The sequence below is a fragment of the Arthrobacter sp. G119Y2 genome (genome assembly GCF_038069765.1).
Classification (GTDB): Bacteria; Actinomycetota; Actinomycetes; order Actinomycetales; family Micrococcaceae; genus Arthrobacter_B.
In genome coordinates, this window is the sequence record NZ_JBBPFS010000009.1 from 1 (window position 1) to 56,418 (window position 56,418).

General features: G+C 65.5%; 51 protein-coding genes and 1 pseudogene (1 of these 52 only partly in view). 32 read left to right on the forward strand and 20 right to left on the reverse strand.

Annotated features, from left to right (window positions below; genetic code table 11):
- Positions 1-443, forward strand: a 443-nt coding sequence (locus tag WKB88_RS16290; protein WP_341395607.1) for an HNH endonuclease signature motif containing protein, incomplete at its 5' end; no start/stop codon positions are given.
- A 258-nt stretch (positions 444-701) separates the two neighbouring features.
- Here WKB88_RS16290 and WKB88_RS16295 read toward each other — a convergent pair.
- Positions 702-2,471, reverse strand: coding sequence for a hypothetical protein (locus tag WKB88_RS16295; RefSeq protein WP_341395608.1), 1,770 nt, complete (start codon positions 2,469-2,471; stop codon positions 702-704).
- A gap of 383 nt (positions 2,472-2,854) precedes the next feature.
- Here WKB88_RS16295 and WKB88_RS16300 point away from each other — a divergent pair, with 383 nt between their 5' ends.
- The 4 genes from WKB88_RS16300 to WKB88_RS16315 all read left to right on the forward strand — a co-directional run bounded on the left by WKB88_RS16300 (position 2,855) and on the right by WKB88_RS16315 (position 8,154).
- Positions 2,855-6,190 carry a DEAD/DEAH box helicase gene (locus WKB88_RS16300; RefSeq protein ID WP_341395609.1) on the forward strand — a complete coding sequence of 1,112 codons (3,336 nt, stop codon included), beginning with the start codon at positions 2,855-2,857 and terminating at the stop codon, positions 6,188-6,190.
- A gap of 369 nt (positions 6,191-6,559) precedes the next feature.
- Positions 6,560-6,817 carry a hypothetical protein gene (locus WKB88_RS16305; protein ID WP_341395610.1) on the forward strand — a complete coding sequence of 86 codons (258 nt, stop codon included), beginning with the start codon at positions 6,560-6,562 and terminating at the stop codon, positions 6,815-6,817.
- A gap of 59 nt (positions 6,818-6,876) precedes the next feature.
- Entirely contained in the window at positions 6,877-7,323 is a 447-nt protein-coding gene (locus WKB88_RS16310; RefSeq protein WP_341395611.1) for a MarR family winged helix-turn-helix transcriptional regulator, read from the forward strand.
- 336 nt (positions 7,324-7,659) lie between these two features.
- On the forward strand, positions 7,660-8,154 hold the full coding sequence (locus WKB88_RS16315) for an FBP domain-containing protein (protein WP_341395612.1): 495 nt from the start codon (positions 7,660-7,662) through the stop codon (positions 8,152-8,154).
- 75 nt (positions 8,155-8,229) lie between these two features.
- On the opposite strand, the gene WKB88_RS16320 is transcribed toward WKB88_RS16315, so the two are convergent.
- Both WKB88_RS16320 and WKB88_RS16325 read right to left on the reverse strand, forming a co-directional pair.
- Positions 8,230-9,207: an NAD(P)-dependent oxidoreductase gene (locus WKB88_RS16320; protein ID WP_341395613.1), complete on the reverse strand. Its 978-nt coding sequence runs from the start codon at positions 9,205-9,207 to the stop codon at positions 8,230-8,232.
- 123 nt (positions 9,208-9,330) lie between these two features.
- The gene (locus WKB88_RS16325) at positions 9,331-9,954 is read right to left on the reverse strand and encodes a CE1759 family FMN reductase (protein WP_341395614.1); all 624 of its coding nucleotides are present in this window, start codon (positions 9,952-9,954) and stop codon (positions 9,331-9,333) included.
- A 120-nt stretch (positions 9,955-10,074) separates the two neighbouring features.
- Between WKB88_RS16325 and WKB88_RS16330 the strand changes: the two genes are divergently transcribed.
- The 7 genes from WKB88_RS16330 (at position 10,075) to WKB88_RS16360 (ending at position 18,045) form a co-directional block, all read left to right on the forward strand.
- Positions 10,075-11,127, forward strand: a complete 1,053-nt coding sequence (locus WKB88_RS16330) for a DUF368 domain-containing protein (RefSeq protein WP_341395615.1) — start codon at positions 10,075-10,077, stop codon at positions 11,125-11,127.
- Positions 11,128-11,439: 312 nt separating this feature from the next.
- Positions 11,440-12,894 carry a uridine transporter UriT gene (gene uriT / locus WKB88_RS16335; protein WP_341395616.1) on the forward strand — a complete coding sequence of 485 codons (1,455 nt, stop codon included), beginning with the start codon at positions 11,440-11,442 and terminating at the stop codon, positions 12,892-12,894.
- Positions 12,895-12,966: 72 nt separating this feature from the next.
- The gene (locus tag WKB88_RS16340) at positions 12,967-13,584 is read left to right on the forward strand and encodes a GNAT family N-acetyltransferase (RefSeq protein ID WP_341395617.1); all 618 of its coding nucleotides are present in this window, start codon (positions 12,967-12,969) and stop codon (positions 13,582-13,584) included.
- A gap of 401 nt (positions 13,585-13,985) precedes the next feature.
- Complete coding sequence (gene uriH / locus WKB88_RS16345) at positions 13,986-14,933, forward strand: uridine-preferring nucleoside hydrolase UriH (protein ID WP_341395618.1); 948 nt, start codon at positions 13,986-13,988, stop codon at positions 14,931-14,933.
- Positions 14,930-16,354 carry a uridine transporter UriT gene (uriT, locus tag WKB88_RS16350; protein ID WP_341395619.1) on the forward strand — a complete coding sequence of 475 codons (1,425 nt, stop codon included), beginning with the start codon at positions 14,930-14,932 and terminating at the stop codon, positions 16,352-16,354. Before uriH ends, uriT (WKB88_RS16350) begins: the two co-directional genes overlap by 4 nt.
- A 23-nt stretch (positions 16,355-16,377) precedes the next feature.
- Positions 16,378-17,292 (forward strand): ribokinase, encoded by a 915-nt coding sequence (locus tag WKB88_RS16355; RefSeq protein WP_341395620.1) that lies wholly within the window; start codon positions 16,378-16,380, stop codon positions 17,290-17,292.
- 204 nt (positions 17,293-17,496) lie between these two features.
- Positions 17,497-18,045: a hypothetical protein gene (locus tag WKB88_RS16360; protein ID WP_341395621.1), complete on the forward strand. Its 549-nt coding sequence runs from the start codon at positions 17,497-17,499 to the stop codon at positions 18,043-18,045.
- Positions 18,046-18,066: 21 nt separating this feature from the next.
- Here the strand turns inward: WKB88_RS16360 and WKB88_RS16365 are convergent, their stop codons facing one another.
- Complete coding sequence (locus WKB88_RS16365) at positions 18,067-19,749, reverse strand: FAD-binding dehydrogenase (protein WP_341395622.1); 1,683 nt, start codon at positions 19,747-19,749, stop codon at positions 18,067-18,069.
- A gap of 218 nt (positions 19,750-19,967) precedes the next feature.
- Between WKB88_RS16365 and WKB88_RS16370 the strand changes: the two genes are divergently transcribed.
- Entirely contained in the window at positions 19,968-20,120 is a 153-nt protein-coding gene (locus WKB88_RS16370; protein WP_341395623.1) for a hypothetical protein, read from the forward strand.
- Positions 20,121-20,271: 151 nt separating this feature from the next.
- Here WKB88_RS16370 and WKB88_RS16375 read toward each other — a convergent pair whose 3' ends face one another.
- A complete protein-coding gene (locus tag WKB88_RS16375) occupies positions 20,272-20,508 on the reverse strand; it encodes a YegP family protein (protein WP_341395624.1) in 237 nt (78 codons plus the stop codon).
- An 86-nt stretch (positions 20,509-20,594) separates the two neighbouring features.
- Positions 20,595-21,605 (reverse strand): asparaginase, encoded by a 1,011-nt coding sequence (locus tag WKB88_RS16380; protein WP_341395625.1) that lies wholly within the window; start codon positions 21,603-21,605, stop codon positions 20,595-20,597.
- A 131-nt stretch (positions 21,606-21,736) separates the two neighbouring features.
- On the opposite strand from WKB88_RS16380, the gene WKB88_RS16385 reads away from it, so the two are divergent.
- From WKB88_RS16385 to WKB88_RS16410, 6 genes are all read left to right on the forward strand, one after another.
- Entirely contained in the window at positions 21,737-22,216 is a 480-nt protein-coding gene (locus WKB88_RS16385; RefSeq protein ID WP_341395626.1) for a very short patch repair endonuclease, read from the forward strand.
- 25 nt (positions 22,217-22,241) lie between these two features.
- The gene (locus tag WKB88_RS16390) at positions 22,242-22,928 is read left to right on the forward strand and encodes an HAD family hydrolase (protein ID WP_341395627.1); all 687 of its coding nucleotides are present in this window, start codon (positions 22,242-22,244) and stop codon (positions 22,926-22,928) included.
- Between the two features lie 359 nt (positions 22,929-23,287).
- The gene (locus WKB88_RS16395) at positions 23,288-24,391 is read left to right on the forward strand and encodes a Gfo/Idh/MocA family protein (protein WP_341395628.1); all 1,104 of its coding nucleotides are present in this window, start codon (positions 23,288-23,290) and stop codon (positions 24,389-24,391) included.
- Complete coding sequence (locus WKB88_RS16400) at positions 24,391-25,374, forward strand: DUF6807 domain-containing protein (RefSeq protein ID WP_341395629.1); 984 nt, start codon at positions 24,391-24,393, stop codon at positions 25,372-25,374. Before WKB88_RS16395 ends, WKB88_RS16400 begins: the two co-directional genes overlap by 1 nt.
- Entirely contained in the window at positions 25,374-26,153 is a 780-nt protein-coding gene (locus tag WKB88_RS16405; RefSeq protein ID WP_341395630.1) for a cupin domain-containing protein, read from the forward strand. The genes WKB88_RS16400 and WKB88_RS16405 overlap by 1 nt, the downstream gene beginning before the upstream one ends.
- A gap of 51 nt (positions 26,154-26,204) precedes the next feature.
- Entirely contained in the window at positions 26,205-26,468 is a 264-nt protein-coding gene (locus tag WKB88_RS16410) for a hypothetical protein (protein WP_341395631.1), read from the forward strand.
- 37 nt (positions 26,469-26,505) lie between these two features.
- Here WKB88_RS16410 and WKB88_RS16415 read toward each other — a convergent pair whose 3' ends face one another.
- The 3 genes and pseudogenes from WKB88_RS16415 to WKB88_RS16425 all read right to left on the reverse strand — a co-directional run bounded on the left by WKB88_RS16415 (position 26,506) and on the right by WKB88_RS16425 (position 29,974).
- A complete protein-coding gene (locus WKB88_RS16415; protein ID WP_341395747.1) occupies positions 26,506-29,010 on the reverse strand; it encodes a Tex family protein in 2,505 nt (834 codons plus the stop codon).
- Positions 29,011-29,258: 248 nt separating this feature from the next.
- Positions 29,259-29,477, reverse strand: a pseudogene (locus WKB88_RS16420) (helix-turn-helix domain-containing protein); the annotation flags it as partial.
- Positions 29,477-29,974, reverse strand: coding sequence for a DUF2975 domain-containing protein (locus WKB88_RS16425; protein WP_341395632.1), 498 nt, complete (start codon positions 29,972-29,974; stop codon positions 29,477-29,479). The pseudogene WKB88_RS16420 and the gene WKB88_RS16425, both read right to left, overlap by 1 nt.
- 150 nt (positions 29,975-30,124) lie before the next feature.
- On the opposite strand from WKB88_RS16425, the gene WKB88_RS16430 reads away from it, so the two are divergent.
- Positions 30,125-30,571, forward strand: coding sequence for a hypothetical protein (locus tag WKB88_RS16430; protein WP_341395633.1), 447 nt, complete (start codon positions 30,125-30,127; stop codon positions 30,569-30,571).
- Positions 30,572-30,605: 34 nt separating this feature from the next.
- Here the strand turns inward: WKB88_RS16430 and WKB88_RS16435 are convergent, their stop codons facing one another.
- Complete coding sequence (locus WKB88_RS16435; protein WP_341395634.1) at positions 30,606-32,342, reverse strand: 3-ketosteroid-delta-1-dehydrogenase; 1,737 nt, start codon at positions 32,340-32,342, stop codon at positions 30,606-30,608.
- 341 nt (positions 32,343-32,683) lie between these two features.
- Between WKB88_RS16435 and WKB88_RS16440 the strand changes: the two genes are divergently transcribed.
- Positions 32,684-33,457, forward strand: a complete 774-nt coding sequence (locus tag WKB88_RS16440; RefSeq protein ID WP_341395635.1) for a DUF998 domain-containing protein — start codon at positions 32,684-32,686, stop codon at positions 33,455-33,457.
- Here the strand turns inward: WKB88_RS16440 and WKB88_RS16445 are convergent.
- Entirely contained in the window at positions 33,338-33,634 is a 297-nt protein-coding gene (locus WKB88_RS16445; RefSeq protein ID WP_341395636.1) for a DUF503 domain-containing protein, read from the reverse strand. The genes WKB88_RS16440 and WKB88_RS16445 overlap by 120 nt on opposite strands.
- Before the next feature lie 198 nt (positions 33,635-33,832).
- Between WKB88_RS16445 and WKB88_RS16450 the strand changes: the two genes are divergently transcribed.
- The 3 genes from WKB88_RS16450 to WKB88_RS16460 are packed head-to-tail and all read left to right on the forward strand — an operon-like array spanning position 33,833 to position 36,821.
- The gene (locus WKB88_RS16450) at positions 33,833-34,309 is read left to right on the forward strand and encodes a DUF2243 domain-containing protein (RefSeq protein ID WP_341395637.1); all 477 of its coding nucleotides are present in this window, start codon (positions 33,833-33,835) and stop codon (positions 34,307-34,309) included.
- Between the two features lie 2 nt (positions 34,310-34,311).
- Positions 34,312-35,094, forward strand: a complete 783-nt coding sequence (locus tag WKB88_RS16455; RefSeq protein ID WP_341395638.1) for a cytochrome c oxidase assembly protein — start codon at positions 34,312-34,314, stop codon at positions 35,092-35,094.
- Positions 35,095-35,144: 50 nt separating this feature from the next.
- Positions 35,145-36,821: a RecQ family ATP-dependent DNA helicase gene (locus WKB88_RS16460; RefSeq protein ID WP_341395639.1), complete on the forward strand. Its 1,677-nt coding sequence runs from the start codon at positions 35,145-35,147 to the stop codon at positions 36,819-36,821.
- 85 nt (positions 36,822-36,906) lie between these two features.
- On the opposite strand, the gene mmsB is transcribed toward WKB88_RS16460, so the two are convergent.
- Entirely contained in the window at positions 36,907-37,815 is a 909-nt protein-coding gene (gene mmsB / locus WKB88_RS16465; RefSeq protein WP_341395640.1) for a 3-hydroxyisobutyrate dehydrogenase, read from the reverse strand.
- A gap of 94 nt (positions 37,816-37,909) precedes the next feature.
- The gene (locus WKB88_RS16470; protein ID WP_341395641.1) at positions 37,910-39,355 is read right to left on the reverse strand and encodes an MFS transporter; all 1,446 of its coding nucleotides are present in this window, start codon (positions 39,353-39,355) and stop codon (positions 37,910-37,912) included.
- Between the two features lie 242 nt (positions 39,356-39,597).
- Here WKB88_RS16470 and WKB88_RS16475 point away from each other — a divergent pair, with 242 nt between their 5' ends.
- From WKB88_RS16475 to WKB88_RS16485, 3 genes are all read left to right on the forward strand, one after another.
- Positions 39,598-40,854 (forward strand): type III polyketide synthase, encoded by a 1,257-nt coding sequence (locus tag WKB88_RS16475; protein WP_341395642.1) that lies wholly within the window; start codon positions 39,598-39,600, stop codon positions 40,852-40,854.
- A gap of 74 nt (positions 40,855-40,928) precedes the next feature.
- Positions 40,929-41,648 (forward strand): class I SAM-dependent methyltransferase, encoded by a 720-nt coding sequence (locus WKB88_RS16480; RefSeq protein WP_341395748.1) that lies wholly within the window; start codon positions 40,929-40,931, stop codon positions 41,646-41,648.
- Positions 41,645-42,868: an FAD-dependent oxidoreductase gene (locus WKB88_RS16485; protein ID WP_341395643.1), complete on the forward strand. Its 1,224-nt coding sequence runs from the start codon at positions 41,645-41,647 to the stop codon at positions 42,866-42,868. Before WKB88_RS16480 ends, WKB88_RS16485 begins: the two co-directional genes overlap by 4 nt.
- 176 nt (positions 42,869-43,044) lie before the next feature.
- Here WKB88_RS16485 and WKB88_RS16490 read toward each other — a convergent pair whose 3' ends face one another.
- Together WKB88_RS16490 and WKB88_RS16495 are read right to left on the reverse strand one after the other, a co-directional pair.
- On the reverse strand, positions 43,045-44,805 hold the full coding sequence (locus WKB88_RS16490) for an MDR family MFS transporter (RefSeq protein ID WP_341395749.1): 1,761 nt from the start codon (positions 44,803-44,805) through the stop codon (positions 43,045-43,047).
- Positions 44,806-44,934: 129 nt separating this feature from the next.
- A complete protein-coding gene (locus tag WKB88_RS16495; RefSeq protein WP_341395644.1) occupies positions 44,935-45,441 on the reverse strand; it encodes a MarR family winged helix-turn-helix transcriptional regulator in 507 nt (168 codons plus the stop codon).
- Positions 45,442-45,591: 150 nt separating this feature from the next.
- Between WKB88_RS16495 and WKB88_RS16500 the strand changes: the two genes are divergently transcribed.
- On the forward strand, positions 45,592-45,834 hold the full coding sequence (locus WKB88_RS16500; protein ID WP_341395645.1) for a hypothetical protein: 243 nt from the start codon (positions 45,592-45,594) through the stop codon (positions 45,832-45,834).
- Positions 45,831-46,475, forward strand: a complete 645-nt coding sequence (locus WKB88_RS16505; RefSeq protein WP_341395646.1) for a hypothetical protein — start codon at positions 45,831-45,833, stop codon at positions 46,473-46,475. Before WKB88_RS16500 ends, WKB88_RS16505 begins: the two co-directional genes overlap by 4 nt.
- Positions 46,476-46,490: 15 nt before the next feature.
- Here the strand turns inward: WKB88_RS16505 and WKB88_RS16510 are convergent, their stop codons facing one another.
- Both WKB88_RS16510 and speB read right to left on the reverse strand, forming a co-directional pair.
- Positions 46,491-48,155, reverse strand: coding sequence for a thiamine pyrophosphate-binding protein (locus WKB88_RS16510; protein WP_341395750.1), 1,665 nt, complete (start codon positions 48,153-48,155; stop codon positions 46,491-46,493).
- 83 nt (positions 48,156-48,238) lie between these two features.
- Positions 48,239-49,207 carry an agmatinase gene (speB, locus tag WKB88_RS16515; RefSeq protein ID WP_341395647.1) on the reverse strand — a complete coding sequence of 323 codons (969 nt, stop codon included), beginning with the start codon at positions 49,205-49,207 and terminating at the stop codon, positions 48,239-48,241.
- A gap of 162 nt (positions 49,208-49,369) precedes the next feature.
- Between speB and WKB88_RS16520 the strand changes: the two genes are divergently transcribed.
- Complete coding sequence (locus WKB88_RS16520) at positions 49,370-51,055, forward strand: FAD-dependent monooxygenase (protein ID WP_341395648.1); 1,686 nt, start codon at positions 49,370-49,372, stop codon at positions 51,053-51,055.
- 73 nt (positions 51,056-51,128) lie between these two features.
- On the opposite strand, the gene WKB88_RS16525 is transcribed toward WKB88_RS16520, so the two are convergent.
- The 3 genes from WKB88_RS16525 to WKB88_RS16535 all read right to left on the reverse strand — a co-directional run bounded on the left by WKB88_RS16525 (position 51,129) and on the right by WKB88_RS16535 (position 54,805).
- On the reverse strand, positions 51,129-51,704 hold the full coding sequence (locus tag WKB88_RS16525) for a helix-turn-helix domain-containing protein (RefSeq protein ID WP_341395649.1): 576 nt from the start codon (positions 51,702-51,704) through the stop codon (positions 51,129-51,131).
- Positions 51,701-52,882: an AI-2E family transporter gene (locus tag WKB88_RS16530; RefSeq protein WP_341395650.1), complete on the reverse strand. Its 1,182-nt coding sequence runs from the start codon at positions 52,880-52,882 to the stop codon at positions 51,701-51,703. Before WKB88_RS16530 ends, WKB88_RS16525 begins: the two co-directional genes overlap by 4 nt.
- 63 nt (positions 52,883-52,945) lie before the next feature.
- On the reverse strand, positions 52,946-54,805 hold the full coding sequence (locus WKB88_RS16535) for a long-chain-fatty-acid--CoA ligase (RefSeq protein WP_445818947.1): 1,860 nt from the start codon (positions 54,803-54,805) through the stop codon (positions 52,946-52,948).
- Between the two features lie 276 nt (positions 54,806-55,081).
- Here WKB88_RS16535 and WKB88_RS16540 point away from each other — a divergent pair, with 276 nt between their 5' ends.
- Positions 55,082-56,203, forward strand: coding sequence for a VIT1/CCC1 transporter family protein (locus WKB88_RS16540; RefSeq protein WP_341395652.1), 1,122 nt, complete (start codon positions 55,082-55,084; stop codon positions 56,201-56,203).
- Between the two features lie 95 nt (positions 56,204-56,298).
- On the forward strand, positions 56,299-56,418 hold the beginning of the coding sequence (locus WKB88_RS16545) for an aldo/keto reductase (protein ID WP_341395653.1). Its footprint extends 708 nt past the window's final position; 120 of the gene's 828 nt are visible here — the first part of the coding sequence; its start codon is at positions 56,299-56,301; its stop codon lies off the right edge, out of view.

Sequence of the window (56,418 nt, forward strand, 5' to 3'; positions counted from 1 at the left end):
GGCGGAAAGTACCGGACGGGTTGAAGCAGCTGCTGCGGGTCCGGGACGGGACGTGCCGGTTCCCGGGCTGCCGGACCAACGCGGTGATCTCCGAAATCGACCACACCAAACCCTGGGCGCAGGGAGGTCCCACTGATCACGACAACCTGGAACATTTATGCCGGCGGCACCACATGTTCAAAACCAAAGGATTCTGGAAAGCCTGCCAGCCAAGCCCCGGAATCATTGAGTGGACCTCGCCGGGAGGACGAAAGTACCGCACCGAACCACGCCTCGCCCTGGCCCGGGACACAGCCCCAGCCCCGACCGTCCCAGCCCCGTCCCCGACTGCCCCGGCCCCGCCCGTCCCAGCCCCCGCCGTCGCAGCCCCGGCCCCGCCAGCCCCGGTACCCCCAGACGCCGGCGATCCGGACGACTACGGAGACGACCCGCCGCCCTTCTAGGCAATCTCGACCACTGACTGCGTCGGTCCAGATAATAAGCAGATCTAGGCAAGAAGTGGACCTGGCCGTTACACCAGCCAGAGGTGATGCGCATGCCCGGGCAGAAGACAAAGCCGGAACGAAGCTGCCGGTGACCGTGACGAGCAACCAGCGGTCGGAACAGCTGAGACTGGAACCGAGTACCGATCTCACCCGGTCGGTTTATGCTTTCGTCTCCCATGCCTGGGGCAATGAGCCCTCAGGTACCCCTCGCGCCCGTTACGAACCCACCCGAAAGGACAGCATCATCTGCCGAAGCTCGACCTCTTTGGTCCGTCCCTTTTCCATAGTGGTGAGCTGGCCGCGGAAGTACATGGTGCCCAAGCCCCCGCCTGGCTGGGAGAGCTTGTACATGGGACAGACTTCGGGATGGGTCAGCAGATCAGTCACCGTAAGCGTGGTCCTCTCCGTTCCCTCCTCCGTCTCCAGGTAGGGTGATTCCCGCCCCACAGGCAGCGCTGATCTGTTCAGGTAAGGCAGCGCCGCTTTCCGCTCGGCAACCGGCCAGGGAGGATTGCCCCCGCACATGCCGCCCAGCCCGCTCATGTTCGTCGAGAGAGCGGCGCTTTCCAGACCAGTGGCGTCACGGAATATGTACCGGTTGCCCAGAGGCGCACCGTCGCCCGGTTCGAAGTCCACGCTCCAGCCCGGCGGAAGGTCAACACGGAAGGGATCGTCTTCTCCCTCGTATACGGACCAGCCGCGGTTCGAGTCACCGGCGCTTGGGGTGGTCTCCTCGTCGGAAGGTTCGGAGGGGGTTGCGGACGGCGAAGCATCAGCAGGCGAGGGCGAAACCGTTGCCGCCGCTGTCTGCCGGGGCAGTTCCCCCTGCGTAACCTCCAGCGGGATGACTGTCTCGTACGCGTCGAACGAGCCCGGAAGCTTCAGGGCATAGCGCACCAGAACCCCGGCATCCACGGCGCCCAGAATCGTCGCCTCGTCGCTGTCAAAGACGTGTTCGCCAATAACGCTTCCGGTCGCTGCGTTTACGGCCTTCAACTGCGCCGGACTGTACGCGCCTGCATCAAGGGCCAGCACGTAGGTGTCCTCAAAGCGCACCGCACTGTTAACGGCTCCGTCGAATGTCCAGACCGGCTCTCCGTCGGCGTTATACGCGGTCAGCGATTCGCCGCCTCCGCCGACAGGAGCAGAGACGGAAATGAGGCTCCTGTCCTGATCCGCAAGCAGGATCGTCGCCTCCTGGCAGCCTTCGCCGTCGTCGCAGGAAGCTGCAAACCCCGCCACCAGCGGACGCGGGTCTGCCTGCCGTCCGCCGTCGTCGAGCGCGAGGCCCCGCTGGTCGGGAAGGTAGGTCGCGTAACCGGACAAGTGATGCTTGTAGCCGAGCAGAGTGGTCCCGGTAGGCGCAGCGTCGCGTGATTTGCCCGTCGCCGGAAGCATTTCCTTCACGCCGTCATCGGTGGACACGAGGATGGTCTTGTCAGTGACCGCGAGGTCGAGCACCGGTGACGGTGCGGCAGTGCTCCAGATTTCGGCACCGTTGAAGTCCGTATGCAGGATGGTTTGCGGTCCCGAGTAGCCTTCGCTGAAAACAATGACAAACCCCATCGCCGTCGGCTCTGCGAAAACGATGACAGCTTCGGCCGGCAGGCCCTGAACCGGCGAAGGCGGATTGGCCGCCAACGACTCTGAATCGCGGTACTGGTCAAACCCGTGAATCCCATCGAACGTCAGAGAGCTTCCGCCGCCGCCCCCGGTGTTGTGGCACAGCGTCCGCAGATTCGCGGCGACCGCACACTGCCCCGAGTTCGCGCGCCCCGGCATCACTGCCTTGTCACCGCCAATCACCTGACCGGCCGGCGCAAAGGCGGCCGCTACCGGGCCCACAGCAGGAGCACTGGTCTCCGGCGCCGAGGACTTCTCCGCAGCGGGGCCGGTGTCGCCACCTGTCGTGCACGAAGATAGTGACAGGACGACGACGACGGCGACCGCCAGTCGGGCGCGCAGCAAACGGTTCTGGTGTTTCATGTGTTCCCCCCCGGATGGGCATTCGGTATGCCTCAGTGGAATTATGCCCCAAGGCGGGGTTGCCTGGCCCGCACCGGGGCGGCACGCTCGGGAAACAGACGCCGGCGTACGGCAGATCCCGCAGCGGGAGGCGAAGCAGATTCCAGCAGGAAAAGACGCAGACTCGTCGGGAAAGAGACGCAGACTCGTCGGCAAGAGGCGCATGTGGCAGGAAGAGGCGCATATGACAGGAGGAGACGCAGACCACGCCATTGTGATCTGCGTTGCCTAAGATGCTAGCGAGATTCGCGTCGCTTTGCAGAATCGGCACGCTCGAAGGTGCGGTGCGACTGGTTCAAGAACCCCGTCGCGGAAGTGTCAGGAGTGCATGAGACGATAAAAACATGCCTTCCTCACCGCCTCTGATCGATGTCACTGACATCATTCGCGTTGTCGGCGGCGCCGCATTCCAGCGCGGCCAGACGTACGCCAAAGGCGGTGCCGTGGACGCTATGGAGTGGGATCCGCAGGCAGAAGTGCTGAGGGCCAAGGTTCGCGGTCATTCCTCGGTACCGTACCGAATCATGCTGCAGCTGGGCGAGAAACGGCAGGGCGACTACCGGCTGCTGGACAACCACTGCAGCTGCCCGGTGGGGTTCGACTGCAAGCATGTGGCCGCCGTCGCGCTCCAAAGCAATACAGATCATTTATTGGCCCGGCAGGAATTTATCCGCCCCGGCCCGTCGGAAAAGCCGGCCGTGCCCGCCTGGCAGGAGTCGCTGCAAACCCTCATCGATGCTGACCTCGATGCCCTGACCGGGAGCACACCCGCCGCGGCCACGCCGCTGGCGCTGCAGTTTGAAGTGCGGACTTCAGACGCCGGCATGAGTGCCCGCTGGGGTGCCCCGGCTCCCCGCAGCTCTCACCGCGCCACTTCCTTCCGGCTCGGAGTCCGGCCCGTGGTTCGAAATACCAAGGGCAACTGGGTCAAGAACAATCTGGCCTGGAGCAACATCGCCTACCAGACGTACGGCATGAAACTGGACCCGGAGCAGCACCGCTGGTTTTCGCAGTTCCCGGCTCTTCACCGCTCCAACGGCGTGAGCTATTTCGGGCAGAACGATTCCTGGCTGTACCTGGATGATTTCGCAAACCCGCTCCTGTGGCAGCTGCTGGAAGATGCGCGGCGGATCGGCGTGGAGTTTGTCGGCACCAAGAAGGACGTTAGTGTCCAGGTTGGAAAGCGGGCGGCACTGTCCCTCGATGTCAGGGCATCGGAGCCGGGCGCATCCGCTCCGCTGCAACTGCTCCCGGTGCTGGAGATCGACGGGCAGCCGTTGCCCACCGACGCCGCCGGGCTCATTTCCGGACACGGCATCTATGTCCGCAGTCCGGAAAACGTCATTACCCTGGCGCCCACCGCCCGGCCCCTCACCGATCAGGACAAGGGCCTGCTGCTCAAGGGCGCACCGGTGATGATTCCGGAAGAGGACGCTCCGGTGTTCCTGGAAAAGTTCTACCCCAAGCTCCGCCAGGTGCTTCCCGTAACCAGCAGCGACAACTCAGTGGAGTTTCCCGAGATTTCCCCGCCCCTGCTGGTTCTGACGGCATCGTTCCAGCCCGACGATGCACTGTTCCTCGATTGGGAATGGGAGTACCGGCAGGGCGAGGACATTACCCGCATTTCACTGGGCACCCGGGCGGATCCGGCTGCCGGCTACCGCGACGTGGTTGCTGAAGCAGATCTGCTCACTGCCGTCGGCAAGGTCCTCGGAGGGGTGCCCCGCAGCCGCTCGTACCACGGCATCGACACCGCCGAGTTCACCGAGTACCTGCTGCCCAAAGTCGAAAAGGTCGACGGCGTACGGGTGGACGTGATCGGCGAGCGCCCCGACTACCGCGAGCTGACCAGCGTCCCGGAGCTTCGAATCACCACGGTGGAGACGGAGCGCCGCGACTGGTTTGACCTTGGCATCATGATCACCGTGGACGGGCGGCTGGTGCCCTTTGCCGATGTCTTCAAGGCCCTGTCCCTGGGCAAGACCAAGCTCCTGCTCCCGGACCGCACCTATCTGTCCCTGGACCGGCCCGAATTCGCCCAGCTCCACGCCCTGTTGGAAGAAGCCGAAGGGCTGCAGGAATGGGAGACCGGCGAAATGACCATCAGCCGGTACCAGGCCGGCCTCTGGTCGGAGCTGGAGGAACTTGCTGAGGAAACCGAGCAGGCGGCGGCCTGGCGCGCTTCGGTCACCGGGTTGCTGGAACTGGATTCCGTGGAACCGGTCCCGCTGCCCGCGGGGCTCAAGGCCGAGCTGCGCCCCTACCAGGCTGAGGGGTTCAACTGGCTCGCCTTTCTCTGGCAGCACGGGCTCGGCGGGATCCTGGCGGATGACATGGGGCTCGGCAAAACACTGCAGACGCTCGCACTGCTGGCCCATGCCCGCGACGTTGCTGCCGCTCAGCCTCCAGCAGCGCCCGACGACGGCGGGTCCCCCACTCCCCGCCGACCGTTCCTCGTGGTTGCTCCCACCTCCGTAGTGCCCAATTGGCTCTCCGAAGCCGCCCGCTTCACCCCGGGCCTTCGAACTGTTGCCGTTCCGGATACCAGCGCCAAATCCAAGGTCCCGCTGGCGGACCTGACTGCAGACGCCGACATCGTGGTCACTTCCTACGCCGTTTTCCGGTTGGACTTTGCCGCCTACCGGGCGTTGGAGTGGGACGGGCTGATCCTGGATGAGGCGCAGTTCGTGAAGAACCGCACCACACGCGCGCACCAGTGTGCCCGTGACCTCGTTGCCCCGTTCAAGCTGGCGATTACCGGCACCCCGATGGAAAACAACCTGCTGGAGCTGTGGAGTTTGTTCGCCATCGTGGCACCCGGGCTGTTTCCTTCGGCCCGAAAGTTCATTGAGGAATATCAGCGCCCCATCGAGCGTGGTGAAGACGCCAAGCTGCTGGCCCGGATGCGCCGCCGGATCCGGCCGCTCCTGATGCGCCGCACCAAGGAAGCCGTAGCCAAGGACCTGCCGGAAAAGCAGGAACAAATCCTTGAAGTGGATCTAAGCCCGAAGCACCGCAAGATTTACGAAATGCACCTGCAGCGCGAACGCCAGAAGCTGATGGGCCTGATCAAGGATCTCGACCGGAACCGGATGATCGTGTTCCGGTCCCTGACCCTGCTGCGGATGCTGAGCCTGGATGCTTCCCTGGTGGATGAGGACTACACCGGTGTCCCCTCGGCCAAGCTCGATGCTCTCTTTGAGCAGCTCGAAGATGTCACTGCCGAAGGCCACCGCGCACTGATCTTCAGTCAGTTCACTTCGTTCCTCAAGAAGGCTGCCGAACGGCTGGACGCGGCCGGTGTCCCCTACGCCTATTTGGACGGCTCCACGAAGGACCGCGGTGCGGTGATCAATTCCTTCAAGGACGGCGAGGCGCCGGTGTTCCTCATCAGCCTCAAGGCCGGTGGCTTTGGCCTGAACCTGACGGAGGCCGACTACGTATTCCTCCTGGACCCTTGGTGGAATCCGGCAGCAGAGTCGCAGGCAGTGGACCGCACGCACCGCATCGGGCAGACCCGCAACGTCATGGTCTACCGGATGGTGGCGCGGGGAACCATCGAAGAGAAGGTTATGGCCCTCAAGGAGCAAAAGGCCAAGCTCTTCAGCTCCGTGATGGACGACGACGCCGTGTTCAGTTCCGCGCTGACGGCAGATGATATCCGGGCGCTGCTGGACTGAGTATCTAAGCAAGCAAGCAACTGAGCAAGCGAGCAACTGGGGTTGCTGCGCCGGGATACTGAGGTAGCTGCGCCGGGGCCCCGCTCGGCTGAGCCAGCAACCAGCAACCAGCAACCAGCAACCAGCAACCAGCAACCAGCAACCAGCAACCAGCAACCAGCAATAAACCATGGTATGAATTTCTGCACACATGGCGCGCTCCTGACACCCCAAATTCCGCGCCGTTGCAGGTCACAATCGGTTTCCCTACTCCACCAGGCCGGCTGGCACAGCTACTAATCTGGGAAGGGTCAGCGCTTTGCCCACTCCTTGGGCCGTGTCCACGCAGTGCGCGGGAATGGCCGAGATGGCTGTTATCGGGAAAGGATTATGTACACCCAGGATTCAACCCTCGTCCGTCCACAGGACGTGAACACGAAGGATGAAGACGATCTCGTGCATGTGTTCTGCACACCCTGCAAGCGCCGGGCGATGCACCACGCACAGCGCCCGATGCCTTACTGCGGGAAGACAATGCCCAACCGTCCGCTGCGCGAGGACAACGGCCAATTGCCGGTCTGCATTGTGTGCCTTGATTTGGCCCGGTCCGGGCCCTGCCCGCGCTGCGGCACGCAGGCCAGGTTCTAGTCCTCTCTGGAGCCTGACGAGCCATTCCGCGATGACGGTTTGATTTGTACAGTGGGGTGATGGCTACTGACGAACGCCCCATCGGATTCTGGCTCAAACTTGTGGACCAACTGGTTGACGACCAGTTTGGAGCCAGTTTTGAAGAACACGGCGTTACCCGGAGGCAGTGGCAGATGATGAATCTGCTGACTGACGGTCCAGCTTCCGAGAAGCAGCTGACAGACGGACTGAAGCCCTTCTTCCCTGTCGTGGAGCCCGGCACCTCGGTGGAACTGATTGAAGAACTGCGGGAAAGCGGCTGGGTCGCGCTGGACGAGGACCAGTACCTGCTCACGGACTTAGGCCGCCGGAGCTTGGAAAACCTCCGCGGCGCCGTCGAGCGGATCCGTGAACAGCTCACTGAGAATGTTTCGGATGACGAGTACACGGCTCTCGTAGCCGTGCTGCAGCGAATGGCGACCAATTTGGGATGGGATGAAACCCAGGACAAACCGGTTTCACCCTAGGACCTCGCCTCGCCCTAAAACCGCTCGCCCTGAGCAGCGGGTTTCCTTGGCGAAGCAGTTCAGCCTTGGCAAAGCAGCTCGCCTTGGCGCCCGCTCCCCCTTGTTACAATTGCCGCATGTCATTCTCGAGCATCATGAGCGGCCACAGGTCCGCTCTGGAAGGGATGGTGGGCCGGCAGGCCTGCAGAGCAACTGTTCTGCCACCGCTCGCCTAGCCCTTCCCGCAGCCTTTCGTGTTGGACGCGCCTTGTTCAGGTGCGTTTATCCATCGTGCCCGCACACGGGCGAGCGGACCTTCCCTGTCCTCATTCCTGCTCATCCGAAGGCAATATTTTTATGCAACCCCTGACAGAATCAGCAATCCGTCGTTCCTTCATCAATGCCAGCCGCTCCGAGACAGCGGCCATGAACCTGCCGCAGAACTTCGAAACCATCGACTGGGACCAGCTCGACCAACTCGGCTGGCGGGACCACAAGATGCCCAAGCGCGGGTACCTGCTGGCGCCCTTCGAAGGATCGTTGGTTGGCGTCCTGCTGCGGGCACCGGACACCGCGGCCCCCAAAAACCGGCGGGTGCTTTGTGCCCTGTGCGAGGACATCTTTTCCGAGGAAGAGGTGTTCCTCTACGTGGCCCGCCGCGCCGGGGCCTCCGGCAGGAACGGAAACTCCGTGGGAACGCTCATCCACTCGGAGTTCACCTGCTCCCGCAATGTCCGCGCGGCTGTGGATCCCACGCCCATCCATCCTGATCCCGAGGCTGTCATCAAGAAACGGATCGACGGGCTCCAGTTCCGGACGGAGCAGTTTATCCGACAGGTCCTGGCCCAGTAGGCAGGGCCCGCTAAGGACCTGAACCGGTGGTCCGGCGACTCTCAGGAGGCGCCGGATCGCCGGCTCAGCCGACGCTCAGTAGCCCTCATCCACATTCACGACCCCTTCCAGGGGCTTGCCGGCAGCAAGCCTCCGGACATTCTCACGCACGCGGGCCGCAAGCAGCGGAGCCACCATTTCCGGTGTTTCGGCGGTGTGGGGAGTGATCAGCGCGCGCGGTTCGTTCCAGAGAGGATGTCCGTCCGGCAGCGGCTGGGGATCGGTCACGTCCAGTGCTGCCCCGGCCAGTTTGCCGCCGGCGAGCGCCCCGACCAGGGCATCAGTATCCACGGTGGGTCCCCGGCTGATATTCACGAGAAAGGCGTCCGGCTTCAGCAGTGCCAGCCGGCGCGCATCCATGAGATGTTCGGTGCCGGCCGTGAGCGCTGCGGCAAGGATCACGACGTCGGCAGTCGCCAGTGCCTCGTCCAGCCCGGCGTCCGTCACTGTTCGTTCAGCACCGGGGACCGGCACGTTGTGCGCACGCACCACGGTGATGTGGTCGGTAAAGGCCTTCAGCAGCCGCAGGATTTCAGAGCCGACACCTCCGGCGCCAACAAGAACCACATTCCGCCCCTGGAGAGACACGCCGCGAGGCGGTCCCCATTCCCGGGCCCTGGCAAACGCGGGAATTCCGCGCATGATCGCCAGAGTCAAGGTGAGGGCAAATTCCCCCACAGGCTGCCCGAAGGCACCTTTGCCGCTGGTCCACTCCCGGGCGCGGTTGGCCCGCATGAGGCTGTCATACTGGTCCACCCCGGCGAGGTAAAGCTGGATCCAGCCAATGCCGGGATGCTCCGTCAAGACTTTGCCCACCGCGGAGGCGCTGACGACGTCCGTCAGGACCAGTCCAACCGTGGTGTCGGACAGCGGCTCGACGACGCCGCCTCCCGCCCTGACAGCAGCTGCCAGTTCGTCGCTGGGGGACGGAAGAAGGGCGATGGACGGAACGGCGGGCCCGGGCCCGGATGTGCCCTGCGGAGTGGGATTGAAAGGGTCAGCGTGCTTGGCCATGAACGGCTCCTGCGGGCTGTGGGATTACCCGTGGCATCAGGTACGCACGGGCGCCGGCAAGGTGATCGGCCGGCTCCAAACGAGTCTAGTTCCGGTCCATAACCAGGGATAGGGACGGCAGCGTTAGCCCCGCTGGGTCTGGGCCAGCAGCTGCTCAAACGGCAGCGACGCCGCCGCCCCGGTGCGGGCTGCAGGCTGCTGATCCCCCAACAGGGCCACAAGCTCTGCGGCTGCACGTCGCACCCTGCCGTCCAGCGGCGTCGTTCCGGCTTCGCCGGTGCCCCAGTCCTCCGGTGCGGCGTAGACAGCGGTGGGGGTGACCCGGGCACGGAGGTAACTGAACATGGGCCGAAGGGCGAAGTCCAGGACCATCGAGTGCCGGGAACTGCCGCCGGTCGCTCCCAGGATGACCGGTTTGCCATCCAGCGAGGTGTTGTCGATGACGTCAAAGAAGGATTTAAACAGGCCGCTCATGGACGCCGTGAACACCGGGGTTACGGCCACCAGCGCGTCGGCTCCGACTACTTCGGAAATCAGCGCCTCCAAATGTGGCGCCGCGTAGCCCGTGACCATGTTGTTCGCGATATCCACGGCATACTCCCGCAGCTCGAAGGTACTGACCGTTGCAGAGGCGCCGGCGGCTTCAAAGGCTGCGCGTGCTTCCGCGCCGAGTTGGTCGGCCAGCATCCGGCTTGACGAAGGAACACCCAAGCCTGCTGTTACTACTACGATTCTGCGATCCGCCATCGCGGCGACCTCCTGAAATTCATGTGTTTGCATCTAGTTTCTCAAACTCTCCGGTGCATCCTGATATTCCCGGCATCTCAAAAATTGGTGGCTGCTTCCGCTGCTAGTAATCTCAAGTCAATGGCCTCCCCTCACCCCTCCCCCGAAATTCCACCGCCGGTTCCGCGGCCAACCATCCGGTCAACCATCACCCACGGTGCCCGGGGAGCCCTCATAGGACTGGTCGAACTGGTACCGGGAGTCTCCGGAGGCACGGTCGCCCTGGTCCTCGGAATATTCGATCGGCTAATTGCATCGGCCAACCACCTCATCAGCGGCCTCTCGCAGCTCGTCTTCAGAGGGAGCCGGACCGGAGCTGCGCGTCGGTTTGCACCGGTCGAATGGAGTTTGGTGTTGCCGCTGGTTGCCGGCATGTTCCTGGCCCTGGCCACGTTGTCGGGGCCACTGCATTCCTTCGTTGAGAACCAAGCGACCATCGCAAGCGCGTTATTTTTCGGCATGGTGGCAGCCAGCCTCCTCGTACCGATCAGCATGGTGAGGCAAGCCGGACCGGCCACGCGTGCCGGAAGGATCAACGGCGTTGCCGTGGTGCTTCTCGTTGCTGCCGCCGTGTTCATGCTGCTGGGGATACCGGCTCTGCAGATTCAGGATCCTCCATGGTGGGCTCTGATCCTCAGCGGAGCAGTTGCCGTGTGCGCTCTGGCACTGCCAGGCCTCTCTGGTTCCTTCATCCTGCTGACTTTCGGCATGTACGAGCCAACGCTTGAGGCTGTCAGCACCAGAGACTATGGCTACCTGGCGCTCTTTATTACCGGCGCCATTCTAGGCTTGGTCTCCTTTGTCCGTTTGCTTGGCTACCTACTGCGAGTACGGCGCCGGGCTGTCCTCTTGGCAGCCACCGGACTGATCCTCGGCTCCCTTCGCGCACTCTGGCCCTGGCAGCAGGACAGCACCCTACTCCTGCCTGATGACGCATGGCTGTGGCCGCTGGCAGCATGCCTGGCGGGGGCATGCGTAGTCCTGCTCCTCTGGTGGCGTCAGCCGAACCCCGTCGTGCCCGCATCACAGGTCAGTGCCCCCGCCGCCGGCAGCAACCAGCCGCAGCGGCCTGGGGCTGCCCCGGCCACCCCTGTGCGGCAAGACCGCGACGAGGAATCGTATCCCCATGACTGACCAGCACAGGCCGGCACAGCAATGATTCCCCGTCCTCGTCCCGCTGGCCGGTGAATGTGGTTTTCGCGCCGCTGCCTCTCTTCAACGGAAGTGGCCGCTGACCATGGTTGCCTGTTCGGTCTGGAGCTGACGCAACCAGCGCAGGCCCACGGACGAGATAGCCGACGGCATTCCCGGCGCCGGCGCGAAACCGACATTGCAACGGCTCCGTGTCCTCAACCCCGTGTCCCTCAACTCCGTGTCCCTCAATCCGGACCATGAGAAATTCCTAGACCTGGGCGGGTCCTGCCCTTAACGAAGTGAGATAGATCTGTGAGTGAAACAACCCAACGCCGCGTAAACGTGGCTGCCCTGATGACGGCGTTGCTGGCTGCCTGCACCGCGTTCCAACTGAACGCCTCCATGCTGTCCCCGGCCCTGGTCACCATTGAGGAAGAACTCAATACGACGTCGGCGGCGGTCGCCCTGACCCAGACGGCGTTCTTCACGTCCGCGGCTCTCTTCTCTCTGTTCCTGCCGCGGCTGGGTGACATCATCGGCCGCAAAAAGGTCCTCGGCGGCATGCTCGTGGTCCTCACCATCGGTTCCGTGGTGGCCGCTTTGGCACCAAGCATCGAGGTGCTGTTCATCGCCCGCCTGATCCAGGGAGTCTCCGGCCCCACGGTCGCGTTGTCGCTCATCATGCTGCGCGTGGAAATCCATGAGCCCCGGTTGCTCGGCACCCTGATGGGCGTGATTGCCGCTGTGAACGGCGGCATCGCCGGCGTGGACGCCATTGCAGGCGGCTACCTCGCCCAGAATCACGGGTTCGCTTCGGTCTTCTGGGTTATGGCACTTGTCGGCGCCGTCGCCTCCACCCTGCTGATCCTCATGGCCTCCGACTCCACCGCCGAAAAGAAGGAAAAGATGGACTGGGTGGGCGTTGTTCCCCTGGTCATCTCGGTGGGCACCCTGCTGACCGCCTTCAACGAGGCCGGCAAATTGGCCGAGGCCAATTGGCCGCTGGTCATCGGTCTGATCGTCATTGCCGTCATCGCCTTCGCCGTGTTCTGGAAGGTCGAGAACCGCAGCGACCATCCGCTGGTGGCCACGCACCTGCTCAAGCAGCGTTCCACCTGGGCACTGCTCCTGAGCACCGTCCTCACCATGACCGGTGTCTTTGCCGTCATGAACGGCATCCTTCCCGCTCTGGCACAGGACAACATCGTAGGGTTCGGCATGGGGGCCGAAGAATCCGCCTGGTGGACCATTACTCCCTACGCCATCGCCGGCCTGATCATCGGCCCCTTCGCCGGCCGCCTCGCAGGCACCTGGGGTTACGGCAAGGTACTCCGCATCGGCACCATCGGCTCCGTCATCGCCCTGGCGCTGATGCTCCCCGTCGTCGGCAGCGACTCCAAGCTCGGCCTGCTGGCCGTCTCGGTACTGGTCGGCATCACGTATGCCGGCATCGGCAACGTCATGCTCAGCGGCCTGGGCGTCATGCTTTCCCCCAAGGAGAACCCCGGCTTCCTGCCGGGCCTGAACGCGGGAGCCTTCAACCTCGGCGCAGGCCTGAGCTTCGCGGTGATCTACGCCGCGAAAACTGCCACCACCGCAACGGACGGTTCCGGCACCGAAGGTTACTACGGCGGCATCATCGCCGGCGTGGTCATTCTCGGCCTGGCCCTGGCGGTGTCCTTCCTCATTCCGAAGCCCGCCGAGGTGGAAACAGGAAATCACCCGGGAGCCCCCGTCGCGGCCGACGCCGAACCTGTCCTGCGCTGACACTGCGGCTTACGTCGTAACAGAGCGCTTCACCAGCGCCCCGGCTTACGCTGCCCGGCTTACGCTGTTCCCATGATCGAGCAGCGTAAGCCGGCACCGCCGTCGTTCCTTGTCCCCGTTCCGCTGGCCGGAGCGCACGTGGCGCTCGAACCGCTGTCTCCTGACCACGTCCCCGGACTGATCGAAGCGGTGAAGGACGGCGAGCTCTGGAACACCTGGTACACCCGGATCCCGTCGCCGGACGGCATGGCCCACGAAGTCGAGGCACGGCTGGCACGGCAGGCCGCGGGTTCGGTGGTCCCCTGGGCCATCCGCCGCACCGACACCGGAGCACTCTGCGGCATGACCACTTACCTCAATGTCCGCGCCGAGAACCGCAGGCTGGAGATCGGCTCCACCTGGCTTGCTGCCAGTGCCCAGCGGACGCCGATCAACACCGAGGCCAAGCTGCTGCTGCTCACGCGGGCATTCGAGGATCTGGACTGCATCGCAGTGGAGTTCCGCACACATTGGCACAACCACCAGTCCCGCGCGGCCATCGCCCGGCTGGGCGCCAAGCAGGACGGCGTCCTGCGCAACCATGAGATTTGGCGGGACGGAACGCTGCGGGACACCGTGGTCTTCTCCATCATCAAGAGCGAATGGCCGACCGTCCGGCTCGCGCTGGCTTCCCGTCTGGCCCGTTCCTAGGCGATCCTGTCAAAAGGGATTCCCCCACGCGGGGACTCCGCAACAGGAGGGAATCCATCGCTGCGGATCCAGTTGCCGCGCAGAGCGCAGCGCATAGGTTAAGCGCCGTCCCGGCCGGACGCAAATCAGCGCAGGCAGCAACCGGACCCGGGAACAGCAGCGGGAAATGCGGGGTGAAAATCGTCGCTATCTTTAATGCAGTGCCCGCCCCTTCAGGGGCCAGTGCCGCCCCTCGAACCGTCTTCCGGCCCCTGCCTGATCCCGTTCCGCTGCGTGCTGCACTGGGTCGCGGCCCGGTCCGTCCCGCACCGCTGCGGCGGCGAGACCGGACAACCGGAAGGGCACTGCACCACCGGGATTTACGCGTCCCTTAGCTAGAACCTCAACGAAGCGGAGATGTTATGCCCACCAAAATCATCCTGGACTGTGATCCCGGTCATGATGATGCGGTCGCCCTGCTGCTGGCACACGGCAGCCCGGAGATCGACCTTCTGGCGGTGACCACCGTCGTCGGAAACCAGACGCTGGAAAAGGTGACCCGCAATGCGCTGGCAATTGCCCGTGTTGCAAATATCACAAACGTTCCCTTCGCTGCGGGCAGTCCGCGCCCGCTGGTGCGGACCATCGAAAACGCTCCGGATATCCATGGTGAATCCGGCATGGACGGCCCCGAACTGCCCGAACCCGCCATCGAGCTTGACCCGCGTCACGCCGTTGACCTGATCATCGAAACCGTCATGGCGCATGAGCCCGGAACGGTCACGCTTGTCCCCACCGGTGGGCTGACCAACATTGCTCTGGCCGTGCGCAAGGAACCGCGCATCGCCGAACGTGTGAAGGAAGTTGTCCTGATGGGCGGCGGCTACCACGTAGGCAACTGGTCCGCGGTGGCCGAGTTCAACATCAAAATCGACCCCGAAGCAGCACACATCGTCTTCAACGAGAAGTGGCCGCTGACCATGGTCGGCCTGGATCTGACACATCAGGCGCTGGCCACGGACGAGGTAGCCGACCGCATCGCCGCCGTCGGCACCAAGCCCGCAAAGTTTGTCGGAGAGCTCCTGGAGTTCTTCGGCCACGCGTACAAGGACGCACAGGGCTTCGATTTCCCGCCGGTGCACGACCCGTGCGCCGTCGCCTACGTCATTGACCGCTCGGTCATGACCACCCGGCGGGTTCCGCTGGACGTGGAGCTGACCGGCACCCTGACCCTGGGCATGACGGTGGCGGACTTCCGCGCGCCGGCGCCCGCTGACTGCAACACCTCCGTGGCCGTCGATCTGGACCACCAGAAGTTCTGGGACCTGATCGTGGACGCCCTGGAGCGGATTGGAGAGGTGGACCTGTGACTGAAACATCCCAGCGCCGCGTAAACGTGGCCGTCCTGATGACGGCACTGCTCGCCGCCTGCGTCGCGTTCCAGCTGAACGCCTCCATGCTGTCCCCCGCCCTGGTCACCATCGAAGAGGAACTCAACACCACTTCAGCGGCGGTTGGCCTGAGCCAGACGGCGTTCTTCACGTCCGCGGCTCTCTTCTCTCTGTTCCTGCCGCGGCTTGGCGACATCATCGGCCGCAAAAAGGTCCTCGGCGGCATGCTCGTGGTCCTGACCATCGGCTCCGTGGTGGCCGCGCTGGCGCCCAGCATCGAGGTGCTGTTCATCGCCCGCCTCATCCAGGGTGTCTCCGGCCCCGTAGTTCCGCTCGCACTGATCATGCTGCGCGTGGAAATCCGCGAGCCGAAGCTTTACGGCACCCTGATGGGTGTCATTACCGCAGTCAACGGCGGCATCGCCGGCGTGGACGCCATTGCAGGCGGCTACCTCGCCCAGAACCACGGGTTCGCTTCGGTCTTCTGGGCCATGGCCATCGTGGGCGCCATTGCCTCCGCCCTGCTGATCTTCCTGGCTCCGGAGTCCACGGCCGAAAAGAAGGAAAAGATGGACTGGGTGGGAGTTGTTCCCCTGGTCATCTCGGTGGGCACCCTGCTGACCGCCTTCAACGAGGCCGGCAAGCTGGCTGCAGCCAACTGGCCCCTGGTCATTGGTCTGATCGTCATTGCCGTCATCGCCTTCGCCGTGTTCTGGAAGGTGGAGAACCGCAGCGACCACCCGCTGGTGGCCACCCACCTGCTCAAGCAGCGTTCCACCTGGTCACTGCTGCTCACCACGCTGCTGACCATGACCGGTGTCTTTGCCGTCATGAACGGCATCATTCCGGCCCTCGCCCAGGACGGCGTCGTCGGCTTTGGTCTCGGCGCCGAAGAATCCGCCTGGTGGACGCTGACCCCGTATGCCATCGCCGGCCTGCTGATCGGCCCGTTTGCCGGCCGTCTGGCCGCAACCTGGGGCTACGGCAAGGTACTCCGGATCGGCATGATCGGTTCCGTGATCGCCCTGGCGCTGATGCTCCTGGTGGTCGGCAGCGACTCCAAGCTCGGCCTGCTGGGCGTTTCGGTGCTGATCGGTATTACCTATGCCGGAATTGGCAACATCATGCTCAACGGCCTGGGCATCGTGCTCTCCCCCAAGGAGAACCCCGGCTTCTTGCCGGGCCTGAACGCGGGAGCCTTCAACCTCGGCGCAGGCCTGAGCTTCGCGGTAATTTACGCCGTGAAGACGGCGACCACCGCAGCCGACGGTTCCGGCACCGAAGGCTACTACGGCGGTATCATTGCCGGTCTGGTAATTCTCGGACTGGCCCTTGCCTCGTCCTTCCTGATTCCCAAGCCGGTCCACGCTGAAGTTTCAGCCGACGCCGGCACCCGCTGATCCCCACCTAGGAGAATCCCCGCATGACCGCCGGAAAAGTTGTAGTTGTTGGCTCGCTCAACGCTGACCTGACCGTCCGCACCGATCGCTTCCCCTCCCCGGGAGAAACGCTCAACGGCTCGGAACTGGTGATTGTCCCGGGCGGCAAGAGCGCCAACCAGGCCGCTGCAGCGGCTATTCTGGGCGCAGATGTACGGCTCTTCGGCGCCGTCGGCGCTGACGGCCACGGAGATCTCCTGCTGAAGGCAGCAGCTGATGCAGGGGTAGATGCCTCACGGGTGCTTCGCCGGACGGATACGGCGACCGGCACTGCCATGATCGTCGTGGATGCTGCCGGTGAGAACACCATCATTGTCTCCCCCGGCGCCAACGGCACCGTCACCGGTGCTGAACTCCCGGCGGACCTGTTCGACGACGCCGCCGTCCTCTGCCTGAGCCTGGAAGTCCCGCTCGAAGCGGTGGCAGCTGCGGCCCAGGCAGGGCACGACGCCGGTGCCACCGTACTGCTGAACCTCTCGCCGTACCGCGAGGTTCCCGCCGAGCTGCTGGCGCTGACGGACGTCCTGCTGGTCAACGCCCACGAGGCGGCACAGGTTTCCGGGCTGGCCGACCCGGCCGCGGACTGGGAAGCCGTCATTGCTGCCTTCGCCCGCCTGGGCATTCACCGGGCCGTCATCACTCTGGGCGGGGACGGCGCCGTCGTACTGGACGGAACCGCTGAAGGGGCGGACCGGATTGTTGCCGCGGCCCCAACCCGGGTAACGGCAGTGGATACGACCGGCTGCGGCGATGCCTTCACGGCTGCCACCGCTGCCCGGCTGGCTGCCGGTGATTCCCTGCCGGCCGCCGCCGAGTTCGCCGCCCGGGCCGGCGCACTGGCTGCGACGCTTCCGGGCGCGCAGTCCTCCTACACGGCGCTGCTGGGGCTCGGCGCCTAGGTTCTCAGCGAGAGGGCCGGGACCGGTTAACCGCCGGACCCGGCCCTTTCTGCGTGCCCCGGTTCAGCCGTAAGGACCAGATCCTTTCCCGAAGAACAGTTTTCAAAGCCCGTCTTAGTGCTGAGGCGCACGGGCCGGGCCCCCACTACGCTGGAGGGCAGATGCGGCAGACCTGCTGCACGTAGCCGGCTTATAGGGGAAAGCATGTCTGAGCAGACGCCGCAGGAAAACAACTACAACTACAACGCCTACACCGGGGGTCAAACACCTGACGCGCCGGCGGCTCCGGTACGGCCCAAGCAGGTGGAAATATCCTTTTGGCTGCTCATAGCCTCCCTCCTTATTTCAGTGGTGAGCGTGCCCCTCACGATTGCGGCCTTCAACAGCCCCGAAAGCCGGGCGGAGACCGAAGCCGAGCTGCAGCGGCAAAACGTCGCCGGACTCACCGTGGATGATGCCATCGCCGCTACCGTCGCCTTTTTGGTGATCACGGCAGTCATCAGCGTGGCCATCACCCTCCTGGTAGCCATTTTTATCCGCAAGGGCCACAACTGGGCCCGCATTGTCCTGACCGTCTTCGCCGTCCTGTCCCTGCTGTCCCTGCTGGTCCCGTCAGCGGCAACCGCACTGGGCATCGCAGGAATGGTGCTGATCCTGGCAGCCGCCGTGCTTTTGTATGTGACACCCGCTCCTGCGTATTTCGCGGCCATGAAGCAGTACCGGCACGCCAAAAAATTCGGTCAGGCGTACTGAGCCTGCACCGACCGGTAATCCTTAGCGGCCGGCCGCCCGGCCGGCTGCCCGGCCGGCTGCCCGGCCGCTGAACAGGCACCCGCCCAGGAACGTCCCCTCCAGGGAACGGTAGCCATGCATGCCGCCGCCGCCGAAACCGGCTGCCTCGCCGGCCGCATACAGTCCCGGGACCGGTTCACCGGCGGCACCGAGCACGCGGGAGTCCAGGTCCGTTTCCAACCCGCCCAGCGTTTTGCGGGTCAGCACCGAAAGCCGGACCGCGATCAGCGGCCCGTCTTTGGGTTCCAGAATTGGGCGGGGAGCAGCAGTCCGGATCAGCCGGTCGCCCAGGTAGCTGCGGGCTCCGCGGATGGCAGTGACCTGGCTGTCCTTGCTGAAGGGGTTCGCTATTTCACGGTCCCGTGCAACGAGCTCCCCGCGCACGGCCTCAGCCGAGAGCACCGGCGCTTGTCCATCGGTGGAGTCCTTCGCCAGTGCATTCATCCCGGCAACCAGCTCCTCCACGGAACCGGCCGTGATGAAGTCCTCGCCGTGGTCCAGGAACTGCTGCACCGGACCGGGAATGCCTGCCGTCGCCCGGCCGAGGACATCGCGCACTGATTTTCCTGTCAGGTCCGGATTCTGTTCCGAGCCGGAGAGGGCGAATTCCTTGCGGATAATTGCCTTGTTCAAAATAAACCAGCTGTAGTCGTGCCCCGTGGTGCGCAGGTGCTCGAGGGTCCCCAGGGTGTCGAACCCGGGAAACAGCGGCACCGGAAGCCGGTTCCCCGCCGCGTCCAGCCACAGCGAGGACGGCCCGGGCAGGATCCGGATCCCGTGGTTCGGCCAGACGGGGTTCCAGTTCCTGATGCCCTCCACGTAGTGCCACATGCGGTCCGGGTTGATGACGCGCCCGCCCGCGGCGGCGCTGGCCGTGATGCCGCGGCCGTCCACGTGTCCGGGTACGCCGCTGAGCATGGTGTGCGGCGGGCTGCCCAGCCGTTCTGGCCAGGCGTCACGCACCAGGTCATGGTCGCCGCCGATACCTCCGGTGGTCACGACGACGGCGCCGGCCGAGAACTCAAAGTCGCCCGCCCGGGTGCGGCTGGTCACGGTGCCGCGGGCCGCCGTCGTCGGCTCCAGCACGGCGCCGCGGATTCCGGTGACGACGCCGTTGACCACCGTCAGCTCCTCCATCCGGTGCCGGAAGGCCAGGCGCACCACACCCCGGTCGGCGCCGTCGCGCACCTTGGCCTCAAACGGGGCGGTAACTCCGGGCCCTGTACCCCAGGTGATGTGGAAGCGCGGCACCGAGTTGCCGGGACCGGTGGCACCGTAGCCGCCGCGCTCGGCCCAGCCGACAACGGGAAAGATGCGGTGCCCCATACCGTGCAGCCAGGAGCGTTTCTCTCCGGCAGCAAAGTGGACGTAGGCCTCGGCCCAGCGGCGCGGCCAATAGTCCTCGGGCCGGTCAAAGCCCGCAGTGCCCAGCCAGTCCTGCCACGCCAGCTCGACGGAGTCCTTGATGCGCAGCCTGCGCTGCTCCGGGCTGTCCACCAGGAACAGCCCGCCGAAGGACCACCAGGCCTGTCCGCCGAGGCTGCCCTCGCCCTCCTGCTCCACCAGGATGACGGAACGGCCGGCGTCAATCAGCTCCGCGGTGGCCACGAGCCCCGCCAGCCCGGCCCCTACAACAATGACGTCTGCGTCTTTGGTTGGCTGCATCCGGTTCACGCTACCGGCAGCTTTCCCCTCTGGCTAGGGAGGATACTCACCGAAATGACGGTACGCGCCCGGGGTGTCTTCCCTCTCCCGGCACCCACTTGGCGGTTGCCCCTTTCTGCGGGGGGACGACGTTTCCTAGACTGGGCCTATAGCTGCTCTTCGCAGAGGACCAATCCTGCGCAGAGCCTGTGTCCGCCTCGACTTGACTGGAGAAGACCATGACTGAGAAGGAAACGCCCGCAGGCAATGAAGACAAGGACCGCATCCACAACGAGGCCCCCTCGGAAGGTGACACCTCGCAGTCGCCTGACTCCGAGCGCCGGCACACGCAGGAACCCGCTGAGGGAGACGACCCGGACGGGAAGAAATAGCGGGGAACCGTAAGCCCCGCAGCAGGATCCTGGATATGCAGCAACTTGAACTGGATATGCAGCAACTTGAATATGTGCAGCACAAAGGCCTTGGGTTTCCGGTGGGAAACCCAAGGCCTAATTGATGGACCCGCTCATTCGGTAAAAGCCGCTAGGAGGCCCGTGCCCTTCCTTCATTGCGGCTGGCGTCGCCGAGTACGTCGGCATCGGAGCTTTGATCAACCACCGGCCCCGTCCCGGCAATCTCCCGCAGCAGCTCAATACCCGCAACTGCCTCCTGCTTTGTAGGGAACATCGCTGACACCGCCATCAACGCGCCGTCACCGGAAATGAGCTTGATCCGGAACGCGCCGTCATGTGCGTCTACCAGCTTGAAGTAGCCCGACATCTCTTACCTCCTTGTAAGGGGTACCACTCGTGCCCTTAATAGTAAGCCAGCTTAGGGACAGTGGGACCCTCCGATTCACAAAACACCTACACCGTGTCTGCAGCACTTGCGGAACCGGCAGCCGCTCCTCCCGGAGCTGCCGTCAGAGCGTGCAGGATCTGTTCGGGAGTGGCCGGCTGCGATGTCAGCAGCGCCGCGAGGATGCGTGCCTGCGGCGGCTTCAAATCTCCGGAGGGAATCGCTCCGGCACGTACCAGGTCAATCCCTCCCCCGTCGCCGTAGGTGGGAACCACCGGCCCCTCCGGAACCCGGGAACTGAGGACAACGAAGCACCCGGCGCGCACGGCATCCTGGACCGCCTCCGCAAAGCCCGGCCCGGCGTTGCCCAGCCCCGTTCCGGCCAGCACCACGGCATTGCTGCCGGCTCGGACGGCGTAGGAAAACAGATCGGTGCCGGCGCCCGGGGAACAGTCGATGATCTCCACCCGCGTCGTGTCAAAGTCCTCATTGGGCATGGCCAGCGGAGCAGGGCGGAGCGGCCGCGCGGTCACATGCAGGGTGTCCCCGGTAAAGTGCGCCACTTCGGTGCCGCCGGCAAAGGGATTGGCTGCCTGTGTGCTGGTGCTGCGAAGACCCCGGGCCGAGCGAATCACACCGGCAAAGGACACCAGCACGCCCGCGCCCCTCAAATCCGGCGACGCGGCGGCCTCCACAGCTTCCTCAAGGTTGAGCGGACCGTCCGGAGCTACGCTGTCCGCGGGCCGCACTGAGCCGGTGAACACCACGGGTTTCGGGGAGGCATGCACCAAATCCAGAAGGAAGGCCGTCTCCTCCATGGTGTCTGTCCCGTGCGTGATGACGACGCCGTCAACCGTGGAATCCAGCAGGGCGTTGCGGGCGGCCTGCGCGATGGTCCGCAGATCCGAGAACTGCAGCCGGTAACTTCCGCTCACCATGATGTCCCGGACGCTGACCGTGTGCCGGCGGGAGAGTGTTTTGATCAGCTCCTCGACGCGTTCCGAGGCCACCAGCCCGCCTCCCGCCGTGCTGCGGGACGCTATGGTGCCCCCGGTACCCAGAATTCGAATCGATGCCACTGGCTGACCCTTCACGTGTTTAACCTGTCTAGCCAACGTAGGACGCCTGCCCTGCCGGTGCCTAGGGGAAGTCGCGGTACCGGCACCTCCCACCGTCATCCCGGCCACCGCCCCCTGCCTAGACTGGAACCATGGCCGATACCGTCAGTGCTGAACAGCGCAGCCGGAATATGTCCCGGATCCGCAGCAAAAACACCAAACCCGAGCTTCTGGTCCGGCGCCTGCTCCATGCCGCCGGGTACCGCTTCCGCCTCCACGGTGCAGCGGGGGGAACCTTGTTGCCCGGGAAGCCCGATCTGGTCTTTGCGTCGCGGCGGAAGGTGATCTTCGTCAACGGCTGTTTCTGGCACCTCCACAGTTGTCCTGCGGGCCGGCACGCCCCGCAGACCAACAGCGCTTTCTGGTCGGAAAAGCGCAACCGGACTGCTCAGCGCGACGCCGCGGCGGTCCAGTCCCTGTCCGCAGCCGGATGGGAGTCCCTCACCGTATGGGAATGCGAACTCAAGGACCGGGCGGACCTCGAGGCACAGCTCACTGCCTTCCTCGGACCGCGTCAGCACGGCATGCCGCCCGCCGACGGGGATCCCGGTAGGAATAGACTCAAAACCTGAGCGCACTCAATGGGAGGAACATATTATGGCCGGCAGTACCGTGAAGCGCGGCGTGCTTTTCGACGTCGACGGAACCTTGGTGGATTCAAACTATCTGCACGCTGTTGCCTGGTGGCAGGCCTTCCGCCGCTTTGACTACGACGTCCCCATGTCGGCCATCCACCGGGCCATCGGTATGGGCGGAGACAAGCTCGTGGAGCACCTGCTCGGTGACCGCGACGAGGACCGGGATGAACAGCTGGATTCAACTCACGGGGCCATCTTTTCCACCTGGCGGCCGTCCCTTCGATCCTTTGACGGCGCCCGTGAGCTCCTGTCGATCTGTGCCGACAAGGATCTGACGGTGGTCCTGGCGTCATCCGCGTCCGACGCCGAGCTGAAGGTGCTGCGCACAGTGATTGACGCCGATTCCGCCATCACCGCCGCCACCAGCTCAGCCGATGCCGAAGAGTCAAAGCCCTCACCGAGCATTCTGCAGTCTGCGCTGGATTCCTCCGGCCTGGCAGCCTCGGACACGGTTTTTGTTGGAGATTCGGTCTGGGATGTGAAGGCAGCCGCGGCTCTGGAGATCCCCACCATCGGCCTGCTCTGCGGCGGCACCAGCGAAGCGGAACTGCGCGACGCCGGTGCCGAGGAGATCTGGAACAACCCCCGTGAGCTGTTCGAAAGTCTGGGCGACTCCCTGCTGGGCAAGCTGGCGGCCCGCGCTTAGGCAACCGCACGCAGGCAGGGCCGCGCCTCTGCCGTTCACGGACGAACAGCGGACGTGCACAGGGTCGCGGGGCCGGGACGTGCACAGAGCCGGGGCCGTGCCGTACACAGGCCGTGCACAGGGCCGGGGACACACAGTGTCTCCGGCCCTTTTCCTTAACCTTTTCCCTAACCTTCCTGAACCCCCAAGGGCCCCTTCCAGGACCCCCAGGTGCCGCAGGGCCTGCTCACATGTGATTGACACCACCACAATTCTGTACAAGGGTAGGCCCATCGGAAGCCGCTTTCCAAGGCCCTGGCAGGCCTTTCTTGGCGGTCTGTTGCCTCTATGTTTTCTGCCTATCCCTGGAGCCTTCGCACATGACACGTCCCCTCTTCCGCACAGCCATCGTTGGCACCGGCGGCATCGCCCACGCACATGCCCAGAGCATGTCGACCCTGAGCGACAGGGCACAGGTGGTGGCCGCCGTCGACATCGATCCCGCGCGGCTCGCGGAGTTCTGCGATAAGTGGGACATCCCAAACCGATATTCCTCCCTGACGGAGCTGCTGGCGACCGAGGAGCTGGACCTGGTCCATCTGTGCACGCCGCCGGGTTTCCACAAGGGCCAGGCCGTTGAAGCGCTCCGCAGCAACGTGAATGTACTGTCTGAAAAGCCTCCTGCACTGACTCTGGCGGACATGGACGAAATCGCTGAGGCCGAGTCCGCGTCCGAGGCCTTTTTCGCCACGGTCTTCCAGCACCGCTTTGGATCCGGCGCGGAGAATCTGAAGCGGCTGATGGGCGGGGAGGATCTGGGCCGCCCCCTGGCTGCGATCTGCAACACCCTCTGGTACCGGCCCGACAGCTATTTCGACCTGCCGTGGCGGGGGCAGTGGCTGGTGGAAGGCGGCGGACCCACTATGGGCCACGGCATCCATCAGTTCGATCTCCTGCTTTCAATTTTGGGAAACTGGAGCGAAGTTACGGCCGTCGCTGCCCGCCAGGCACTTCCCACCAATACCGAGGACTTCTCCGCCGCGATTGTCAGCTTCGAGAACGGCGCCGTTGCCACCGTCATCAACAGCCTCCTGGCCCCGAAGGAAACCAGCTACCTGCGCTTCGATTTCAGCGGTGCCACCGTTGAGCTCGAGCACCTGTACGGATACTCGGATGACAGCTGGGCTCTCACCCCGGCCCCCGGCCACGAAGACCTGGAACGCCAGTGGAAAGAGGGGTTGACGGGCCGGCCCTCAGGACATTCCTCGCAGTTTGCCGCCATTTTTGACGCCCTCGAGACCGGCAGCGTGCCTCCGGTCAGCAGCACCGACTCCCGGCTGACCATGGAGCTGGTGGCTGCCATTTATGCCTCTGCGTTCACGCGCAAACCCGTGGTGCGCGGCCAGATAGATTCAACCTCCCCCTTCTACGGCGCCATGGACGGCAATGCCGCGCCGTGGGCCGACGTGAAAGAGAGCCACTAATGTCCCAGCCCCACTCCACCCTCACCGAACCGGGCCGCCCGGGGCTGTCCCTGGATCACGAGCACGGCCGAAGCCTGCGGGTGGCTTTCGACGGCACGGAGATCTTCCGGTATGTCTACGGCCCGTGGGACCCGCAGTTTGAGTCCCCCCGCCCCTATTTCCACCCCCTGACGACCCTGGGCGGCAGGGAAGTCAGCACCTACCGTCCCCATGACCACCTGTGGCACAAGGGAATGGCGTGGTCCCTTCCCAACGTCGGTACGGAGAACTTCTGGGGCGGCCCCACGTACAACCGCGGCCGCGGTTACGAGCAGCTGGAAAACAACGGCTCCACCAACCACGTGGAGTTCACCTCCCTGGAGGTGGGTCCCGAGCGCATCTCCGTAGTGGAAAACCTGGAGTGGGTCACCCAGGGCGGAGAACTGTGGGTCCGTGAAGAGCGTCGGTTTGGAGTCGAGGTGCTCGACAGCGGGGAGCAGGGCGCCTGGACACTGACCTATTCCACCCGCTTCACGAACGTCTCCGGGGCGGAGATAGTGATGGGGAGTCCCACTACGAAAGGCCGCGAAAACGCCGGCTACGGCGGGCTGTTCTGGCGCGGCCCGCGGTCCTTCACGGGCGGCTCCGTTTATGTGCCCGGGCGTGAAGGCGGAGATGACCTCAATGGAATCCGCTCCCCCTGGATGGCGTTCAGCGGCCGGCATGACGGAGAGGGCGGCGCCTCCACCCTGGTGTTCGTGGATTCCCCGAACAACTCCTATCCCGGCGGGGAGAACACGGAGTGGTTTGTCCGCACCGGTATCTTCGCCGTCGTCAGCCCCTCCCCGTACTACTCCACGGAGCTGACTTTCGAACCGGGCACCAGCCTGTCCTATGAATATGCCGTGGTCATTGCGGATGAGGACCGGGGTGTGGAGGGCTCGGCGGAACTGGCCGCTGCCAGCCTGCACCTGCTGGGCTCGTCCGCGGCGGCGGGCCGCTGATGCTGTCCGCGCCCGGCGGTACACCGGCAGGTTTTCCCGGCGGCACCGGCGTTACGCGCATCAACGTGTACACCTGGGACGCAGTGGACGGCCAGTGCGGCGGCAGTCCGCACCTTCATACCGCCACCACAGAAAGTTACGTGGTGGTGGCGGGCCGCGGCCGGGTTCAGACGCTGAGCTCCACCGGATTCGATGAGCATCCGCTCACGCCCGGAACGGTCCTGTGGTTCACTCCCGGAACGGTGCACCGGTTAGTCAACGACGACGGAGCCCTGGAAATCGTCGCAGTCATGGGCAATTCGGGGCTGCCCGAAAACGGCGACGCCGTTCTCACCTTTCCGGAACCGTACCTTGACGATCCGGAAAGGTACCGCCTGGCCGCCACGCTGCCCGGCGACGGCACGGTGGAAGCCCGGGAAGCCGCAGTAGTTGCCCGCCGGGACCTTGCAATGGAAGGTTTCCTGGCCCTGCGTTCCCGGGTGGAGGCCGAGGGACCGCAGGCGCTGGAGCATCTTTACCGGCAGGCGGCAGCACTCGTTCAGGACAAGGTCGGCACCTGGAGCGCCCTTGTCCGCAACGGTCCCCTGGCACAGGCCCGGCAGAGTCTGGAGCACTTGGAGCAGCTAAGCCGCGCCGACGGCAGCCACCTGCACAACGCCGTCGTCCGTTCCGCCTCGCCCACCTCCGCGGAGCCCGTGTACGGGATGTGCGGAAGGCTCCAGACCTGGAACCTGATGCCCTCTGCCGCGGAACCGGCCACTCCGGTGCGACCGGACTGACGGTGCATGCCAGTGGTAGTCTCGACAATTCCCGCAGAGAGAGGACACTACGTGACCACTGAACCCACCGGCCCTGCCAATAATGACGAGGATCCGCTGGGGCCCAGCGCCCCGCAGCCCGAACCCACCGGAGACCCGCGCCGGCCCGGCTCTTCGGAGCACAGCGCCGACAATATCCGCGACGACCAGGGCACCGCTCCGGGCGGCACAGTTCCCGCCGGTCATTCCGGCGACTCGGACGGCTCCGGCCCCGGGGAGGACAGCGGTTCAGCGCCCGAGGACGCCCTGAAAGACCCTGAATCCGCCGACGGCTGACCTGCCTGAGGCAAGCCCCTCCTGTGGCCGGTCGTATCTAGGCCAGTCCTGCGCGGCGCAGCGCCTCGGCCATCGGCCCCTGAGGAACGGCAGCAGCCGGAGCGGCAGCAGGCGGACGACGGCGGTTGTTGCCGCGCGCCGGGGTGCCCGCCTTATTGCCGCGCTGGGGCGCTGCACCCTTGCCCGCGTCCTTTGCAGCGGTCTCCTTTGGTCCCGGATCCCTGCCCGCGGCGCCCCTGTTCCCAGCGGTCCTATTCCCGGCGACCCTGTTCCCGGCGTCCCTGTTCCTGTCGCCCTTACTCCCGGCGTCCCCAGCAGGGCCGGTCCGCTGCGGCCGCGCACCCCGCGGACCGGCGGCGTCGTCGTCCAAACGAAGCGTCAAAGAGATGCGCTTGCGCTCCGGGTCAACCTCCAGCACCTTCACCTTGACCACCTGTCCGGACTTCACGACATCGCGCGGATCGGAGATGAACGTGCTGGACATGGCGGAAATGTGGACCAGCCCGTCCTGGTGCACGCCCACGTCCACGAAGGCACCAAAGGCAGCCACGTTGGTGACCACCCCGTCCAGCACCATGCCGGCCCGGAGGTCAGTGATCTTTTCGACTCCTTCGGAGAAGGTGGCCGTGCGGAAGGCCGGACGCGGGTCGCGGCCGGGTTTGCGCAGCTCGGCCACAATGTCCAGGATTGTTGGCAGTCCCGCAGCTTCGTCCACAAACGCAGACGGGTCCAGGTTTTCCAGGGCCGCACCGGCCGGACTCATTTTTGTCCCGGCCGCAGCCAGGATCCGGCGCGCAATGCCGTAGGACTCCGGATGAACGCTCGAGGCGTCAAGCGGCTCTGTTCCGGCGGTCACGCGCAGGAAGCCGGCGCACTGCTCAAACGCCTTCGCGCCCAGCCGCGGCACCTTTTTCAGATCTGCCCGCCTGGCGAACGGACCGTTCTCATTGCGGAAAGCCACAATGTTCTCGCTCAGCAGCGGCCCGACGCCGGCCACCCGGGTCAGCAGGGCCGGCGACGCCGTGTTCACGTCGACGCCGACGGCATTGACGCAGTCCTCAATCACCGCGTTCAGCGACCGTTCCAGCTTGGCCGCTCCGACGTCGTGCTGGTACTGGCCCACCCCGATCGACTTCGGATCAATTTTCACCAGCTCGGCCAGCGGATCCTGCAGCCTGCGCGCAATGGACACTGCCCCGCGCAGCGAAACGTCCATCCCCGGCAGCTCTGCCGAGGCCAGGGCCGACGCCGAATAGACCGACGCGCCGGCCTCGGAGACCACCAGCTTCTGCAGCCCGGCCTGCGGCAGCAGCCGGATCAGCTCTGTGGCCAGCTTGTCGGTTTCGCGGGACGCGGTGCCGTTGCCGATAGCGACCAGCTCCACGCCGTATTTCTGCACCAGGTTAGTCAGGCGGGCCAGCGCGTCATCCCATTTGCGCGCTGGCGCATGCGGATACACGGTGTCGGTGGCAACGGCCTGCCCGGTACCGTCCACCACGGCTACTTTCACACCCGTTCGTAGGCCCGGGTCCAGCCCCAGTGTGGCCCGGTTTCCCGCCGGAGCGGCCAGCAGGACATCTCGCAGGTTCGCCGCGAAGACCCGGACTGCCTCCTCTTCGGCCGAGGTGAAAAGCCGTACGCGCAGGTCAACGGAGAGCTTGGCCAGGATGCGGCGCCAGGCCAACTGCACTGTCTGGACCAGCCACGCGTCCGCCGGCCGCCCGCGGTCGGCAACCCCGAGACTGGCAGCCACGGCCCGCTCGTACTTCCGGCGGGCGGCGTCGAGCGCTGCTGCGTCCGCGGGGTCGGCCTCCGCCAGGCCCAGGTCCAGGATGCCTTCCTTTTCGCCGCGCAGCAGTGCCAGAACCCGGTGCGAGGGCATGCCCGAGGGTGACTGGGCAAAGTCGAAGTAGTCGGCAAATTTCTGGCCTTCGGCTTCCATGCCCGCCTTAACCTGCGAGCGCATCCGCCCTTGTTTCCACAGCCGCTCGCGCTGTTCGGTGAGCAGGTCCGCGTCCTGTCCCGCCCGTTCAATCAGGATTGCCCGCGCTCCGGCGAGTGCCTCGGCTGCGTCCGGAACGGCGTCGAACAGGTAACCGGCTGCGGCCTGTTCCGGAGCCAGCAGCGGGTTCTGCAGCAGCGCGTCAGCGAGTGGTTCCAGTCCTGCCTCACGGGCAATCTGGGCCTTTGTCCGGCGTTTGGTCTTGTACGGCAGGTAAATGTCCTCGAGCCGGGACTTGGTATCCGCATCGTTTATTGCCGCACTCAGCTGCGGCGTCAGTTTGCCCTGGCTGTCGATGGCTTCCCGGACCGCCTGCCGGCGGTCCTCCAGCTCACGCAGATACCGCAGCCGCTCATCGAGCTCACGCAGCTGCGTATCGTCGAGGGTTCCGGTGGCTTCCTTGCGGTAGCGGGCAATGAAGGGCACTGTTGCGCCGCCGTCCAGCAGGTCGACGGCGGCGCGCACCTGCCACGCCGCCACTCCTAGTTCTGCGGCGATCAAAGCGCAGACGCGGTCGGTGGCCGGGTTGGCGGCTTTCAGGGAAGACTTGGGCTCGGGCTTTGATTTCGGGGACTGTACCGGGGGAAGACTCACCCGGCCATTGTTCCCTACCGCCCGTGGGTCCGGTCAACTACGGACGTACCCACGGCGTCGCTGATCCTGCCGCCGGCCCCGCCGCTGACTCTCCCGCCGTCGGCCCCGCCGCTTACCTCCCCGCCGCTGACTCTCCCGCCGTCGGCCCCGCCGCTAACCTCCCCGCCGCTGACTCTCCCGCCGTCGTCGTCATCGGTGGCGGAGCCGTCGCCCGGTTCCCAGCGCAGCAAGTCTCCCGGCTGGCACTCCAAGACCTCGCAAAGGGCAGCCAGCGTGGTGAAGCGAACGGCTTTGGCACGGCCGTTTTTCAGGACGGCCAGGTTTGCCGGAGTAATCCCGATCCGTTCGGCCAGCACGCCCACCGGCATCTTGCGTTTGGCGAGCATGACGTCGATGTCCACGATAATCGGCATCAGATCACCTCGTTCAGCTCGGTGCGCAAGTGGGTGGCTTCTGCGTCGATGGCCACGGCCTGTGCCAGCAGGGCCCTCAGCACCAGGACAATCAATGCCACCCCGGCGACGGCCACGCCCACGCCTCCAATCAGCAGGACGACGCCGGGAGCGACCCCTTCGCCCGGCGCCAGGACTGCACCAAGACCGAACAGGAGCAGGGCACCGGCGGCCACGGACCCAATCACGACGTCGACGTAGCGGAAAGCTGCCGGTGAAAAGACAGTTCCCCGCCGCGCCATGGTGAGCAGGCACCAAACACAGACAAGAATGACCTGCACGGCAATGATCCCGAGGACGACAATGACAACCACCGGAAGCCGCACGGCATCAACGTCCGGTCCCGCTTCAGCCAGGTCACGTGCCAGCAGCGGCACCATGAAGGCCTGCACAAACAGGGTTCCGGCCAGCACCACCGCCAGCACTATGCGCAGCGCCAGAATAGTCAGCTTTCCCATGACGTGAACTTTCCCATGACGGGCCTCCTTCGATTGAGTAACAGAAGAAAGCTATCGATAATCGAGAGGCATTACAAGACCTTGGAGCTTTCCATCCTGCCGGGCGGGTCGGTGTACCGCTGGATTCGGGCGCCGGGCTAGGGTGCCGACATGGATAACAGTGAAAGAACCGGCTCCTGGCAGGAGCGGAGCGACGGCGTGTACATCCGCGAAGTGCGTGACCCTGCGGGAGGAGAGGCCGGCAGCCCCCTGGAGGACAACGCCCGAGCGGCGGGCCTCCTCCGGCCGCAGCCCCGGCGTAAACCCTTTCGGGCCGCATGGATTCTCACCGGCATCCTCATCGGAATCGGACTCCTGTGGATGGGCGGAGCCTTCGAAACCGTACCGATTCCAGGCTGGGCACCCAACGTGGATCCGGAGACCGGCATGCCCGTCAAACCTGACCTGCCACCGCTGACCGTACAACTGCAGAATCTCGCGTCCATAGCACCCGCCGCACTGCTGACCGGGCTGGCATCCGCGGCGGCCCTGCTAATCACCCAGGGTGCTCTGCGCTCACGGGAACTTCAGCAATCGGCACCGGCCCCTGCTCCCTAGCCGCAGGTCGGCCCGGGAGCAGGAGTTCGTGAAATCAGGAGACGTCGACGGCGTCCTGGCTGATGCCGGGCGCCTCTGAGGTTTGCTCCGCGGCATCGTGGGCCACCACGTAGCCGTAGACCAGTCCCTGCCCGATCGTGGCGCCGGCGCCGGGATAACTCTTGCCGAACACGTTGGCAGCCGTGTTTCCGATGGCATACAGCCCTCCGATAGCGGATCCCTTTCCATCCAGCACCCGGCCCCGGGCATCGGCGGTCACGCCGCCACAGGTACCCAGATCGCTGAGGACAACCTTGACGGCGTAGTACGTCTTTCCGCCGAGCGGCCGAAGATTCGGATTCGGCTTCACGGTTGGGTCGCCGTAGTAGCGGTCGTAGGCACTGGAACCGCGCTGGAAATCCTGGTCGACGCCGGCGCCGGCCAATTCGTTGAACCGTGCCGCCGTAGTTGTAAAGGCATCCTCGGGGACCCCGATGCTGCGCGCAAGTTCGCCCAGGCTGTCCGCCTTGGCTGCAATACCGGCCTCGTACCACTTGTCCGGCAGCGGCATCCGCGGAAAGAGGCCGCCGGCCAAAATGTAACTGTTGCGGTATTCCTGGTCAAAGACCATCCACATGCTGCCGACCGGGTTGCCATCCCGCTCCCGCTCGAGCACCCGCTGGCCGAAGGACATGTAGTCCTGGGCTTCGTTGACGAACCGTTCCCCGCCGCCGTCCACAATGAAGGATCCCGGCAGGGAGCGCTCGGCCAGCATGACCGACGGAGCCCGGCCCGGAAGGGGTGCGACAGCAGGGAACCACCAGGACTGGTCCATCAGATCCGTGCCGGCTCCTGCTTCGACTGCAGCCTTGATGGCGTCGCCGGTGTTTCCCTCGGCGCCGAAACTCCATGCTTCCAGCGCCGGGGACTGATGCTCGTGGCGCATGGCCATGTCATGGTCAAAGCCGCCGGCTGCCAGCACCACACCCTGCCGGGCAGTAACAGTGACTTCCCGCCCGTCCTGCTGCAGCACCGCTCCGGTGACCCGCCCACTCTCGGTGATGAGCCGCACCAGCGAAGTTTCGGTCCAGATCGGGATACCGGCGCGCAGTACTCCGGCGAACAGCCCGGCGGCCAGGGCTTGTCCGCCGGCAACGTAGTCCCGGCCCAGGGCACGGCCCGCCACACCTTGAGCAAGGCGCCTCACGGCCGTGGGCAGCCCCTTGACCGGCACCTTGGACATCAGGTTCAGCCACCGGTAGTCCTTGCCCGTAATGGGCATTGGCAGGCCGGCTTCCATGGTTCCGCCCCGTAGCCGGCTGCGCTCGTCGCCGAGGGTATTGGCGTCAAACGGGCGGCATTCGCAACTGCGGCCCATGGCCGACCCGCCGGGCTTCTCGGGGTGATAGTCGGAGTACTCCTTGTCCCAGAGGAAACGCATGGGGGTAGTGCGCCGCAGCATCTCCACCGTGGCAGTTCCATTGGCCAGGAAGGTCTGCCACCGGTCCTGCGGCGAGGTGCCGCCGACCACGGCGTCCAGGTACGCCTCCGCCCGTGCAGGCGTGTCAGCGGCACCTGATTCCTTCAGCACGGGATTGTTGGGGATCCAGAAGGCGCCGCCGGACCGGGCGGTGGAACCGCCGACAAACCCGGTTTTCTCCACCACCAGAACTGATGTTCCCAGCTCCGCAGCCGCAAGTGCTGCGGACAGGCCTGTGCCCGAACCGATCACCAGCAAATCCACCGTGGTGTCCCGGGCCGTGTATTTGCGGGGAGGTACCGGTTTCGCCATTGAAAGTCTCCTTGTTGTCTTCGGTTCAGCGTTGTCTTCGGTTCAGCGTTGTATTCGGCGGGTTCAGCGTGTTCACGTGTTGCGGTGCTCAGTGACGGTATATCCGGTGACGTTGTGCTCAGGGCCGGCGCTTTCAGTGCCGGTGGATTCAGCGCAGACGCTTGCCGGCACCATCACTGGTTTCCTGCCGTGATGTGCACCCTAGCGTGCATATGAGCTGAATCACAGTTCTAGTTTTGCGGTAACACCTGTTCCGCGCGGATGCCGGCCGGATTTCCTCCGCCGGCCCGCCTGCCGGACACATGTGAAGCAGCCGTCCAACCTTGTCGTAGGCTCAGCGCATGACGAGAATCCGCTGGGCCGCCTGGTGCTGGATACTGTGCGTCCTGACTTTTCCGGCGCAGGTCCTCGCCGCCCTGCAGTGGCCGCAGAAGTACTCCTGGTCCTCGAACCTCATCAGCGACCTCGGAGTCACCGCCTGCGGCCTGTACAACCCGGGAACAGGGGTTGAACGTTTGATTTGTTCGCCGTGGCACCTGCTGGCGAACGGTTCCACCGTGGCCAACGGGCTGCTCCTTGCTGCGGGTTCGGCACTCCTGTGGTCTGCCTGGCCCAACCGCAGGCAGGGCCAGTGGGCCATGGCTCTCCTGCTGGTGGGCGGCCTGCTGGTGTCAGCTGTTGGCCTTCTGCCGTGGGACCTCTACCCGGCCGCCCACGAGACTGCCGCCCTCCTGCAGGCGTTCTGCCAATGGGCGGGAATGGTGGTCCTGATCCTCGCGCTGGGCAGAGGATCCAGACTCGCAGCAGTCAGCCGGGCCACGGCACTTGCCCTGCTGGTCTCGGTCGCAGGTTTCATCCTCTTCCTCAGCGGCGTGGGCGGCGGCAAGGAGCCGATTCTGGGCCTCGGCGCGGCCGAACGTCTCGCTTTTGACTCCCTCACCCTCTGGGGCGTGGCCGTGGGCTGCCTTCTTCTCCGGCTGCCGGCCGGCCGGCCATCACCAGTCGTCAGCGTTGAAAACCCGGCGGCGGGTGCTGAGCAACTCCGCATCCGGACGGGCCGCGACCAGCCGTTCGACGGCGTCAAGCACTTCGGTGATGTGCGCACCGGAGGCTGACACCAGCCCCACGCCGATTTCGGCCCGCCGGTGCAGGTCAGGCTGGCCGGTCTCCGCAACAGACACGTCGAATTTGCGCCGCACCTCGGCAATGATCGGGCGGATAACGGAGCGCTTCCCCTTCAGCGAATGCACGTCCCCCAGCAGCAGGTCGAATTCAATGACTCCCATCCACATGACGCCTATGGTGGTACACCTCCGCGTTTCGCGCCACCCGCGCCACCCCGCACCGCCCCCACCGCCCGCACCGCCCGGGCAAGCCCGGTCAGCCCAGCCCAAGGGAGCTGCAGGTTGGACCGCCGTGACCTCCGGCCCGCCGTGCACACGCCGCTGCCGCCGTGCACACGCAGCGGCCGCAGTGTTATCTTCTCTAAGATGAGCACGTCCAGCAGATCCCCTGTCCGTCCGCGCCGCCGCAACGTCCTCTCCGGAGTACTGGTGGGAATCGGGATTGCCGCTTTCGTGGACGAAGTCGTTTTTCACCAGCTGCTGCAGTGGCACCACTTCTACGACAAGTCCACCACCGCCGTCGGGCTCTTTTCCGACGGCCTCTTCCACGCCTTCGGCTGGTTTGCCGTGGTGGCGGGGCTCTTCCTTTTTGCCGACCTGCGGCGGTGGCACATCCTGCTGCCCGCCCGGTGGGCCGGGGCCGTCCTGCTGGGCACCGGCGCCTTCCAGCTTTATGACGGGACCGTGCAGCACAAGCTGATGGGCCTGCACCAGATCCGCTACAACGTTCCGCTGCTTCCCTATGACCTGCTGTGGAACGGCACTGCCGTCCTGATGATCCTCGCCGGAGCGGCACTGCTGTACCGCACCCGCCGAGACACGGCAGCGCCGGCCGGGGTCTAACCATGCACAGCCACGGGCAGGGGGCATTCGGCGCCGAGCTGGTGTTCCTGATTCCTGCCGCGGCAGCTGTGGCCGCGTATTGGGCGGGGACCATTTCTTCCCGCTCCCGGGGCTGGCCGGTACACCGTGCCCTGCTGTTCACAGCCGGAGTCGGCGCAGTCCTTGCCTCCGTGCTGGGTCCGCTGGCAGTCCAAAGCCACGAGGATTTCGCCGTTCTGGGCGTCACCCATGTGCTGGCGGGCATGCTGGGACCGCTGCTGCTGGTCTTGTCCCGTCCGGTATCGCTGGCGCTGCGGGCCCTCGACGTGGTGCCGGCCCGGAGGCTGGCCCGCGTGCTGCGCAGCCGGCCGCTGCGGATCCTGACGTTCCCCCTCACGGCAGCGGTGCTGAACGTCGGGGGCATGGTGGTGATGTTCCGCACCGGAGTCTTTGCCGCCATGCAGGAATCCCTGCCCGTCCACTGGCTGGTGACCTTCCACCTGGCCGCGGCCGGCTACCTGTACACCGCAGTGCTCGTGGGCCGAGATCCCATGCCGCATCGCGCGGGCTTTGGCTTCCGTGCCGCCGTTCTGATCGCTGCGACCGCCGGCCATAACATCCTGGCCAAAACACTGTATGCGCAGCCGCCGCCCGGAGTGCCGCAGGCGGCAGGAGAAACCGGCGCCCTGGTCCTCTATTACGGCGGCGGGGCAGTGGAGCTGGCAGTGGTGGTCCTGCTGTGCCGGCAGTGGTACGTCGCAACGCGGCCGCGCGGAAGTGTCGCCTCCCCGCTGCATCATCAGTAGGCTTACTATATGCGGCCAACCGGAGGGCCGCCGGCACGACAAGGGGTTCCATGACCATTACACGCAAAGACCTGCTGAAGACCGCTGTAGACATCTTCGGCTGGGACACGTTCCGGGACGGACAGCTGGACGCGATGGAAGCCGTTGTCGGCGGCCGGGATGTCCTGTGCGTCATGCCCACCGGCTACGGGAAATCCGGCATCTATCAAGTGCCGGCGTTGACGCTTCCCGGGGTCGCCGTCGTCGTTTCCCCGTTGATCGCCCTGCAGCGCGACCAGGCTGACGCCATCAATGAGGCCGCCGGCCGGGTGCGGGCCTACGTCCTGAACTCCACGCAGGCGCAGGGCTCCATTGATGAGGCCTGGGCGGCGGCCGAGAACCCGGATGAAACCGTGCGGGCCAAGTTCCTGTTTCTTGCGCCGGAGCAGCTGGCACGGGAGGAAGTCGCGGATCGGCTCGCAGCACTGGATGTCTCGCTCCTTGTCATCGACGAGGCGCACTGCGTCTCGTCCTGGGGCCATGATTTCAGGCCCGATTACCTGCAGCTCGGCACCTTGGTCCAGGCTCTGGGGTGCCCCGTCCTGGCCCTGACGGCCACAGCCGCACCTCCGGTGCGCAGCGAAATTATCGCCTCGCTAAACCTGCGGGAGCCGCTGGTCCTGGCCCACGGGTTCGACCGGCCCAACCTGCACCTGGCCGTGCAGATGCATGTCTCTGCCGAAGACAAACGCCGTGCCGTCCTCGAAACGGTGCCGGAGCTGCCCGGCCCGGGGCTGCTGTACGTGGCCACCCGGCGCGAGACCGAGGATTACGCTGCCGGGCTGGAAGAACGGGGCATGCGTGCTGAGTCCTACCATTCGTCGCGGCGTGCCAAGGACCGCAAAGAGGTCCACCGGAAGTTCCTCGACGACGAGGTGGACGTGGTTGCCGCCACCAGCGCATTCGGCATGGGGATCGACAAGCCGAATGTCCGGTTTGTGGTGCATTCGGCCATCCCGGACTCCATCGACAGCTACTACCAGGAGATCGGCCGCGGCGGACGGGACGGCGAGCCGGCCTACGCCGTCCTGCACTACCGGCCCGAAGACCTGGGGTTGCGCCGGTTTTTCGCCAGCAAGACTCCGGATGCGGACGGGCTGGGGCAGCTGCTGGCAGTTTTGCGGGCTCACGACGGCGGCGCCACGCCCGCGGAGCTGCGCACCGAGTTGGGAATCAGCTCCCGGAAGCTGGGCGGGCTGCTGAACCTGCTCCGGGAGTCGGGCGCAGTGACGGAGGATTCCGGCGTCTACCGGGCCGGGACCATGAGCCCGGAAGAAGCCGTTGAGGCTGCCGTCGCCTTTGCCGAACGCCGGGAGAACATTGACCAGTCCCGCGTGGACATGGCCCGGCAGTATGCCGAGACCACCGGCTGCCGGCGGGAGTTCCTGCTGGGCTATTTCGGCGAGCAGCTCGGAGGGCCCTGCGACAACTGCGATAACTGCGAAAAAGCCGCAGCGCAGGGTGACGCCCCCGCGGGGAAACCTGAGCCCGCCCAGGATCCGGAGGCAAAGCCCTTTCCCCTGCAGTCGCCCGTTGCCCACAGCGAGTGGGGCCCCGGCATGGTGATGAGTTACGACGACGGCACCGTCACCGTGCTGTTCGAAAGCGAGGGCTACAAGACGCTCTCGCTGGACCTCGTACTGGAAAAGGACCTGCTCAAGCCGGCGGGCGCCGTCGCCGAGGACTGAGGAAACCCAGCAGCGACGACACCCGGACGGAGCACCCGACTCAGGTTCGGGTGTCCACTTTAGGTTCGGGTGTCAGGTTAGGGTGTCAGGTTCGGGTGTCAGCCGCCAGCGTTCCGTCCACCAGCCGGACGATCATGGAGCAGTCCCGGGACGACTGCCCGGAATCCACCAGACGCTGGAAGAGCTGCTGGACATGTTCACCGATTTCCAGCGGCGTTCCGGTATCGCGGGCAGCTGAGATGGCAAGGTTGATGTCTTTGTTGGCCAGCTCGGCGGTAAACGTCGGAGCAAAGTCGTTGTTGGACGCCGCCGTTGCTACGACTCCCGGCATGGGGTACCAGGTGCGGAGCGCCCAGCTGTCCCCCGACGATACCGAGGCAATGTCCCAGAAGACCTGCTTGTCCAAGCCCAGGCGGTCGGCGAGGACGGCACCCTCGGCAGCGCCGGCGAGGTTGATAAACAGCATCAGGTTGTTGCAGATCTTGGCAGCTTGGCCTGTGGTGGCTCCCCCGGTGGGGATGATGTTGCCGGCCATCGGATCGATGTAGCCGGCGGCATCCCGCACGGCATCGGCTTCGCCGCCCACCATGAACGTCAGGGTGCCGGCCTCGGCACCGCTGATTCCGCCGGAGACGGGAGCGTCCACAAAGCGGTAGCCGGCAGCAGCTGCAGCCTTGTGCAGCTCCTGGGCTGATTCAATGTCGATGGTTGACGAATCCACCAGCAGGGTTCGGGTGTCCGCGGACGCCAGCACCCCGTCCTCCCCCAGATATACGGCCCTGGCATGTTCGCCTTTGGGAAGCATGGTGAAGACGACGTCGGCGCCGGACACCGCGTCGGCGATGCTGCCCGCGGACTCCACTCCGTGCTCGTGTGCTGCGGCCACCGCCGCCGGATTCACGTCGTATCCACGGACGGTATGTCCGGCCTTCACCAGGTTGGCCGACATGAAGCCGCCCATGTTTCCCAGACCAATCCATCCCACTGCAGCCATGATCGAGCTCCCTTGCTTGTGCGGCACCTCTGGAGGTGCACGTTGTAAAAATCAGAATGGCAGTCCGCCCGAAGGTGACGGGGGCGGGTAAGTGCTACTTTCGTTCTCCCCCGGTGTCAGCGCTGGAGGCCTCAGTACGGGCAGCATCGGCGCTCTTGGAGGCCGCCAGCAGGTCCGCCGTCCCCTGCGCGTCGGCCGCGTCCACGTCCTGCAGGGAAATGCCGTTGGTTTCCCTGAGCACCAGTACGGAAACCGCCGTGACGGCACAGGCGATCAGCAGGTAGATCGCCACCGGGGTTGAGGAGTTGTACCGCTCCAGCAGAGACGTCGCAATGATCGGCGCCAGTGAACCGGCGACGATCGACGTCACCTGGTACCCCAGGGAAACACCGGAATAGCGCATCCTGGTGGGGAACATTTCCGCCATGATGGCCGGCTGTCCGGCGTACATCAGCGCGTGGAACAGCAATCCGATCGTCACGGCCGCCAGAATCACGAGGTCATTGGCCGTGTCCATCATCGGGAAGGCGAAAAAGCCCCAAGTGGCACCCAGGACCGCGCCGGCGAAGTACACCGGACGCCGTCCCAGCCGGTCCGACATGCGGCCCACCAGCGGCACCGCGCAGAAGTGGATGAAGTGGGCAACGAGCAGCAGCAGCAGAATCCGCGACGTGTCCACCTCGACGACGAGCCGGAGGTAGGTGATGGAGAAGGTCACCACAAGGTAATACAGAATGTTCTCGGCAAACCGCAGGCCCATGGCGGTGAAGACGCCGCGGGGGTACCGCTTGAAAACTTCGATCACCCCGTAGCCCTTGGCTTCCTGCTCCACTTCCTTCTGGGCTTCCAGGAAGATCGGTGCGTCGCTGACCTTGGTCCTGATGTAGTAACCCACCAGCACAATCACTGCCGAGAGCCAGAAGGCAATCCGCCAGCCCCAGCCCAGGAAGGCGGCTTCGGACAGCGTGGAGGAGAGAATGAACAGCACTCCGGTGGCGAGCAGGTTGCCCATCGGCACCGCGGACTGCGGCCAGCTGGACCAGAAGCCGCGCGACTTGTTGGGGCTGTGTTCGGCCACCAGCAGGACGGCGCCGCCCCATTCACCGCCTACGGCGAAACCCTGGATGAACCGCAGCAGCACCAGCAGTCCCGGAGCCCAGTACCCCAGCTCGTTGAACCCGGGCAGGCACCCCATCAGGAACGTTGAGACGCCCACCAGGATGATGCTGAGCTGGAGCAGCTTTTTGCGGCCCAGCTTGTCACCAAAGTGTCCAAAAACGATCCCGCCGATGGGCCGGGCCACAAAACCGACGGCGTAGGTCACGAAGGCCGCGATGATCCCGTCCAGCTCGGTGTTGGCATTAGGGAAAAACAACTTGGCAAAAACCAGCGTGGAAGCAGCCGCATAAAGGAAAAACTCGTACCACTCAACGACAGTGCCGGCCATGGAGGCCGCCACTACTTTCTTCAGTCCCTCCGGGGCCGCCTGCTTGCCGCGGGCCGCCGGTGATCCGTCCTGCCGGGGAATTCCTGTGCTCATGGGGATGCTCCTGATGATGTCTCCGTTGACATAAAACGTAAGCATCACAAACTGCCGGGGCAGCTGATGATGCTTAGAGTATGGCGGCATACCGGGGCCTGTTCAACGCCTTACAAGTGCGCGGCGCGCCTGATTTTCGGGGCCGGGGTCTGCGCACGCAGTCGGCGGCTGCCTGCGCCGGCGGGTAGTTCACCGCCGGCCCCGGCATTGTGTCCTACAGAACATTCCCCTAAGAATGGACTATGACGGTTACTCTCAGATCTCTGGAAATTGCTGTTCCCCCCACTGTGCTGGTCCAAACCGAAGCACGTGATGTGTTCGCCGCCCAGCCCGGCCTCACCAGGCTGGGCCAAAGGCTCGTGGCCACGTGTTTCAATTCCGCTGCCATCGACACCCGGCGCACCGCCCTTTCCGAACTTTCTCTGTCCTACCGGTCCGACAATCCCGTTTTCTTTGATTCGGCATCCGGCAACATGCTCAGTCCCAGCACGAAAACCCGAAACGATATTTTTGCCACCGAAGCCACAAAACTCTTCATTGAATCAGCCCAGAAAGCCGTTGACGCGTGCGAGGGCATTGGCCCCGAAGACGTCACCCACGTTATTACCGTCTCCTGCACCGGGTTCTTTAACCCCGGTCCGGATTACAAAGTAGTCAGGGCTCTGGGCCTCAACGCCTCGGTGCAGCGGTTCCATCTGGGCTTCATGGGTTGCTACGCGGCTTTTCCGGCGATGCGGGCAGCCAAGTCCTTCTGCGATGCCGATCCTGAAGCAGTAGTTCTCGTGGTCAGCGCCGAACTGTGTTCCCTGCACGTCCGTACCTCTAATGATCCGGACACCATCATGGGCTCCTCGCTCTTCGCCGACGGCGCCGCCGCGGCCGTCATTACCGCCCGCGACCTGCCCGGCAACGCCCCCGGCATCCAGCTGGACCACTTCGAAACCGTGCTGACCCCGGTGGGCGAGGAATCCATGGCCTGGAACATCGGGGACGAGGGCTTCGAAATGGTGCTCGGGACGTACGTTCCGCACATCATCGACGACCACATTGTCGGGGCCCTCGAGCCGCTGCTCGCCCGTGATCCCTCCGTTGCCGGGTTGCCGTACCGCGACATCGAGCACTGGGCGATCCACCCCGGCGGACGCAGCATCCTGGACAAGGTCGAAGCCAAGCTCGACCTGAGCGAGGAACAGCTGGTTCCTGCCCGTGAAACCCTGCGCAACTGGGGCAACATGTCCAGTGCGACCGTGCTGTTTGTGCTCAAGCACATCCTGGACCAGCCCTTCCGCGGCGGCAACGAGCGCATTTGCTCCATGGCCTTCGGTCCGGGCCTGACCGTGGAAACCGGCCTCTTCACCCGCGTCGGCGGGCCGGTGAACGCGAGCGCCGGCGAACAGGCCGGCGAGCAGGCCGAAGTGCAGGGGGAGGAACGAACAATGGCCCACGGAACGGCACAGGCACCGGAAACGGCAGCGGTGCCGGCACCGGCGGGCGTGTGAGCGGCAAACCCTTCCCGGCGCCCCACAGCTCCGCGGCGCGCGGCTCCCTGACGCAAGGTCCCCTTGCCCGGCGGCTGACACCGCCGCAGCTCCGGTCCCTGGCGGAACGGGATCCTGCGGCCGTGGAGGAGATGGACCGGCCGGACTGTGATCCGGAGAAGCTCCGGCGTACCTATGCCCAGTTCTGGCTCATCAATTCGGTGGTGTCCGGCTGGAGGCGCAACTACGTCCGTTACCTGCGTCCGCAGTTCGACTCGGGCCGCACCAACACGCTGCTGGACATCGGCTCCGGCGGCGGTGATGTGCCGCGCATGCTGGCCCGGTGGGCACGCCGCGACGGTCTGCGCCTGGAAATTACCGGGATCGATCCCGATCCGCGCGCGCACGCCTTCGCTTCATCGCGTCCGGCGCTGCCCGGGCTTAGTTTCCGCCGGGCGTTCAGTTCGGAGCTGGTCGCTGAAGGCCGGACGTACGACGTCGTCATCTCCAACCACGTCCTGCACCACCTCACCGACGGGGAGTTCTCCGTGCTGCTCGCAGATTCGGAGGTACTGGGCCGGCGGTTGAGCCTGCACGGCGACATTGAGCGCAGCCGCTGGGGTTATGCCCTTTTCTCCGCCGGAACCCTGCCGTTTTTTCCCGGGAGTTTTATCCGGCAGGACGGGCTCACCTCCATCCGCCGCAGTTACACCGCGGCGGAACTGGCAGCCGTTGCCCCGCCCGGCTGGCGCTGCCTGCAGCAGCGTCCGTGGCAGAACCTGCTGATGCGGACAACGCCGGGAGACAACGGATGACCGCGCTGCCGCTGCCTCCCGCCGTCGCGCCCCGGCCCGTCACCGATGTGGCGGTGGTGGGCGGCGGGCCGGTGGGCGTCTTCCTCGCCGTGCTGTTGGCCCAGGCCGGAGTAAGTGTCCAGGTGCTCGAACAGCGGCAGGAACGATCCGCACACTCGCGGGCCATCGGCATCCATCCCCCGGCGCTGGAGGCCCTGGCCGCTGCCGGTGTGGCGAAGGCGATGAGCAGCGAAGGGGTGCAGATCCGGCGCGGCGAGGCCCGCAGCAGCGGCCGGCCGGTGGCAGCAGTGGATTTCTCGGCTGCGTCGGCACGGTTTCCGTATGTCCTGACCCTTCCGCAGCTGCGGACCGAAGCGATCCTGGAAGCCCGGCTGCTGGAACTGGATCCGCACGCCCTGGTGCGCGGAGCGAAGGTGGACGGACTGCACGACGACGGCGGCCGGGTCCTGCTGTCCGGCACGGCCGGCCGGGTCCTGCTGTCCGGCACGGCCGGCCGGGCCGGGGAGCCGGGGACAGGTACGGCTTTTGAGGCATCCGCCAGGATTACCGTGGCGGCCGACGGCGCGCGTTCCCCGGTGCGCCGTTTGCTGGGCACGCCCTGCCGGACCCGGGAGTTGCCGGACACCTACTTAATGGGCGACTTTCAAGACTCCACCGGCGACGGCCCGGTGGGCGTGCTGTATCTGGAGTCCGGCGGCATTGTGGAGTCCTTTCCGCTGCCCGGCGGTGTCCGGCGCTGGGTCGCGCACACTGACAGCCTGCTGGCCGGGGCCACGGCCGGTGACTTGGCAGCTCTGGTGGCCGAGCGGACCGGGGCCTGCCCGGATCCGGCGTCGAACACCATGCTCAGCGCGTTTTCGGTGCGCACGGGACTGGCGCGCGACCTCGTCCGCGGCCGCACCGTTCTCATCGGCGATGCAGCCCATGAGGTCAGTCCCATCGGAGGGCAGGGCATGAACCTCGGCTGGCTGGATGCCGCTGCCCTGGCACCGATCATCGTTGGGTCCCTACGCGGAGATGATGTGGGTGCGGCACTGGCGGACTTCGGGCGGAGCCGGCGCCGGGCCGCGGTTGTCGCGTCCCTTCAGGCGCAGCTGAATATGGTGCTCGGCCGGCCGCTGGCGCCCCCTCTGCTCGCGGCCCGCAACGCCGGCCTGTCCGCTCTCTTCCGGGTGCCCGCGGCAGGCAATCTGGTGGCCCGCCGTTTCACTATGCAGTAGCCGACGGTTCGAGCCCGCTGAGGCGCCTTGGCTGGTTCATGGTGCGGGGCAATTTAAAAAGGGGCTCCGGCCCGGTCCCGCGGCGGGAGCCGGGCCGGAGCCCCTTTTTGATCAATCTAGGTGTCTTGATTTAGGTGTCTTGTCAGTTCAGTTTGATTGTCAGTTTGGTTGTCCTGTCAGTTTCCGGTGCTGGAGCTTCCATGCCGGGCACCGGCAGTCGTGCGGTCCCGCACTTCCCCGCCCGGCTGCTCTTCTCCACCGGGCCGCGCGCCGCCGTCGGGCCGCACTTTTTCGCCCGGCTGCTCTTCTCCACCGGGCCGCGCGCCGCCGTCAGGCCCGGAGGGAACAGCGGAGGCAGCAGGAACGGTGGACAGGGGACCGGAATTCATCATCTCGGATCCTCCGGTCAGGCCCGGCTCCGCCGGCATCTTGGCGGTCGGCTGGATATCCAGCGTGCGGCGCAGCACCTGTTCCTTGATGAAAAGCACGGCAATCAGCGCAACGACGGAGATGACGGCGGCTATCTGGAAGATGGTTGCCGTGGCGTCACCGTAGGCGGCACGGAAGATGCCCTGAACTGCGCCGGGCAGTCCGGCGATATCCAGCGAATCACCGGCTCCGCCGTCGGTCACCGGAATATTGGCCGCCCGCATGCCGTCGGCCGCCCGGCTGCTGACGGCGCTGGACATGACGGCACCCAGGACGGATACGCCCACGGCACCGCCAACAGTCCGGAAGAACGCAATGGAAGCGCTGGCCGATCCCACTTCGGAGACCTTGACCGTGTTCTGGACAGCCAGGACAAGGTTCTGCATCAACAGGCCCATGCCCAAACCGAGCACGAAGATGTACAGGCTGACCAGGAGCATGTCGGTTTCGTGGTCCATGCTTCCGGCCAGTCCGGTGCCGGCTATGACCATGATGGTGCCGGCGATCAGGAACCGCTTCCATTTGCCGAAACGGCTGATGAGCTGTCCGGATCCCACCGAACCCATCAGGTTTCCCGCGATCATCGGGAGCATCAGCAGGCCGGCCTCAGTTGGGCTGTAGCCGCGGGCAATCTGGAAGTACTGTCCCAGGAAAGTGGTGGAACCGAACATGGCGATGCCGACGGCAACCGAAGCCACAATGGACAGTGCGGTGGTGCGTTCGCGGATGATCTTCAGCGGGATGATGGGTTCACGCACCTTGGATTCCACCAGGACCAGCAGTGCCAGGAGCACAACGCTGGTTCCAACCATCGCAGCGGTCTGCCAGGACATCCACTCGTAGTAGCCGGCCTTGCCCGCGAAGGAGACCCAGATCAGCAGCAGGGAGACGCCTGCGGTGAGCAGGATCGAACCCAGCCAGTCGATGCTGACCCTGCGGCGGGTGTGCGGCAGGCGAAGGGTGACCTGCAGCAGGAACAGTGCGACGACGGCCAGCGGCACGCACAGGAAGAAGGTCCAGCGCCAGCCCAGCGGGCTGTCCACGATGAAGCCGCCGAGCAGGGGGCCGCCGGCGGTTGCCACGGCCATCACGGCGCCCATGTAGCCGGAGTACCGCCCTCGTTCGCGGGGCGGAATAATCGAGCCGATGACGGCCTGCACCAGCGCGGTCAGCCCGCCCATGCCAAGACCCTGGATGACCCGTGCCATCAGCAGGACCGGCATGTTGTCGGCAAACCCGGCCACTACGGAGCCGATCACGAAGATGATGATGCTCAGCTGGACCAGGAGTTTCTTGCTGAACAGGTCAGCGAGCTTGCCCCAGATGGGAGTGGAAACGGCGTTGGCCAACAGCGCCGCGGTCACGACCCAGGCAAAATCGGTCTGCGTTCCGTGCAGGTCGGCCATGATGGTCGGCAGTGCGTTGGCCACGATTGTCGTGCTCAGCATGGCCGTAAACAAGGCGGCCAGCAGGCCGGTCAGTGCCTGCAGGATTTGCCGGTGGCTCATTTCACCGGGGACCTGGGCCTGGCGTGCGGGCTTGCCGTTCCTGCGAACCTTGGGGTCTTTGCCGGACTTGCCGGCGTTCCCGGCGGTCACCGGGTTCTTTGCGGTGGCGGATCTTTGCGGCTCTGTCACTTAGTTTTCTCCTGCCGGGGTGGGCGTTGGATGGGTACCCGGCTTCATTGCGCGGATGGATGTATCGCGGATCGATGTATGCAGGGTGTCGGCCAGCTTGGCCAGGGAATCACTGGCCAGGGCGGCTTCCTCATTGGTCCAGTCATCCAGCATGTGCTGCAGCAGTTCAGAACGGCGGTGCATATCTTCGGTGACCGCGCGGCTTCCGGCCGGGGTGAGGCTGATCAGATATGCCCTCCCGTCTTCGGGGTGGGGCCGCCGGCACACATACCCCATCTCCACGAGTTCCGAGAGGTGCCGGCTCAGGCCGGCTGCCCCGATGCCAAGCTTCCCCGCCAATTCCGTTGCACGGATTTCCGGTTGTTCTCCGATGAGGCGCAGGACCGCCAGCAACGCAGTGCCGGGACCGCGGGGGTCGGTGCTGCGCTGCGCGACGCAGCGCAGTTGGCGCTGCAGCCGATACACCTGGGTGATTAATTCTTCAGCAGTCTGCTGGTTAACGGACACGAAACACCTGTCTGGAAGTGCCTTAATTATTTGCCTCAGGCAACAATAAGCCGGGTTACTTGCCTGAGTCAACCAACTAGGCATAAAAAAATGCGGAAAGGACGGTGGTTTCGCTCACGTGCTGGGACCGGCAAGTAAAGCCTTGCGTGCATGGATCCGGAATCGAAAGTACGAGCAACGCGAAGACTGCTCCTCGCCGTTATCTTCACCGGCCTTGTGCTCGGCGCGGTCGGAGCCCTCATCGGCATGGGCATTCCCGGCCTGATTGTCAGCATCGCCGGGTGGATCGCCGTCGTCGCCGGCATTGCCTGGCTTCTGGTGAATCACCTTCAGCGGTCAGCGGCCGCCTCCCGTCCCGACTCCTGGCGCCCCGGCGACGACGAGACCCCATGAGCACCCGCTCCGACGCACAGCTTTCCGTCGAGCTGTCCCGGCTCGCTGCCGGTTACGGCGCCGTTTTGCCCGACACTCCCTCTCACGCCATTCCCTCAGCCGACGCTCCCCCGGCGGACGCTCCCCCAGCCACGGAGCAGTTGCTCGCCGCCGTCGCGGCCTGCCACGACCTCGTACGGATTTCCACCGACCTGCAGGGGCAGGCCGTGCGGGCTGCCCATGATGCCGGCGTGAGCTGGGCGAAAATAGGCAAAACTCTGGGCACCTCTCGGCAGGCTGTCCAGCAGCGTTTCGATCCGCACTATCTTCCGGTCAGTGCATCTGATGGTGTTTCCGCGGGCGTTTCCGGGGGCGTATCCGGCCAAGCCCGCCACGGAGCCACCCGGATCCTCGGTCCGGTCAGCCGCAGCGAGGAAATGCACCACCTGGCCGCGGCAGGCTCGCAGGGTTGGCGGCTCATCCGTGCCCTGCACGGTGAACACGTGCTCGAACGGGACGACCGCCCCTGGGAGATCAAACGGGTCTCGGTACTCTCCGCCCGGCCGATGCCGTCAGCCAGGGACGGCTGGCAGGCGGCAGCCACCCGCTTCCCGGATTGCTTCTACATCCGCCCGCTGCAGCCGGAAGGTCCCGAAGCCTGACCCCCGGGCGTCGGGTCAGGCCGCCAGGTGAGTCGGGGCGAACAGGCCAATTGTTGCTTCCACCACTACCACGTTCGGGCCCTCGGCGGCCAGCGATTCCTCCAGCGCCTTCCGGACACCGTCCGGCGCAGTTCGCCGCGCAGGGACGCCAAAGGACTCGGCCAGCTTCACGAAGTCAGGGCCGGCAAGTTCCGTGGCGGTGGCCTTGCCGAAGGCTTCGACCATGTATTCACGCAGGATCCCGTAGCCGCCGTCGTCGACGATCAGCCAGGTGACCGGCAGGTTATGCTGCCGGGCGGTGGCCAGTTCGGCAATCGAATACATGGCTGACCCGTCCCCGGAGACGGCCAGCACCCGCTCGCCCAGCCCGACGGCGCCGCCGATGGCCCCGGGATAGCCGTAGCCCAGCCCGCCGGCGCCCTGGGCGGAGTGGAACTGTCCGGACTTCGCGTCCCAGCAGCTCCAGGCCCAGTAGGCGGCGATGGTCATATCCCAGTACGTCTGCATGCCGGCGGGGACGGCAGCGCGGATGTCGGCCATGAACGCCCGCTCCATCCCCAGGTCCTGGCTGTCCAGCCGGGCGGAAACCTTCGCCAGAGTGGCGGCCACGACCTGTTCCGGGCTCTTGCCGTGCCAGTCCGGCGCGCTGCCGGGCGAAGAACCAAGAGCCTGTCCCAGGGCACGGTCCAGTGCTCCGAGCGCCTGCCCGGCGTCCGCCCGGATGCCCAGCGCCGGCTGGTTGGATTCCAGCACCCGCGGTTCGGCGTCGATCTGGATGATCCTGCCGCGGGGCTTCAGAGTGAAGTAGTTGGAGGTCACCTCACCCAGCGAAGATCCGATGACGAGCAGCACATCGGCGTCCTCAAGGACCTCGGTGGTGTAGCGGTCCTCGATCCACGACTGCAGGGACAGTTCATGGGTCCAGGGGAAGGCGCCGTTGCCGCCGGGGGTGCAGATCACCGGCGCGCGCAGCTTTTCGGCCAGTGCCAGCAGATCCTCCTCCGCGCCGCCGCGGCGGGTTCCGCCGCCGGCGATGATTGCCGGACGTTCCGCCGCGGCGAGCCAGCGCACGGCTTCCTTGACCAGTTCGGTGCGGGGCGGGTTATCAAACGGTTCGGCCAGGGCATCTTCCACCGCCGGCACCAGAACCGGGTTCAGCAGGACATTTTGCGGCACTTCCAGCCACACCGGTCCCATCGGTGAAGAGATGGCTTCCGTCCACGCATCCTGGATGGCCGAGGGAATGCCGGACGCGTGCTGGATCAACCGCTGGCTTTTGGTGACGTTCGCCGCCGAGGCCTTCTGGTCATCCAGCTGGTGCAGCATTCCGCGACGGCGTGCCCCCAGCCCTTCGATGGGGATCTGGCTGGCCACCACCACCATCGGCACGCCCGTGGCGTAGGCCTCCTGCAGTCCGGACAGCGCGGTCAGTGCGCCGGGACCGGTGGAGAGAAACAGCACCCCCACCTGGCCCGTGGCACGGGAGAAGCCGTCAGCGGCAAAAGCAGAATTGTTTTCCACCCGGGAGGAGATGAACCGCAGGTCGGAGCGGGACAGCGCGTCAAAGAGCCCCAGGGCATGCTGTCCGGGGATTCCGAACACGGTGGTGGCGCCGAGCGCTGAAAGCGTTTCGATCACCAGGTCCCCGCCGTTGCGCACCGCGGCCCCGGCCTCCGGCATAACCGCGGTGGCTGTTTCCTCGTCCCGGATATTAGGCACCGAGGTGGCGCCGCCGGGCACTGTTTCGGGCCGTCCTGCCGCGCTCATTCCGGCAGTCCCATCAGGCTGATCAGGTCGTAGGCAACATGGGAGGCAGCCACCGCGGTGATATCGGCGTGGTCGTACGCCGGCGCCACCTCGACGACGTCGGCCCCCACCAGGTTCAATCCGCGCATCCCGCGCAGGATCTCCAGCAGTTCGCGGCTGGTCATCCCGCCGGCTTCCGGAGTGCCGGTGCCCGGTGCATGGGCCGGGTCCAGAACGTCAATGTCCACTGAGATGTACAGCGGCCGGTTTCCGATCCGGTCCCGAAGCTTCGCCACCACCTCATCCACGCCCTGCCGGAAGACGTCCGCGGAGGTGACGATGCCGAAGCCGAAGCGCCGGTCGTCCTCCAGGTCGCGCTTACCGTACAAGGGGCCGCGGGTGCCGACGTGGGAGATGGCCTCGGTATCCAGGATGCCTTCCTCCACCGCCCGGCGGAACGGAGTGCCGTGGGTGTATTCGGCTCCGAAGTAGCTGTCCCAGGTGTCCAAGTGCGCGTCGAAGTGCAGCAGTGCCACGGGAGAGCCGGCACGCTCGGAAGCGGCCCGCAGCAGCGGCAGGGCAATGGTGTGGTCACCGCCCAGGGTCAGCAGCTTGGTGCCGTTCTCGGTCAGGTCCATGGCATTGGCCTGAATGGTCTCTATGGCCTCGTCGATGTTGAAGGGATTCACGGCCATGTCACCGGCATCCGCCACCTGCAGGTTCTCAAAGGGCGAAGTATCCAGGGCCGGGTTATAGGGGCGGAGCAGCCGGGAGGCTTCCCGAACATGGTTGGCGCCAAAGCGGGCGCCGGGCCGGAAAGAAACCCCGGTGTCAAAGGGAACTCCCGCCACTGCCACATCCGCATACTGCACCTGGTCCAGGCGCGGCAGGCGTGCGAACGTAGCGGGCCCGGCATAGCGCGGCACCAGTGACGCGTCGATGGGTCCAAGGTTTCCGTTGACAGTGATCCGCGGGGGATTCCGCATATGAGTCTTCTCCAGGTTCGCGGTTCCGCCGCTGCGGGACAACCTGCGGGAGCGGCTAAACGGCCTAATTACCGGGCCTGGAGCAGGTTGCCTCATAGGCATTAAGTGTTTCCCCTGAGGCTAAAGTGGAACCGGGGCTCAGGTCAAGACTAGGCTGTGACTATGGCGGCTCATCAGCACAGTGCGGACAATAACTACGACGTCGACGTCCTGATCGTGGGCGCGGGCCCAACAGGACTGGCCCTTGCGGCCCAATTGAGCAGTTTCGGCACGAGTTTCCGCATTATCGACCGCCAGCTCAACCGCAACGAGCACTCCCGGGCGCTTGCCCTGCAGCCCCGCACTCTCGAAGCCCTCCGGCCGTTCGGCGTCAGCGCCGGCCTCGCCGCCGCGGGCCATCCGGCGCGCGGCCTGCATCTGCACCTGCCCGAGCAGACCATTCCCGTGGACCTGTCCGACGCCGGGATCGAAGACTCCGAATACCAGCACCTGCTCTTCCTCTCCCAGGCCGAGACCGAGCGCGCCCTGGTTTCCTACCTGAGCTCCCGGGGTATCCGCGTGGAACGCGGCGCCGAACTGCAGGATCTGGAACGGCTGGACCCCGAGGATCCGTTCGCCGGCATGGAAGCCAAGATCCAGCGCCTGGACCGGGGGATCGAGCGCGTCCGTGCCCGCTACGTTGTTGGTGCCGACGGCGCCCACAGCACGGTGCGGTCCAAGGTGGGTATGGATTGGCGCGGCAGCGGCTACCCCGGAACCTTCGTCCTGGCCGATCTTGAAGCCGACGGCGCGGAGCCCGGCGTCGTCCACTCCTACCTCAACGACGACGGCTTCATGATGCTCTTCCCGCTGGGCAGCCCGGCCACCTGGCGCCTGGTCGGCATGAAAGAGCACGGTGACAGCTCCGAAGCGACTCTGGCAACGCTTCAGGCGATGGCGGACAAGTTCACCGGAGGCGACCTCACGCTGAAGGATCCGCAGTGGGTCAGCACCTTCAACCTCTCCCACCAGATTGCCGAGTACTACCAGTCCGGATCGGTTTTCCTCGCCGGCGATGCCGCGCATGTCCACTCCCCCGTGGCGGCGCAGGGCATGAACACCGGCATCCAGGATGCACTGAACCTGGGCTGGAAACTATCGCTGGGTGCACGCGGCCTGGCCTCGGACGAACTGGTGGACAGTTACGACGCCGAACGGCGCCCGGTGGGGCAGGGCATCCTGCACTTCACCGACCGCGTCTTCCGGCTGGCCTCCAGCCGCAGCGGGCTGCTGAAACTCCCCCGCACCAAACTTCTGCCTGCCCTCGCGCCCAAGGCTTCCGGGTCAAAAGCCCTGCGCTCCCGTCTCTTCCGGACGGTCTCCCAGCTCGACACCCAGTACCGCGGCAGCGACATGGTGGACACGGCCGGTTCCCGGCTGCCGGCATTCCTGACCGCCGGCCCGAAAGCAGGAGACCGCCTGCCCGATGCCGTGGTTTTGGCTCACGGCCGAGAAGTGCGGCTCCACGAGATCCTGGCGACTCCGGGATTCCACATCCTCCTGTGCGGCCGCGGGTGGCCGGCTGACACGCAGCTTCGGCTTCATGACGCCCTGGGACGCCTGTCCCCGTGGCTAAGCGTCCAGCGCCTGAATGTAGGCAGCCGGCTGGCAGCAGCCAGCCCCAATGAAATCCAGGACATCAGCGGGTTGGCCTTCGAACGTCTGGGTTTGAGCGTTCGCCGCCCCGAACTGCTGGTGGTGCGCCCGGACGGGCACATTGGGTTCCGTTCCCCGGGCACCGACATCAGCGGCGCCGTGGACTACCTCAACCGGATCACGACCCCGTCGCAGGCGTACCAGCCGGCGTAAGCCGGTTGCCGCCTCGCAGGGCTAGATTGTCTTTGGCAGGGGCTGAGTGCCGCCCGGCATAAGCCGTTAGCAGCTAGCTGGCTGCCGGGCTGACCAGCGTCCACAGGACAACCGCTTCAGCATCAGTGGGATTGTGCCATGAGTGCGGTTCCTGGCCGGGGAAAGTGACGGTGTCGCCTTCGGCCAGCTCCATCGATTCGCCGGCGAAGACCAGGACAAAGCGGCCGCGGGCCACGTGCAGGACCTCAACGTCGCAGTCCACGGAGTAGAGCTCGGTTTCCCCCGATCCTCCGGGGGCGATCACGGCACGGATGACCTGCACCCGGCGCTCAGTCCGCGGCGTCACCAGCCTTTCGGTGATTCCCGTTCCGCCCAGGTTCACCGAGGGCGCATCCATCCACCGGGTCAGTTCGGTGGCCGGCGCCGTGAAGAGATCCCCGATGGAAATGGACAGCACCTGGCACAGGGTGAGCAGGGAGGCCACCGACGGGGAGGTCAGATCCCTCTCGACCCGGCTCAGGAAACCCTTGGTGAGGCCGGTGGCCGCAGCCACCTGTTCGATCGTCATCCGGCGTGCCTGCCGCGCGAGACGGATCCTCGGACCGATGGCCATCGGCGCGTTGGAGGGCTCTACGGGCAGGGCCTTCATGACGAGGCTTTGCCGGCGGGGCCGGAAGCTGCATCCGTGGTCGCGGATTCGGAATCTTCGGGCTCCGGGATCTCGGCCACTTCGTCCGGGTCGCCGTCGTCCTCCCCGGTCCAGACCTTGATAACCGCCCAGGACACCGCGGCGATCGGCACCGACAAGATGGCTCCAATGATGCCGGCCAGGATGGTTCCGGCGGTCAGGGCCAGCAGGATCACCAGGGCGTGGATGCTCAGGGTGCGGCCCATGACCACCGGCTGCAGGAAGTTTCCTTCCAGCTGGTTCACAGCGATGATCACGATCACGACGATGAGGGCGACGATCGGACCGTTGGCGACCAGCGCGATCAGGGCCGCGAGAATCCCGGCTGCCGTGGCGCCCACCAGCGGGATGAACGAGCCGACAAAGACGATCACGGACAGCGGCAGCGCCAGCGGCACCTGCAGAATGAACAGTGCAGCGCCGATGCAGATTGAATCCACCGCTGCCACAATTGCTGTTCCGCGCACGTACCCGCCGAGCACCTCCATGGCGCGGGCGCCGGACAGCCGGGCCTTCTCCAGCTTCTCCCCGTGGAACCAGCGCAGGAAGAACGCCCAGATCTTGTCGCCGTCCTTGAGGAAGTAGAAGAGCACCACGGCCATCAGCACGAAGCCGGTGACGAAGTTTGTTGCCGCTCCGATTCCGGCCAGCGCACCGCTGCCCGCTGTCGAGCTGGTGGCGAAGTCGATGGCGGCATCCCGGGCGTTCTCAATGGTGCTGCTGTCGAGCGGAATGGGGCTGTCCTGGAGTAGCCGGTACAGCTCGTTGAAGCCCTCCACCGCCTGGTCCACCAGGGAGCTCCACTCGCTCCGGATGGCAAAAACGATTCCGGTGATGAGGCCGCCGAAGGCCGCCAGCAGAAGCAGGAAGGAGACACCGGTGGCCAGCGCGCTGGGCCACCCCTTGCGGCGGAGCCAATTCACGAACGGGGAAATGGCCGCCGCCAGGATCAGCGCCAGCAGCACCGGAATGACCACCAGGGTGATCTGCCGCAGGCCGTAGATGGTGACGCCGGCCAGGAGCAGGACCAGGAGGATCTGTGCTGACCGCTGGCCCGCGTGCCCCAGGGCTCCGCTCCAATACCGCTGAGGGGACTCCGCGGCCTGCCTGCGCTGATCGGGGGACGGTGTTCTGGGCATGGCCTGGTCTTCCTGTTGGCGGAACCGGTCTGGAATTGCTGGCGGAACGTACTAATCTGCGGGTTAGGGCTTGTTCTCGGATACGGGCGCACCGTCGTCGCGATTTTGGGCGTCGGCGTCGGGCGCAATGAGCTGGTCACGGACGTGCCGGCGCATCACCTTTCCGATCAGGGAACGCGGCAGGTCCGGAATCTGCACGATCCTGCGCGGCACCTTATAGGCTGCCAGTTCGTTGCGGACGTACGTTCGGACGGCTTCCGCGTCGAAGTGTGCATCCTGTTTCAGCACCACCGCGGCCACGACGTCTTCCCCGCCGCCCGCCTTGCCGATGCCGACGACGGCGGCGTCGGCAATGCTCTCGTGGCGCTTGAGCGCTTCCTCCACTTCCGAGGGAGAAACGTTGAACCCGCCGGTGATAATCAGCTCCTTGATCCGGTCCTGGATCGTGACGAAGTGATCCTCGTCCACAGAGACGATGTCGCCGGTACGGAACCATCCGCCGTCGAGCAGTGCCGCCTGCGTTTCCGCGGGCTTGTTCCAATAGCCCTGGAAAACCTGCGGGCCGCGGATCAGCAGCTCGCCCTGCTCCCCGTGGGGACGGTCCGTCTGCGGATTCTCCGGATCCACCACGCGGATATCAGTCAGCGGGAACGGAACCCCGACGGTTCCGGGCTTGCGGGTGGGTCCCATGGGATTGCCGATGGCCACCGGTGAGGTTTCCGTCAGCCCGTAGCCCTCAATCAGGTAGCCGCCGGTGGCGTCCTCCCAGGCGGAGACGGTGGCAACCGGGAGGTTCATTGCCCCGGAGATGGCAAAGCGCACTCCCTTCAGGGAGACACCCTGTTCATTGGCCACGCTGACAATGCGGTCATAAATCGGCGGAACGGCCGGCAGGAACGTCGGCGGGGTCTTCTTGACGGCCTTGACCACGAGGTCCGGGTCAAACTTGGGGAACAGCACCAGCCGTGCTCCGAGGCTCATCGCGAAGGTCAGGCAGAGCGTGAGCCCGTAAGCGTGGAACATCGGCAGCACCGCATAGAAGGTTTCCTTGCCCGGCCGAAGTCCGGGAACCCACGCCCGGCCCTGCGCGGCGTTGGCCATCAGGTTCGCGTGGGTGAGCATGGCCCCCTTGGGCACGCCCGTGGTTCCGCTGGTGTACTGGATGACGGCCAGGTCGGAAGCGGCGGGCCGGGGGTGCCTGCGCCGCAGCGGCCGGTGGTCCAGCAGCTTCTTCCAGGGAAGCACCAGCCGTGCTCCGCTGCGGGGAGTCTTGGATACGGTGAGGGCGCTGCGTGCTTTCCGGGCGGCCGGCACCGGAAGCTTCAGGGCCAGCCGGTTACCCAGCGGCATGCTGTCGACCAAGTTGACGGAGATGATGCTGCGCAGCGGAATATCGGCCGGCATTGCCTGCACCCGGTCCACTGCTTTATCCCACACCACGGCTACGGTGGCGCCGTGATCCTCAAACTGGTGGCGCAGCTCCCGGTCCGTGTACAGCGGATTGTGTTCCACCACAATGGCGCCCAGACGCAGCGCCGCGTAGAACGCCACAATGTGCTGCGGGCAGTTTGGCAGGACCAGGGCAACCCGGTCGCCTTTTTTCACGCCGAGCTTCCTCAGCCCGGTGGCGGCGCGGCGGATCTGCTCGCCGAGGTTCTGGTAACTGGTGACGGATCCGAAGAACTGCAGTGCCGGCTTTGATCCGAATTTCCGGATTGACTCTTCCACCATGTCCACCAGGGACCCTTCGGGAAGGTGCAGATCGGCAGGAACACCCTCGCCGTAGTGACGGGTCCAGGGACGTGTCTGCTCGGTCAGGTCTGAGGAGGCTTGAGTACTCACGTCCTCGACTTTAGCCGTTGGCCGGGGCGGCTTCCGCCGCGCACTGCCGGTTCCGGTGCCAAAGCTGCCTTCTGGCTGCATGTTGCCTTCCTCGGGTTTCACCTTGATCTCCGCTACACTGTTAGCTCGAAGGGGAGTAGCTCCGGCCCTCCCGCAGAATCAATCTTAGTGAACGCCAGCGGCGCGCACGGTTTCCTGCGGTGACGGCCGAGGTCTGTCGACATACTGGCCGCCACCGTGCGGCCCGGCATCCCACCCAGTGTGCACTGCGCACGGGCGAGCGAGACCTTCGGTCAGTTTCGCCATCAGCTGACCGGAGCACCTCTCAAACCGCTCCGGTCTTCCACCAGGAGCATTGTGAACACCCACCCCGCAGACGGCCCTTCCGAACGTCCGCAGCCGCCGTCCCCGTCCGATCTGAAGCGCTGGCGGCAGTATCTGGCCGATGAACGGGCCGAAGCCGACACCTACCGTTACTTGGCCGAACGCCGCGAGGGCGAAGAACGCGCCATCCTGCTCGCCCTGGCCGAGGCTGAAGGACGCCATGAAGCCCACTGGCGAGAGCTTCTGGGCGACGACGCGAACCGGCGCACCAAGGCTTCCCTCCGGAACCGGCTGCTCGGTTTCCTGGCGCGCCGTTTCGGGTCCGTGTTCGTCCTGGCCCTGGCGCAGCGCGCCGAGGGCCGCTCCCCCTATGCCAGCGACCCGAACGCCACCAATGCGATGGCTGCCGACGAGCAGATCCATGAGGAAGTGGTGCGCGGACTGGCGACCAGGGGCAGGACCCGGCTCTCCGGAAACTTCAGGGCAGCCGTTTTCGGTGCGAATGACGGCCTCGTTTCCAACCTTGCGCTGATCATGGGCATCGGTGCCACCGGGGTGTCCAGCGGATTCATCCTTTTCAGCGGCCTGGCCGGGCTGCTGGCGGGCGCACTGTCCATGGGGGCCGGCGAATACGTTTCGGTCCGTTCGCAGCGGGAGCTGCTCGAGGCCTCCCGCCCCACGCAGATCACCCTGGCCGCGGCAAAGTCCCTGGACATTGACGCCAACGAGCTGGTGCTGGTCTACCGGGCCCGCGGCATGTCCCCGGAGGCCGCGGAGCACCGGGCAGCCGAACGCATGGGGCTGTACAGCTGCGACTGCGATCCGAGTTTCTCGCTCAACCCGGAAGCAACAGTTGACGGAGGCGACGAGCACGAAACCGTGGGCACCGGGCTCGGCGCCGCTGTATCCAGCTTCTGCTTTTTCGCTTCCGGCGCCATCATCCCGGTTCTGCCCTACATCTTCGGGTTCACCGGGCTGGCGGCCGTCGTCATTTCCTGCGTACTGGTCAGCCTGGCGCTGCTGATGACCGGCGCCGTCGTCGGCCTGCTCTCCGGCGCCTCGCCGCTGAAGCGCGGTTTGCGGCAGTTGGCCATTGGCCTTGGCGCAGCAGCCGCCACGTATGCCCTGGGCATGCTGTTCGGCACCGGCGTCTAAATCTTGCACCGGCGGGCCTGCACCGGCGGGCTTGCACTTTTGTCCGTCCCGGAGAACGATGCGGAAGAACCGCGACTACTTCCGTAAGGACTTCCATGAGCATCCTGTCTCCTCTCCTGCCGCTGCGCAGCGGCGCCCTCATCCCGCAGATCGGGTTGGGAACCTGGCCGCTGAACGACGACGAGGCGGCCCGCGCCGTCGACACCGCCGTCGGA

Excerpts from the sequence above, each read along its gene's own strand:
- WKB88_RS16300 (WP_341395609.1), top strand. The coding sequence starts at position 2,855 with ATGCCTTCCTCACCGCCTCTGATCGATGTCACTGACATCATTCGCGTT.
- WKB88_RS16510 (WP_341395750.1), bottom strand. The coding sequence starts at position 48,155 with ATGCCGGAGGCCGGGGCCGCGGTGCGCAACGGCGGGGACCTGGTGATC.
- WKB88_RS16405 (WP_341395630.1), top strand. The coding sequence starts at position 25,374 with ATGCTGTCCGCGCCCGGCGGTACACCGGCAGGTTTTCCCGGCGGCACC.
- WKB88_RS16340 (WP_341395617.1), top strand. The coding sequence starts at position 12,967 with ATGATCGAGCAGCGTAAGCCGGCACCGCCGTCGTTCCTTGTCCCCGTT.
- mmsB (WP_341395640.1), bottom strand. The coding sequence starts at position 37,815 with ATGGCTGCAGTGGGATGGATTGGTCTGGGAAACATGGGCGGCTTCATG.
- WKB88_RS16475 (WP_341395642.1), top strand. The coding sequence starts at position 39,598 with ATGACGGTTACTCTCAGATCTCTGGAAATTGCTGTTCCCCCCACTGTG.
- WKB88_RS16390 (WP_341395627.1), top strand. The coding sequence starts at position 22,242 with ATGGCCGGCAGTACCGTGAAGCGCGGCGTGCTTTTCGACGTCGACGGA.
- WKB88_RS16490 (WP_341395749.1), bottom strand. The coding sequence starts at position 44,805 with ATGAGCCACCGGCAAATCCTGCAGGCACTGACCGGCCTGCTGGCCGCC.
- WKB88_RS16505 (WP_341395646.1), top strand. The coding sequence starts at position 45,831 with ATGAGCACCCGCTCCGACGCACAGCTTTCCGTCGAGCTGTCCCGGCTC.
- WKB88_RS16325 (WP_341395614.1), bottom strand. The coding sequence starts at position 9,954 with ATGGCGGATCGCAGAATCGTAGTAGTAACAGCAGGCTTGGGTGTTCCT.
- WKB88_RS16395 (WP_341395628.1), top strand. The coding sequence starts at position 23,288 with ATGACACGTCCCCTCTTCCGCACAGCCATCGTTGGCACCGGCGGCATC.
- WKB88_RS16365 (WP_341395622.1), bottom strand. The coding sequence starts at position 19,749 with ATGCAGCCAACCAAAGACGCAGACGTCATTGTTGTAGGGGCCGGGCTG.
- WKB88_RS16450 (WP_341395637.1), top strand. The coding sequence starts at position 33,833 with ATGAGCACGTCCAGCAGATCCCCTGTCCGTCCGCGCCGCCGCAACGTC.
- WKB88_RS16305 (WP_341395610.1), top strand. The coding sequence starts at position 6,560 with ATGTACACCCAGGATTCAACCCTCGTCCGTCCACAGGACGTGAACACG.
- WKB88_RS16440 (WP_341395635.1), top strand. The coding sequence starts at position 32,684 with ATGACGAGAATCCGCTGGGCCGCCTGGTGCTGGATACTGTGCGTCCTG.
- WKB88_RS16320 (WP_341395613.1), bottom strand. The coding sequence starts at position 9,207 with ATGGCCAAGCACGCTGACCCTTTCAATCCCACTCCGCAGGGCACATCC.
- WKB88_RS16500 (WP_341395645.1), top strand. The coding sequence starts at position 45,592 with ATGGATCCGGAATCGAAAGTACGAGCAACGCGAAGACTGCTCCTCGCC.
- WKB88_RS16315 (WP_341395612.1), top strand. The coding sequence starts at position 7,660 with ATGCAACCCCTGACAGAATCAGCAATCCGTCGTTCCTTCATCAATGCC.
- WKB88_RS16430 (WP_341395633.1), top strand. The coding sequence starts at position 30,125 with ATGGATAACAGTGAAAGAACCGGCTCCTGGCAGGAGCGGAGCGACGGC.
- WKB88_RS16485 (WP_341395643.1), top strand. The coding sequence starts at position 41,645 with ATGACCGCGCTGCCGCTGCCTCCCGCCGTCGCGCCCCGGCCCGTCACC.
- WKB88_RS16445 (WP_341395636.1), bottom strand. The coding sequence starts at position 33,634 with ATGTGGATGGGAGTCATTGAATTCGACCTGCTGCTGGGGGACGTGCAT.
- WKB88_RS16530 (WP_341395650.1), bottom strand. The coding sequence starts at position 52,882 with ATGCCCAGAACACCGTCCCCCGATCAGCGCAGGCAGGCCGCGGAGTCC.
- speB (WP_341395647.1), bottom strand. The coding sequence starts at position 49,207 with ATGCGGAATCCCCCGCGGATCACTGTCAACGGAAACCTTGGACCCATC.
- WKB88_RS16470 (WP_341395641.1), bottom strand. The coding sequence starts at position 39,355 with ATGAGCACAGGAATTCCCCGGCAGGACGGATCACCGGCGGCCCGCGGC.
- WKB88_RS16330 (WP_341395615.1), top strand. The coding sequence starts at position 10,075 with ATGGCCTCCCCTCACCCCTCCCCCGAAATTCCACCGCCGGTTCCGCGG.
- WKB88_RS16360 (WP_341395621.1), top strand. The coding sequence starts at position 17,497 with ATGTCTGAGCAGACGCCGCAGGAAAACAACTACAACTACAACGCCTAC.
- uriH (WP_341395618.1), top strand. The coding sequence starts at position 13,986 with ATGCCCACCAAAATCATCCTGGACTGTGATCCCGGTCATGATGATGCG.
- WKB88_RS16520 (WP_341395648.1), top strand. The coding sequence starts at position 49,370 with ATGGCGGCTCATCAGCACAGTGCGGACAATAACTACGACGTCGACGTC.
- WKB88_RS16435 (WP_341395634.1), bottom strand. The coding sequence starts at position 32,342 with ATGGCGAAACCGGTACCTCCCCGCAAATACACGGCCCGGGACACCACG.
- WKB88_RS16400 (WP_341395629.1), top strand. The coding sequence starts at position 24,391 with ATGTCCCAGCCCCACTCCACCCTCACCGAACCGGGCCGCCCGGGGCTG.
- WKB88_RS16375 (WP_341395624.1), bottom strand. The coding sequence starts at position 20,508 with ATGTCGGGCTACTTCAAGCTGGTAGACGCACATGACGGCGCGTTCCGG.
- WKB88_RS16385 (WP_341395626.1), top strand. The coding sequence starts at position 21,737 with ATGGCCGATACCGTCAGTGCTGAACAGCGCAGCCGGAATATGTCCCGG.
- WKB88_RS16310 (WP_341395611.1), top strand. The coding sequence starts at position 6,877 with ATGGCTACTGACGAACGCCCCATCGGATTCTGGCTCAAACTTGTGGAC.
- WKB88_RS16525 (WP_341395649.1), bottom strand. The coding sequence starts at position 51,704 with ATGAAGGCCCTGCCCGTAGAGCCCTCCAACGCGCCGATGGCCATCGGT.
- WKB88_RS16355 (WP_341395620.1), top strand. The coding sequence starts at position 16,378 with ATGACCGCCGGAAAAGTTGTAGTTGTTGGCTCGCTCAACGCTGACCTG.
- WKB88_RS16460 (WP_341395639.1), top strand. The coding sequence starts at position 35,145 with ATGACCATTACACGCAAAGACCTGCTGAAGACCGCTGTAGACATCTTC.
- WKB88_RS16535 (WP_445818947.1), bottom strand. The coding sequence starts at position 54,805 with ATGCAGCCAGAAGGCAGCTTTGGCACCGGAACCGGCAGTGCGCGGCGG.
- WKB88_RS16295 (WP_341395608.1), bottom strand. The coding sequence starts at position 2,471 with ATGAAACACCAGAACCGTTTGCTGCGCGCCCGACTGGCGGTCGCCGTC.
- WKB88_RS16425 (WP_341395632.1), bottom strand. The coding sequence starts at position 29,974 with ATGGGAAAGCTGACTATTCTGGCGCTGCGCATAGTGCTGGCGGTGGTG.
- WKB88_RS16455 (WP_341395638.1), top strand. The coding sequence starts at position 34,312 with ATGCACAGCCACGGGCAGGGGGCATTCGGCGCCGAGCTGGTGTTCCTG.
- WKB88_RS16370 (WP_341395623.1), top strand. The coding sequence starts at position 19,968 with ATGACTGAGAAGGAAACGCCCGCAGGCAATGAAGACAAGGACCGCATC.